This window comes from Nostoc sp. PA-18-2419 (assembly GCF_005869855.1).
Taxonomy (GTDB): Bacteria; Cyanobacteriota; Cyanobacteriia; order Cyanobacteriales; family Nostocaceae; genus Nostoc.
Window position 1 is genome coordinate 1 of the sequence record NZ_SZNH01000043.1, and the last position, 45665, is coordinate 45665.

Here is a 45665-nt window from a genome sequence, read left to right on the forward strand (position 1 = left end):
GCTTTGCCTTGGACATTACCAATGCGTTCTTCTATTGACAAAGACTGACTTTGCCTTGGACATTACCAATGCGTTCTTCTATTGACAAAGACTGATTGTAGAGTGCGATCGCTTCATCCACTTCCCCTTTGTTAGCGTAGATCATTCCCAGTTGGTGCAACGTCGCCGCTTTGGTTTGGACATCACCAATGCTTTCAGTTATTGACAAAGACTGATTGTAGAGTGCGATCGCTTGATCCACTTCCCCTTTGTTGGCGTAGATACCTGCTAGTTGGTGCAAGGTTGCCGCTTTCCCTTGGACATTACCAATGCGTTCTTCTATTGACAAACACTGATTGTAGAGTGCGATCGCTTGATCCACATCCCCTTTATTAGCGTAGATCATTCCCAGTTGGTGCAACGTCGCCGCTTTGGTTTGGACATCACCAATGCTTTCAGTTATTGACAAAGACTGATTGTAGAGTGCGATCGCTTGATCCACTTCCCCTTTGTTGGCGTAGATACCTGCTAGTTGGTGCAAGGTTGCCGCTTTCCCTTGGACATTACCAATGCGTTCTTCTATTGACAAAGACTGATTGTAGAGTGCGATCGCTTGATCCACATCCCCTTTATTAGCGTAGATACGTGCTAGTTGGTGCAAGGTTGCCGCTTTCCCTTGGACATTACCAATGCGTTCTTTTATTGACAAAGACTGATTGTAGAGTGCGATCGCTTTATCCCATTCTCCCAAATCATCATATATCCAACCCAGATTGTGGAGAACGCTAGCTTTGATTCCTGCTAAATTCTCATCTTCTTCAGTCAACTTCAAAGCTTTTAATAGAAAATCCTCTGCTTTTTGTACCTCACCAATACTCCTGTAAGCTACCCCTAACTCCTTCAAAATATTAATGCGGCTACGTACATTTGTTGATTCTTCCATTAGCAAGCGCTCAAGTAAATCAATCCGCTCTTGCCTTTCTGGTAAATCTAAACTTTCTAATATTCTCTCAGACTGAATAGTTTTTTCAATAGCCAACTCTTGAGTAGACTGGACTGTTTTAAAATAAAATACTCCTTTTCTCCATGCCCAAAAATCTGGGGCATATTTTGCTAAACGTGTTAGGGCATGATCTGGCAAAAATATCAGTATAGGGTGAGGAACACTATTAGTAAAAGCGTCTCGCACAAAGTTCAAGTCTTGCAGTACAGGGGGATATTCTCCAGACAAGCCAATAGACTTTTCTAAACCGATAACAATTAAAACTAATTTTTTATCTGGTTCTAAATGAATTCCTTTTAAATCACCAATAATGTCATCCCTTAAAAAACGCAACTTAGGGTCAGCAAAATTAAGAATTTCAAACTGAATCTCATCACATAGAGGATGGTTGTGGAGGATTTCAATTAAAGTATTTCTATCTTCTGCAAAATTAACAGCAACGAACCCAATCGTTAACTGAGTATCAGCAAAGTCAATAAAGGTTAAAAGTTCCGCTAATGACTGCTGATTTATTTGCACAAAAGTTTCTTTTTCTAAATTTAACTCAGGGGTTACTTGTGGCTGATTTGACTGCTTCTTGGAAAGCATGGATTTGCCTCACAACTGGATTAACATAATTCCAGCGATTTTTACCGTTGTACTCAAAAACCCAAAGATTGAACAGCATTAACCTGCCGATTTCATCTTTAGAAACATCCTTGTTTTTATATACCGCAGCCAAAGCAGAATAGTATTCTGTTGGTATACTGCGCTCAAAATTAAACTGCTCTTGCTTAATCGCATAAGTGATATCATCAGCAGTAACTTTCTCGCGATTGCGAGTTGCTGCTGTAAGAAATGCTTGTGATGCTATTTGCATCAATTGGCGGATGTGACCGCCGCTTGCTTTCGCTAAATCTACCAATAGTTGACGCGATTCAAACACTGCGTCTACTTCAACTCTTTGTTCAATTAAACTCGTAATTGCTGTTATCCCTTCATCATTATAATCTAGCTCGTTTTTGTCTTGTTCAAACTCATATATGTTGACCATCGGCACAATATTGGGTGTATCGAAAGTGTTAGCCAAATTATTTTCAGAATAGACTATAGAAATTGGCGCTGTATAGATAATCGTACAATGTAGACTTTGTAATTGAAATGCATAATCACAAAATAAATGTTTAGCTACATTCGGAGGCACTCTGTCTAAGTTATCAAATATAATTAAAAATCCTTTTTCGTATTCAGGATATTTTGATTTAAGCTTGATAAAAGCATCACCTAACAACAAATTTATATCTGCTTGTAAACGACCAATATCTTTTTGTAAATTCTGACGAACCGTCTTTCTTTGTTTATCAGCACCTTTAATTTGAGCTTGGATTTTACCCAAGAGCTTAGAAAGAAACGGAATCTTGATTCCTGCTTCTCCCTCAGCACCTACACTTACTGACCTTTCAACTGTTTGTTCAGTTTCTTGAGTAATTTCTTTAAACCAAGACTCAAAATTATTTAAAAGTTGTGCATCAAAATTTAATTCCGATGCGTATAAGACATCAGCAACTTTCTTAATAATTACCAAATATAAATCTGTGTATTCTGCGTCTAATATATCTAGTTCAGCGTCGGCTTCTATATAAATAACTTTATATTGAGATTCCCATTCTTGCTGAATCTTCCTTAATTCTGTACTTTTACCGCATCCCCGATGTCCAGTGAATAAAAGGCTGCAAAACTCTGCGGGTTCCAGAAAACTTAAGCGAGTTTTAATAGTATTAATTGCCTCTGTCTTGCGAACTTTTGATAAGTTAACATAATAACGTTCAATATCTCTACTAGTCACTAGAGGAGCTACATCACAAACACGAAAAGCAGCTTTGAGGGTATTAGCACGATTAGCGGATAAGGAACTCATTAGGTATTATTTATATTAAGAATTTATATATATTACAGCAGCAAAATCTTAAAGCTTCTTGGCATTAGAGAACTTTTAGGAATCACTGGCGCTCAACCAGGAGTATTGAAGTGGTAGTATGTTCAGGAATACCTGGCGCTAGATTACCAACAGAATTGTATAATGTCTCTTGCTCCTTGGCGAGGTGCGATCGCCCATGCCCTCGATCAGAATCGCAGCCTTGCTTATGCTCGTTACCTCCAACTAGCAACGGTACAGGCGAACGGTCGCCCTGCAAATCGTACCCTAGTCTTTCGCGACTTTCTAGAAGAAACCAACCAGCTAAAATTTGCCATTGATCGCCGTAGTGCCAAAACTGACCAAATACAGCAACAACCTTGGGCAGAAATTTGCTGGTACTTTCCCAATACACGAGAACAATTCCGCATCACTGGCTGTTTGACTCTGGTAGGTAATGATAATTCCCACGAAGATTTACAGCCAGCACGTATTTCCATTTGGCAAGAACTGAGTGATGCGGCGCGTTTGCAGTTTGCTTGGCCTCATTCCGGTAAACCTAGAGTCAATGAAGTACAAGCCTTTGAGCCACCAGCACCCAACCCTGTGCAACCACTGCCTAATTTTTGTCTACTGTTACTCGACCCAGTGCAAGTAGACCATTTAGAATTACGCGGCGAACCACAAAATAGAAGAGTTTTTCGCCGTAACGAAAATCAAGAATGGTTTTGTGAAGAAATCAATCCTTAATTTTGTTAGTTAGGAGTTATGAGTTTGGAAAGCACAAAGTTAGCATTTATAATTTTTATTCTTCTCTCTTAACTCCTAACTTTATCTAAATACCCGCACCATCTAGGAACTCCTGTATTGCCTTATCTCTAAGTCTACACATAGGGGCATTTTCTGATAAATCAGCTTCCATACAAGCTATAGAACCTGCTAATACAGGAGTTTTTTGATTTGAAGAATGGGTACGCTGAAGATTTTGTATTTGTTCTTCTAATAACTCAATGCGATTTACTAAAGCACGAATTACTTCGGCTTCCGAGTCTGGTAGGTTATTGTGTTCTAATGGGCTAACTCTGACTCCAGAACGATGCACAATACGACCAGGCACCCCTACTACAGTGCAATCAGAAGGGACATCCCTGAGAACAACTGACCCAGCGCCAATACGGACATTATTACCAATTTGGATATTTCCCAGAACTTTTGCTCCAGCTCCGACAACAACATTTTCACCCACAGTAGGATGGCGCTTACCGCATTGTTTACCAGTCCCCCCAAGTGTGACACCTTGATAAATTAGGGCATAGTCTCCCACGATCGCAGTTTCACCAACTACTACACCCATTCCGTGGTCAATAAACACACCATGCCCAATTGTCGCACCTGGGTGAATTTCAATTCCAGTCAAAAACCGAGCTAAATGAGAAATCAGGCGGGGGATAAAGGGAAGACCAACACTATAGAGCCAGTGAGCCAGCCTATGCAATAACAGGGCTTGTAAGCCAGGGTAACAAAATAAAACTTCCAACCAGTTACGAGCAGCCGGGTCACGTTCAAATATGATACGAAAGTCAGCACGTAGAGTAGATAGCACGAGATAGTACCCTCGAAAAGCACAACAAGCTACTTTCCCATTTTATCGTCTCAGGTGTTACACCTAAAAATTGGCATTGGGATTGGGCGTGGAGCAAAAGCGATAGAGGCATAGGCGACAGACTTAGTGCTACTTCTCCCCTGCTCCCCAGTCCCTAATCCGCATCACTGCTGCTCCACTGTCAGAGTATAGTCGCGCTTCATCCCAGGATTAAATGTGCCTACCCAAATCCGATAGGTGCCACTTTTCCAGTTGCGATCGCTAATGCTAGCATCTTTACTTTTGCCAGTGTCATCGCCGCAGCGAATCGTCGTTTTGTCTGGTCCTTGAATCAGTAAAGTGGTATCGTTGTTATTGCTATCAATTTGTATTGTTAATTGCGGAAAGTCTTTTTGCAAAACCATAATGTGATCTGGAGTAGGAGCGGCAAAACCGATACAGGCTTTTTGAGCGCGATCGCGGTTACTAATGGCAGACAAGGAATAAGAACCACCTGTAAACCCCTCAACTCTTGCTTGTGCTGGCTCAAAGTTTTTTGACAGTGTTAAAGTACCAAAATTTGCTGTTTGTGCGATTACAGGGGTAGCTGTTAAGGTAGTAATTATAGCTAACAGCCAGCCGCCACGAAACTGAAGTCGGGGGCGACAGTTTTTCATAGTAGCCCTCCAACAGGCTTAGAAAATAGTAATGATATATACATATTTTAGTTAGAAGATTACAGTGAAATTTCAGGTAATTGTGCCACATTAAAATGTGCCACAATTAATATATTTTAAAGTAAGCAGTTAATTGCTAGATTATCTTTCGTTCTTCAGAAAATCGTTAACGGATGATTTGAGTAATTGTTTTATTTAATTATCTACTCGCAATAATAAATTTATGGAACAAACTAAATTAATATTTTATAAAATTAACTTGGCTATAAACAACTACAAAATTCTAAGTTATTAAATATTTCTAGATTTCGAGTAAATTTAACAGCGGTTTGCAATCGCACACAAAGCCTCCAAAAAATTTATCAAATAAGAAAGTACAGAAGGTAAAATAGTTTTTTACCTTCTGTACTTTGAGTCTGAAAATATCAGGAATTATGTAGTTGGAAGAAAACGCCGCCTTTGAACGCTTTTGTGTCAGTTCCATAACTACTGACTGTGAGCGATCGCAGATTATTAAAAAACGGTTTTCCTAAAACTTCTACTAGTTTGAGAATTGGGATTTGACGCTCTAATAAATTCTGGCTTTTTGTCCAGTCAAGATAAATATAGCCTTGGTTTGGTTGAGGAATCGCAGCAATACTATCTTGAAACTTGGGATTATTAATTAAAGAATTATCCTTCGCTGTGATAATTTCATCTATTGTTTCAAGGTCAGAGGTAAAAATTTCGTAATTTCCTAAGGTTGTATGCGCTCCTCGTACTTTTGTCTCAATGTTGAATGATGCTCCGTCTTTGTCATTGGTTTTTTTGCTAGCTGTGGTTAACTCTGTCCAAGCAGAAATTTTTTGGTTGTCAATAGTCAATGGGCTGATGGTGAGTCCATTGGCTGAAGCGATGGCGTCTAAACGCGCTACGCCTTGTTCTACATCCTCAGATTTTTTAGCTATAAAAATCCAATGCGGGGTTGTTTGCTCTTGAGGTAGCAATGCTACGGCATATTCTCCCTTTACCCAACTGAAAATATCCTCTGGCAAATTTATTCCCCAGCGTTTTTGAGTTTCGTCTAAAGGTTTTACAAATTGAGAAACCACATTCTCCTGAGAACCGTATATCGTTGCTGTTGCTTGTTTCCAGAGTTTGGCGAAATTACTGTTAGCCAAATTACTCAAGTCCAAGCCAGAAATTGCTAAACCTGCTGATGCTGGAACATACTGCAATGCTCCTACAGATTTAGTTAATGGTGGAGATGGGGAAACAATTTCTGATGAAGTCACAAAGGCAGTTTCTGCTAGCAATCCTTTTTTATTCAATATCAGGGAAATAATTTCACTGTTATATGTTTGCTCTGCCAGTTCTAATCCTTGCCATTTTGCCACCATAGGAAGATTCAAGAAAGCCGTAGCTAAACTTCCTTTGGGTAATTGTTTGATCGCTTTTTTATATTCAGGGGAGCTAGTCAAATTTAAATCTGGAGCTTGAACGTTATTGATGGCCTCTTTTAGTACTTTCGGATCGTTAGCAAACAACACAAAGCCTTCACCAACAACAGCACCAGCTAAATTATTTTCGATTGTGGATCTTGGAATTGGGATTTTATTTTCTGCGATCGCTTCTTGGTTGTCAGAAATCACCTTTACGCCTTTGTATTCTTCAACAGCTAAGTTGGCGCCAGCTAGCGCTCGTTTAGAAAATAACAACTCCACAAACTCACGGCTTTTTTCTGATTGCTCAGTTGCAAGTGCCAAAAGATACCCTGGTTGCTGTCCATTTTCTGGGTCGCGATCAATATCTAAGGTGGTAACAGCCAATGTAATTTCGTTCCCTAACCAGGGTTTAATATCTTGTTGGTAATCGATACCACTCTTAGCCAAGAAACTAGTTTTGAGTTTAGATAGTTCGCCTTCACGCTCCAGTGCTTGTAAACGTTCAGGATTTGTCAGTAATGACACCATCACCGGGGCAAGTTTCGATACGAATATTGTTGCACCAGGTTGGGAGGTAGGAGCAATCAGCTGAGCCGGACTTTTAGGAAAAAACCAGTAAAAGCCTGTGATTGCAATCACTAATACTGCGATCGCACCAGCTACGATAAAACCGATGAATGAGCGTTGTCTATTCACATGCAACCTATTAAAAAAGATAGTTCACAGCCATTTAAGCAGAAACCTTAGCTTCTGGCTGCGTCTTGTTGAGAATCGATGCTGATGCCAAGGCAGAAATTTTCTGTCACCATAAATGAATTAGAATTGTTCACAAAAGCCCCATGACAGAGAACTCTTTTAGTCAATCTATTGCCCTTATTAGTGTAGAGGAACTAGCACAACGTCTCGCTTCAGGTGATGCAAGCATCCAACTAGTAGATGTCCGAGAACCACAAGAATTGGCGATCGCTAGGATTGAGGGCTTTGTCAATTTACCCCTGAGTGAATTTGCCGAATGGGGAGATCAAGTACCTACTATCTTCAATCCCCAAGCTGAAACCCTTGTGCTGTGTCACCATGGTATCCGCTCCGCTCAGATGTGCCAGTGGTTAATTGCTCAAGGATTTACAAATGTGCAAAATATTTCTGGTGGGATTGATGCTTACTCTAAATTAGTAGACCCCTCAATTCCCCAGTATTAGCTTCTCAAGCTTATACATTACTCAGATGGGACTCACTCTTCCATCTGACTTTTATTATCGTGACAGTAGTAAATTAATCTGGAGGTTTGCTAAGAAAGGTTGCGAGTTTATACATTCAGCATAGATGTATGGAATTTTTAGACTTTAATATAGCAGCGATCGCTCAAAAAATACGTATTTAATAATACTGTTTGCAATATATAATTATGCAAAAATACGGTTAGACAATGAGCAGCTTGTAGACTAGAATCGTGAGTCTTTGTAGGAAAGAGAGACTATATTTGCACCACAGCTTCAACAGTGTTATCTGTAAACTTTCGGATTAATTATCACAATATATATAGTATAATTTATTATCTTAATTAATTATTAATAATATCTATATAGCACCGAATCCCCAAACTTTTTCAAAGTTTGATTAAAATTTGCACTCAGCAAAACATACCCTATGGAAGTTCAGTTGACAAATCGACAACAGCATATACTTTGGGCAACGATACGTCACTACATAGCTACAGCAGAGCCTGTTGGCTCAAAGGCTTTAGTCGAGGAGTACGACTTGGGTGTTAGCTCAGCCACGATTCGCAATGTTATGGGTGTTTTAGAAAAGTCTGGGTTACTTTATCAACCACACACCTCTGCTGGGCGAGTGCCTTCAGACTCAGGTTATCGCATTTATGTTGACCAGCTAATTACACCTTCTCTGCAAGACGCTACACGTAGCTTGCTTCCACGTTCGCATAGCGTCCCGCAGGGAAGTGGTACAGATTTAGCTAAAAAAGTAGAAGTGGCACTGCAAAAGCGCCTCCAATGGGAAGATTGGAGTTTAGAATCTTTACTGCAAGGAGCTGCACAAATTCTCGCAACCTTGAGTGGCTGCATTAGCTTGATTACCATGCCTCAAACCACTACAGCGCTAGTACGACATTTGCAATTAGTGCAGATTGAAGCGGGAAAAATTGTGCTGATTGTGGTGACTGATGCTTATGAGACACATTCCAGATTGATGGATTTGTCGCCAGCATCAGAAGAAACACAACGCGATTCAGAGGTAATTGATCGTGAGTTGCAAATTGTTTCTAACTTTTTGAATAGCCACTTGCGCGGGCGAAGTTTGTTGGAATTAGCTTATCTCGACTGGAGTCAATTAGATCAAGAATTCCAGCGCTACGGGGAATTCCTCAAAAATTCAGTTGCAGAATTGACTCGTCGTACTCTTGCTCCGACTGCAACACAAATTATGGTTCGAGGTGTAGGAGAAGTTTTGCGCCAGCCAGAATTTTCTCAGTTACACCAAGCGCAAACAATTATCCACCTGCTGGAAGAAGAACAACACCAACTGTGGCGATTAATATTTGAGGAACCAGAGTCGGAAGATGCAGGTAAATCAAAGGTGACGGTTCGCATTGGTGCAGAAAATCCTTTAGAACCGATACGCACCTGTAGCTTGATTTCTTCCACCTATCGCCGAGGCTCAGTACCGGTAGGAAGCGTAGGAGTTTTGGGGCCAACGCGCCTAGATTATGAAAGTGCGATCGCTGTTGTGGCGGCTGCTGCTGATTACCTCTCAGAAGCTTTCAGTTAAATTGCTAAAATTATGACGAGAAAAATTGCCTTTGGGTTAATATGGCTGGGATTCATTGTCTATGCTTTTTTGCTCTCGCCTCCCCAACAACCCGGCACATTTGAGTTGATTAAAAACTTGTCCATTGGTCAGTGGCAAGGTATTAATCCGTTGATAATAACCTTATTCTACCTCATGGGAATCTGGCCATCAATCTACAGCGCAGTAGTATTTATCGACGGTAGAGGGCAAAAAATACCTGCTTGGCTATTTGCTATTCCTTCTTTTGCAGTTGGTGCTTTTGCCCTATTGCCCTACTTAGCTTTTAGGGAACCAAATCAGAAGTTTGTTGGTAAAAAGGATACTTTGCTTAAGCTGCTAGATTCCCGCGTCACTGGCTTTGTCTTAACTGTAGCTAGCGTGATTCTAGTTATCTACGGCTTAACAGCAGGCGATTGGGGAAATTTTGTACAACAGTGGCAAACTAGCCGCTTCATCCATGTAATGAGTTTAGATTTCTGTCTACTTTGTGTATTATTTCCCACATTAGTAGGGGATGATATGGCGCGTCGTGGGTGGAAAAATCCGCAGTTGTTGTGGCTAACAGTCTTAATACCGCTATTTGGTTCATTGATTTATTTATCTGTGCGTCCACCTCTACCAGAAGCTAGCGCACACACCTTACCTGCTGAGGAACCAGTGGCAAATTAAACTGTGTTAACAGTTGAGTGTTGACAGCCACCACCGATATTTTTCACTCTCATTTAAGATTGCTATATTTATTCCTAGTTCCTAGTCGCCAATACGCACTCCCTTTTAGTAAATGCACCTTTGCATCTAAGCAAAAGCTAGGTATATCCTAATCTTTGAGTAGAGTTTTAATAATTTCAGATTATGGCAGGACATAGTAAATGGGCAAATATTAAGCGTCAGAAGGCGGTAGTAGATGCGAAAAAGGGAAAAACCTTCACTCAGTTATCCCGAGCAATTATTGTTGCGGCCAGAAGTGGTGTGCCAGATCCAGCAATGAATTTTCAACTTCGTACAGCGATCGACAAGGCAAAAGCAGCAAGTATCCCCAATGATAATATTGAACGAGCGATCGCTAAGGGTGCAGGTACTTTTGGTGGAGATAATGCCAATTTTGAAGCAATTCGCTACGAAGGTTATGGCCCTGGTGGTGTAGCAATCTTAGTTGAAGCCCTGACAGATAATCGCAATCGCACAGCTGCTGACTTGCGTGCGGCTTTTAGTAAAAACGGCGGTAATTTGGGTGAAACAGGTTGTGTTAGCTGGATGTTTCACCAAAAAGGGGTTTGTGTCGTTGAAGGTGTGGTTGACGAGGAACAGCTTTTAGAAGCATCCCTCGAAGGCGGTGCTGAGTCTTATGAAATGACTGAAGATGAGGTGTCTGAAGTACTAACCGAGATCGGAAATTTAGAAAGCCTTAGCCAGATACTTAAGGATAAAGGCTTTAAAATAACTGATGCACAGTTGCGCTGGATTCCTAGTAATAGTGTAGAAGTTACCGATGCCGAACAGGCGCGATCGCTTTTCAAATTAATTGACACTTTAGAAGACTTAGATGATGTCCAAGATGTCACAGCTAATTTTGAAGTAGCAGAACAATTAATGGCGCTCTCCATTTCTTAACCGACATCTGTCAAAAGATACATAAAAGATTCACATCAATTTCAACCTCCTGACATACACCTATTGGATAGTTGGACTGTTGATTAATTGATGAGGAATTTCAAGTGAATAACTTTGCTAAAGCTTTAGTCTTGGCTTTAATATTTGCTGCCCCTGTAGCCATCTCTGTACCTGCTGTTCAAGCTGAAACTGTCCAGCATCCTCAGGTAAAAACTACCAAAGTTCATCACAAACATCACAAACATCACAAGCATCATCTAGTGAAGAAAGTTCATAAATAGTTACTCTTAATTATCAAAGTTTGTAGTAAATATGTAATCTCTTTTAGTCTTCGTTTTGCTGCAAAATAATTGTATTATTTAAACCCGCTGTAATTTCTACTAATCAGCGGGTGTTTTCAATTAATATTATATCCGGTAAATCACCCGTAATCTGTGCCAAGGAAGTTAAACGACGCAATTACAACATTTTCAAGATTGCTTTCCTCTAGTCGCAATGACGTTCTAAATTTACCAATTATAAAACCTACTGCTGTAATTTCATGATTGATTGGTGTCAGCATTGCCACCAACAAGTGCTTGGAACACATTCCCTACTAAAAATAAAAATGCCCCAGCTAATAAGACGAGCATTAAGCTACCAAGGGCAGCAAAAGGAGAGGTGATAAATAAAACTAAGAATGCAAACATTAAAGTCGTTAATAGTGTCCTATTCATGTTTTTTCACCTTTAATATTTATTTAAAGCTAACAATTAATGTGATCAATTGGTATATATCTAACTGAAGGAATTAGTCTAATTCTCTAGTAGCATTTTCCAACTATTCACCAGGAATACTGAAACTATAGCAATTCTATTTGAGTTGTAAAAAATATCAGTGGTGGCTGTTGACTGATGAGTGTTGAGTGTCAACAGTCGTCAGTCAGCAACTTCAAACGGGATAATTTATTTGTTGGAGTTCCCTTGTTCATTGCTCTCAACTTGCTCAAAAAGCCGCGATCGCGTCAAAATAAGAGTTAAGATGCTGTAATTTATCTTCACAATGGCGCTAGCAGAGCTTAATCAAACTCTTGACTCTCCCCAATCATCAGACAACTGGGGATACGAATATGATTTGGTAATTGTTGGGGGTGGAATTGTTGGGCTGACTCTAGCCTCCGCCTTAAAAGATTCTGGCTTGAGTGTGTTGCTGATTGAGGCAAAAGTGGCATCAACGGCGGTAGCCAAAGGTCAAGCCTATGCAGTTCACATGCTTTCGTCGCTAATTTACCAAGGAATTGGCGTTTGGGACAAAATGCTGCCTCAAATCGCCAAATATTGCCGAGTTCGCCTTTCTGATGCCGATTATCCGGGTGTGGTGGAATTTGCCACAGATGATATAGGTACACCAGAGTTGGGTTATGTAGCGGAACACGAAGCGCTGTTGCAGCCGTTGCAGGAGTTTGTTCAAGATTGTCCAAATGTGACTTATTTGTGTCCGGCTGAGGTAATAAATACGCACTACCAACGCGACACTGTAGCAATAGATATAAAAGTTGCCGATCGCTTACAAACAGTCAAGAGTAAATTACTCGTAGCCGCAGATGGATCGCGATCGCCGATTCGCCAAGCTGCTGGTATCAAAACCTCTGGGTGGAAATATTGGCAATCTTGCATCGTCGCATTTGTCAAACCCGAAAAGCCCCACAATAATACTGCTTACGAAAGATTTTGGTCTAGCGGTCCCTTTGCGATTTTACCTTTACCAGGGAATCGTTGTCGGATTGTCTGGACAGCCCCTCACGAAGAAGCAAAAGCTTTATGTGCTTTAGATAACGAGCAATTTTTAAAAGAATTAACCCATCGCTATGGTAATCAGATGGGTAAATTGGAACTACTAGGCGATCGCTTTATTTTTCAGGTACAACTCATGCAAAGCGATCGGTATGTGCTTCCCCGACTAGCATTAATTGGTGACGCTGCACACAACTGTCATCCTGTTGGCGGACAAGGTTTAAATTTAGGTATTCGGGATGCAGCAGCTTTGGCGCAAGTACTAGAAGCAGCACACAAGGCGGGTAAAGATATTGGCGAGATTCAAATTCTCAAACGTTACGAACGCTGGCGCAAACTAGAAAACCTGACCATTTTAGCTTTCACCGATTTGTTAGATCGAATGTTTTCTAATAATTTTTTACCTGTGGTGTTGGTTCGTCGTTTGGGTTTATGGTTATTGCAGCGAGTGCCAGTATTAAAAGTATTTACGCTCAAGTTGATGATCGGTTTGAAGGGACGGACTCCAGAATTGGCAAAACCTTAAACTATAGCGGATTGCTGTAACCCAAGCTGATTGTAATATTGATAACTTAAACTAGCAAATTTATCTGTATTTACAGCACCTAAGATAGATACTGATATTTGAAATTTTAACGCTTATTTTTGGAGGAATTAATTTAAAATTCAATTAGATAAAGAAGTTTCAAATTATTGTAATTATTATGACAACTTTTATTAAATTTATTTTTAATAATCTACTTGTAGAAGTATTTGAAAATTTTTGTTAACCAAGTATAGTAATCAACTATGACTTACGCTTTGAGAAAAAATACCAAATACTAAGTATGATTTTAAGCATTAAACCTAGATGTTTCGACACTTTTTAGCTAATGCTTAGGGTTGGCTCCGCTTATGCTATTTATGAAAATATAATTCCAATCAAGCATTTTGATATTAAATCAAGCGCATTGGTGAAAGTCCAAACTCTAATTGCTAAAGTGCATATCTTGAGTTTTTTATCAATTAATTCTCATATACCAGATGAATACTATTATCAAAAAGGTTCGGAATCGGTTTTTAGAAAACCTTTACCGATTCCCATTGTTCAGTAATAAAGCTGACCTTATTTATCAAGCAGCAAGAGAAAAGCATGTTGATTATCTACCTGTTATCTCGACCGCAGATATGAATTTGCTTGAAACTCTTAAAAGTGAGGGAATAGTTATAACTTCGTTGGCAGAACTTTCAATTCCCTCTACTCCAGAAATGTTTCAGGCTGCACAAAGTTTGATGCTAAAAATCCCCAAAAGCATTTCTGGAAAGAAAAATGAATTTATTATTCATGCCACATGTGAGCAAATGATGGAACATCAAGAAGTTTTTTTTTGGGGAATCCAACAACGTTTACTCAATATTATTGAAAATTATCTAAGTCTGCCAGTAGCTTATCATTATCCTTCTTTTCGTAGAGATATTGCTAATCAAGTTCAACAAAAATCAAGGCTATGGCATTTAGATAAAGAAGACCGAAAAGTAGTAAAAATTATTGTTTATCTAAATGATGTAAATGATGATGGAGGTCCGTTTCAATATATTCCCAAATTTTATTATTCAAAAGTAGCTCGCTCCCTAAGATATAACTATGGCTACATCCCAGACAAAACTATGCAACGGGTTATATCACCATTAAATTGGAAATCTTGTACAGGACTTGCAGGTACTATAGTTATAGCTGACACTGCTAACATCTTCCATCGAGGGAAAATACCTTTGTATTCAGATAGATTCACAATATTTTTTGACTATACTTCTCGACTACCCAAACACCCATTTTATTGTAAACCTCCATTGAAGGATGAGTACTTCAAAAAAATTATTCTTAAGCTTTCCGAAAATCAAAAGCAGTGTATTTTTTGGCGAGAAAATAGCACAAATTACAAATGAGTCTGTAGCATTTTACATCTTCCAGGTATTGTGCCACAGTTGTTTGATATTTTGAATTGTCTCTCCTATTTTTATTGCCGTCCAACCATCTTTAATAGCTTGTTTCTCTTTATCAGTTAATTTCCAAGATAAAGGTGGTTGATACTGACCATTTTTATAAAATGCAGTTACCTCAGATGCTTGGGGTGTATCAGAGAAGGAGGGGAAGAAGATAGGAAAGTATTGAATATCTACCTTATTGTGCCATTTTGCTGCCAGAAATTCAGCTTCCTGAGCATTTCGAGATGCCAAAACTGAATCACGTACCTTGAAAACTGCAAGTAATGGGCCGATAGTTGCCATAAACCAGCCTCCATCTCCCCGCACTTTTTTTATTGGAGGAGATTCTGGAAAAGGATTTATTTGCAATATCAAAACTCGTTTGATATTTAAACTATTATGAGGTTGATTTTCAGATTTATTCTCAGGTTTTAGCCATTCATTCAAGTGTGCATCCAGCCATTCTGCTGCTGTGATAAAGCCAGAGTTATCGAAATAGCCTCCATCAGCAACGTGGTAATTTTTATCTTTAATATTTAAATTACTACGACAAATAGGAGAAACATAGGGAAAAGTTGCTGATAGTCTTGCAGCTGTGACAACATTCATATCATAATCAAGTTTTCCATAAAGATTATTGAAGTCTATATACTTTTTCTCAGGAACTTCGCCAAATGTCATCGGAGTAATTAAAAACCGCCAGCCATTTTCGACTAATGTGGCATTAAATACAGGAATAGGAATTTCGCCATCAAAAATCTGTTTTCGCCAGCTCGCTAAGGTTTTGCTATTTCGCGGTTCCTTCAGTTCCGCTTGCCAGTCTATCTCAACCGCTGTACCGCGATCAAACTTTGGGCGAATTAGAAAAGGAAACCCGATAAATCGCCATATATCTAAATAAGCGAAACCCCAACCAACAGCATCTAAACTATCTCTTGTAGCAGCACTAAAACTATTGTTGGTAATTCCCTTTTGTGTCTGTTTTTCCTCTTCTAAAAAACCATCTTTATTAAAGTGATCTAAGTAGTACATCGACCCTACCGAACCACCGGAAACAGAACTAATCAAGCCAATTGCTTTGGTAAATGATTTTCCTAATAGTTCTTGAAGACCAGCCAAAACTTCCACTGTCCATCCTGCTGCTTGAATCCCACCACCACTGGCACAAATAATGACTAAAGTGTTTTCTCCCTGTTGATGTTTAAGACGTTGAGTTAGCACTTGTTTGAAATTATCAGACTTGTCATCAACTTTCTTCTTGTCTGCACTATTTTTCAAAGGGTTGAGTTGATAAACGTGATTGACATCAAATGCTAAATAGCTTAAAGCAGAGAAAACAGTAAACAAAATTAATACGGGAATCCGAAAGTAATCAAGATAGAATGTGACTCCTCCAAAGATAATTACCATCATGGAGGCGATGAGTAGCACATACAAAAGAGCAGGTGCTTCGGGTCTATTGGATTGTGGTTTAGGATCAAAACGCAAACCAATTGTAATATAGATAGCTCCTGCAATTATTAAAAAAGCAATTGCTGTTAAATGCCCAGCAGTTAATTCACCAGTTTGAAGATTGATATAGCCATTTGAATCATTTTTGATAACTAAATAAAGGATATCAAAAAATATCTTCTTTAAAAAAGTATTAGAACTTAACCAGTGTCGGAGCAAACTAATAATAAATAATAGAATAACGCTTAATAATGCACCGACAGATGCTCCCCACTGTATTTCCGATTTACTCAGCTTCTCTTGAGACAAGTCAATTGCAACGATGCAAATATATAAGCTTAATAAAATACCGATTCCATATTGCCAAATTTCAGGTATTTTAATTGTTGCTCGCAGAGTAAAGCGAGCTGCTGCGTTATCTAAAATGGTAGATGCAACTAAAATTACAGAAGTCCCAGATCCAATTGCGCTCACAATTACAGTTGCTAATTGCCACTTGTCACGAAGTACAAATATATTTTTCAATATGGCTGGTAGCCAATCTTTGGCAAGTTTAGGAAAAAATAAAAGAAATAAGCCTACTAATATAGGCAAGCGAAGGAAGAAAAGATATTTCCAAACACTATCTGAATTTACTAACCATGTTGATAAAAGTACTAGCAATGGGAATAACAAAATTGCTTTTTTCATATTCATATTTTATGATTAGATATTTGAACTAATACGATGGTGTTGCATATTAACTTTTTACAATCAGGAAAATCTAAAAAATAAATTATCTATTTTATGGACTTGATTATGACTTTTCCTTTCCCTGTTCTGCTACTCTGAACGATGCGAAATTTTTTTATTTGAAAGTCCTTAATTTTTTAGTCATTATCAAACTTATACCCCAACTCCATCGCTGTGTTGGTGAGAAAAAGTAAGTCATTACTGTAAAAAATGTAACTTTTTATGTAATACTCTAACAAAATTAGATGTCGCACAGTTGCCACAATACGTACTAACATGTGCTAAATAGTACTATTAGCAGTATGGTTGAAGATTAGTATTTTTCTACATAAAATTAAAAATCTAAAATTAAAATATAGGTAACACTGGTGGCTAGGAGTGTTAAAGTTTCAAGAAATTCATCGGAAATTTTCAGCGAGTATTCATGCTGAAGAAACTACAAAAAAAGCAAATCTCAATAATTGCGGCTGCGGCACTGTTTGCCTTTTCAGCTGGGGCAATGGTATCGGCGCCTGAGATTGGCAAATCTCTAGGACGATGGCTCAAATTAGGTAGAAATCAGGTAGAGCAAACATCTGAGGCTGGCGTTGCTCAATCAGCGGTCTTTCCACTGATTGAGCAATCTTTGCCAGAACGAGCAGCGAAACTAACAACGATTGCCCAACAGTCGCAATCGCCAGACAGGAATCGCGCTCGTTATCTTTTGGCGAGTGATTACATTGAAAGAACTCAGGGAAAAAAAGCCCTGGCTCTACTGCAAGGACTAGAAAAAGACTATCCTATTCTGGCACCTTATATTTTGCTAAAACAAGCCCAGGCAGAAGATATGCTGGGTGAAGACGGCAAAGCTTCGGATCTCAGGCGAAAAGTTCTGAAAGTTTATCCCAAAGAAGCAGCCGCAGTCAAAGCCTTATATCTAATTGCTCAACCAAACGAACAGGAAACCGCGATCGCTCAATTTCCTTCCCATCCTCTAACTTGGGAAATTATCCGCAAACGGTTGCAACAAAATCCCAATCAGCCAAAATTACAGTTGATTTTGGCAAAATACGCTTACGACCAACCAGGCATAGTGGGGGTTTTGGATCAATTAGTCAAACAACCTACCCTCAAACCAGAAGACTGGGAACTCATTGGTACAGCTTATTGGGAAAATAATCAATTTCTCAAAGCTGCGAATGCTTATGCTAAAGCACCCAAAACAGCCCGCAACCTCTACCGCACCGCACGGGGATTACAGGTAGGAGGCAAAGATAAAGAAAAAGCGATCGCCACCTACAAACAACTAGTGCAACAATTTCCAAATACAGAGGAAACTGGGAATGCACTACTGCGACTAGCAGAAACGGCAAAAACTCCTAAAGACGGCTTACCCTATCTTGACCAGGTAATTAATAAATTTCCTAAACAAGCTAGTACTGCACTAGTACAAAAAGCCAAAACTTTCCAAGCAATCAAGGATCAAAAGTCAGCTAGCTCAGCTTGGCAACTACTCTTAGGCAAGTACGGTAATTCTGACGAAGCCGCAGAGTATCGCTGGAAAATCGCCCAAGATAAAGCAAAAGCCAAAGATTACATCAATGCATGGCAATGGGCAGAACCAATTGTCACCAATAACCCCAACAGTATTTTGGCTCCCAGAGCAGGCTTTTGGGTAGGTAAATGGGCAGCTTCATTAGGAAAACAGCAGGAGTCTCAAACTGCTTATCAATATGTGATTAGCCAGTTTCCCTACTCTTACTATGCATGGCGATCAGCAACAATGTTAGGGTTGAATGTCGGCAACTTTGACAACGTGCGCTCAATGAACCCAGAAGTTATCGCACCCCAGCGTGCATTACCTCCTGCGGGTTCGGAGACTTTCAAAGAATTGTATCTGTTGGGGCAAGACCGCGATGCTTGGTTGCAATGGGAAACAGAATTTCAAAACAAAATTCAGCCAACCGTAGCAGAGCAATTTACTGAAGGATTGATGCAACTGGCAAGGGGAGAGAATCTCATCGGAATTGACAAAATCTCTAAATTGGAAGACCGGGAAATACCAGCTGAACTTGCCCAATATCAAACTTTAAGCAAACAAATTTATTATTGGCAAGCCCGTTATCCATTTCCCTATCTGCGAGAGATTGAAAAGTGGTCTACTGAGCGTCAACTCAATCCCCTGTTAGTCACTGCTTTAATCCGTCAAGAGTCCAGGTTTCAACCAAAAATTAAATCTGTTGCTAATGCTACTGGTTTAATGCAGCTATTGCCGAGTACAGCTCAATGGATCGCCCCACAAATTAAGGTGGATAGCAAAACAATAAACTTAGAAAATCCCAATGATAACATCATGCTGGGTACATGGTATTTGGATCATACCCATCAGCAATATAACAATAATTCTTTGCTAGCGATCGCCAGTTACAACGCTGGGCCTGGTAATGTCTCCAAATGGCTACAAACTCTAACTACACAAGACCCAGATGAGTTTGTTGAAGAAATTCCCTTTGATGAAACTAAAAATTATGTGCGTCAAGTATTTGGGAATTACTGGAATTATCTGAGACTTTACAACCCTGAGATTTCTGGCATAGTGGCAAAGTACTCGACTACACATACACAACTGCCAACACAGTGAGATGGCCAGATGAGGGGGATGAGGAGAAAATTTTACCTCACCACCCCACCACCCTATCACCCCATCTCCCCACATTCCCAATGCCCAATATTCAATACTCGAATATCTCTGAGGACATTAAGCCGTCAGCTACTTTGGTGACGGCATCGGTCATTGTGACCATACCATCACTAATGGCGATCGCAATTTGTCCTCCTGGCATGTGAACTGTGATTTCTGAATCACACAAGTAAGACTTACGCATTGACAAATTAACAATGTTTTTAGAGAAATGAGAACAAAACAGGCGAACACTGTTCACTCATGGATAGGAAAGACGGATAATTTACGTAAGGAGTTTTTTACGGCTAATTAAGATAGACACAATATGACTCGTTTAACTCACGTTAAGATAGCCGATGGAGTGAGAAAGCCGAAGATAACAAACGCCTATTAATTATTCCTTCATCACAAGAAGTTGTCGTCTTCGTCTTTGCTTAAAGAGAGCAAGAGCAAAAATACAGTTTCTTTATGTAGAAGATGCTATCTCACGAAGATTTTATAATTGCTTTCAAAATTCAGATATTAACTTTATTTTTATATCAGTATAAATAACTTTTTTTAGATGATATTTGTTTAAAAAGTTACTTAACTATTAATTTGAGGATAAAACATAAATCTAGTGATTATGCCCTGTTATTTCGTAGCGAGTAAATCACATAATTCGTCTAGAACAAAGAAAAAACAGGAACTAAATAATCATGTCTTTGAAGAAAATTGCTTGTATTGCTGCTCTCTCTACAATCGCTTCTCTTAGTTATGCTGGTTCAGCACATGCTTTAGGGTTGACATATCATGCTGGATCTTACCGCGACAATACAAAAGTAAATGAAGGCGTTTTTTCTCAGAATGTTAATAAAGCAGGTTATACAACCTTTGATTTTAATGATGGTAAAGTACCAGGCAATGACTTAGTGAAATATTCTTTTTCTAAAGGTAGCTATTCTACAACAGCTTATTCTGGTCAAACTGGTATTTACTCCGACGTTTGGGCACCTTCTGGCGCTAACGCAGAAGTCAACAAAACTGATTATTTAGCAGTTTTCTCTGATAGCGATACCATCATTGAAGCTCAGGGTAATAATACTTTTAGTTATTTCGGTTTTGATGCGGGCGCTCTCAGCGGAGGTAATACTTTGAAATTCTTCAACGGAACTACCTTAATAAAAGAGTTAACCTATAACATGATGGATGCAATAGCAACTGTTGGAGCCTCCCAACATGGTGGTCAAAAGAATGGCTTCTTTGAGTTTTTCTCAGAAGGTGGGAATGACAAGTTTAATAAAATTGTCATTTCTCAGACAGAAGGTGGCGGTTTTGAAAGTGACAACCATACATTCCGTGTTGAAAGTGTACCTGAACCCAGTGTTACTTTAGGTATGCTAGCTGTAGGTGGGTTATTTATACGCAAACGTAAAAACCAAAAATTGCAACTCGCAAAGGAATCTGCTTAAACAAAAGTTTAGTTTGGCTGATTTAATAAAATTTTGTGTAAAACCATTGTCATATATAGCGAAGGATTTCCAAAATCCTTCGCTTTGCTTTTATGGAAGTGTATTATCGCCGATATTCATCACCACAATCGCCGATCAGCTGATATAAATCTCGTGATTGACGAGAGACAGCATTAATGCGATCGCCATCATCAGCATCTAAACTAAAACTAAAGACTTTGGCATTATCTTCTAAATGTTCGGATACCCCAAGTCTTGCGCCAACTATTACACCTGCAACAGTTGGGCGATCTAAAATATAACGCACTGCCACGTTAGCAATGCTTACACCATGCTTATTTGCAATTTCTTTGAGAATAGCAAGCAACTCTTGAAATAATTGCCAACCACCCCAAGCATCAATCATATTTTTGTATTTCTTCAAACTAGCAGTGGGTAAATCAAATCCTCGTGGTTCTGATTTACCCAAATAGTTTTCTGATAATAAACTACCGCAAACTGTACCGTAAGTAAAAAGTTTGATGTCATGCTGTTGACAAAATTCAATCATCTTCACTTCCGGACGGCGATCAACTAATGAAAATTGTACTTGGTTAGAAACAATTTTAATCCCTGCTTCGGTAATAAGTTTTAAGTGTTCAGTATCAAAATTAGTCAACGCTAAATGCTTAATTTTGCCCTCATCTTGAAGTTCTGCCATATATTTGAGGGCATCTAGATAATTTTTATCTTGATATTCCCACCAATGGAATTGCATCAAATCTAATGATTGCACATTCATCCTTCTTAAGGAAATATCAATATTTTCCTCAACGAGTTTTTTGGTCATTTTTCCAGGACGAGGCACCCATTTTGTAAAAGCTTGTACTTGGGATAAAGCATCTTTACCACGGGTATCAATTAATTGACAGCGAAATTCACCAATAAAGTCTTCTGCTGGGCCGTAATGATCTGCTAAATCCCAAGTAGTAAAGCCTGCATCGAAATATTTGAACATACTATCAATGGCAGCTTGGGGATTAATACGTCCGTGTGCGCCAGAGACTTGCCACATACCATTTAATATGCGGCAAATATTTAAATCAGGGGTGAATTGGAAACGACTAACTGCGGGTAAGTTCATTTTTAAGTTAGGAGTAAGGAGTCAGGAGTAAGAAGAGTTAAAAATTCGTGAGTTGACGGAGAAATTGTTACAGCCTTTTGAACTTTTCTACTTTATTATGAATGATTTTCAACTGCTCAAGTTAATAAGTGCTAAAGTCTTAACTCTTAACTCCTGACTTTTTTAACGCCAGCCTTTTTCAGCTTGTTCGATAACATAAGCAGCAACATCTTGAATTTGCTGTTCGCTAAGGCGGTCTTTGTAGGCTGACATATTACTTTTACCATTGGTAACTATTGAGCTAACTGCCTCAATTGAATCCATGCCATATTTATGAAGCGCTGGCTTTTTGAGATTTTTACCTCGCCTGACTATATTACCACCGTTAATATGACAACCTGCACAATGAATGCTAAATATTTGTTCACCATTAACTATGTCTGCTGCATTAGCTGTTAACGTCAAAGCACTTAATAATATAAAAGTTACTAAGACAAATGCTATAAGTTTTTTCACTCAGCTTCTCCATCTTTTTAAATACTGGTTTTCCAACTAAATCTCATAAATAAATTCAGTATATTTCCAAAGATCAAGTACACAAATTAAGTCTCAAAGCTATAGAAAAAACTTGTTTCATTTCTACATTGCGACTTTTGTTAAATTACAGAGATTCAAAGTCAGATGTGAATCCGGTAAAATGTGTGCAATCTTCCTGAAAAGCTTCGGCATCGCTAACATCCTCGATTTTATATGACATAATCCGCGTGCCGTCTGGCATTTTTTTGGAACCAATTAATTCACCTTGATATTTTTCGGCGATCGCTTTAAATTCAGTACCATAGACCTTCCAAGCATCACCCGAACAAGTAATATTCACTCGCCACATATTTTCTGCTCAATTACTACTAGCAAATATTCATCATCTCACAAATAGTCAACATCTCGTACATCACTGCTTGGGATTATTGACTTTCTACCTAAAGGAAGTGCCTAGCCAAATAACCCTACGCCATAATATGTATGTATAACCATCTCTAGAAACTTTTATCCCAATTAGTTAAATCCTCAGGTTGAAAATGCCTAACAATATCAAACAACAAATTCAAGCAGACTTGCAACAAGCTAAAGAAACCGGACAATTAAGAACTGAACGGATTCGAGAAATTGTTAGATCCGCAGTTTCTCAAGTAGCTTCTGAGTTCAAACAAGGTTCTGGTGAAATTCGTACCCTTGTTAAAGATGCGGTTTCTGCTGTCATCGAAAACTTCCAGGAAAAAGGTGGGGAACTTAAAGATGAAGTGACAGCTTCCATCGAAGGAGCGTTGGAAGGAATTAATAGTAAAAGACACGAAAATATTGTTAAAACTCAGACTGATATCAAGCGGCTACAGGCTGAATTAGATGGTGAAGAAGAACAACTCCAGCAAGAAGTTGATGTAATTTTGGCAGAGATTGAACAGACAGGTAAGGAAAAACCTGCTAGTACCAAAACTGCAATTGATTCTGCTGTCAATGCCATTAAAGATAGCGAAGAACTTAGTTTATTAAAGAAACGTTACGCGCAATTGCAAGCACAGCTAGCCATTGTTCGAGCTAATATGGCTGCGCGCTATGGCGGACGTTCTATGGAGGTTCAAGATTATCTAGATGAGGCTAAACATTGGTATAATAAAGCCCGTCCGCAAGCAGAATCTCTGGCTACACAGGTAGGACAGAAGCGATCGCAGTTAGAAGACAAATTAGGTGAAGCTGGTACATCTTTAGCCAGAAAAGAGCATCAGATTAAACAAACCTTGAGGGAGTTACTGTTAACTGCGGCTGATTTGTTCAAAGATAAGGAACCTGCTAATAAAGAGCGGGAAACTATTCATAAATAGATAGCTTTACTATTTATGGTGTTAACTGATTTTTTGTAGGGTGCGTTATGCCAAAGGCTAACGCACCTTATATATGGTTTGAAATACATAGAACCTGTAAACTCTTGGATTCTTAACACTCATAGATATCGTATTATTTGTTCATTTTTAAAATAAAAGAGTGCGTTATAGCCTTAGCTTAACGCACCCAACTTAAAAATTTCCTCAACTTAGTTTTGCGTATTAGTATATACTTGTTCTCGACTAAGTTGTTCATCATGCTTGGCAATAGCCCAGACTGCATGAATACTACCAGGAAGCCAACCGAGAAGTGTGAGCAAGATATTAATAATCAAAGTTGGCCCTACTCCAACTGTTAAGAAAACGCCTAATGGAGGCACTAACAAACCTAGAAGATAACGAACTAATTTCATGATGTTGTTAGAAGTTTGTGATTTTGTTTAATTTAGATTGTTTGCAAGGCGCAGAATTAAGAAATCCATCTCATGATTTATCTCAATTCTGAGATTTGATTTAGAGTAGATCCGAAAATATATCAGCGTTTCTACTCCCACTGACAGTTATCTAGAAGGTAATTCACCTTGGCTTTTTACATTACCACTGCCGGTTAAAAGGTTTCTTTCAACAAAGTAGTTGTTAATCAAGGTGTTAGCAAAAGATAGAATCACTGGACCAAGAATAAAACCGAGAATTCCGTGAACTGAGAATCCAGGAACTAGCGCCGCTGCTAACCAGAAACAAAAACCATTGACAATCAGAGAAAATCCTCCAAATGTTAAAAAATTGAGTGGCAAAGAAAGAGTAGAAAGAATCGGCTTAAGCGAACCGTTAATCAAACCAATTACAAAAGCAGCAATCAAAGCTGCGGGAAAATTAGCAATATCAACATTCGGAACAACTATATCAACAATTAACAAGCTTAAAGCTGTAGCTAATGCAGTTAAAAATGGTGTCAACATTGCTTTTACCTAATAAAGATTTCTTGTTTCAACTTCTTCTTTCATCTTTAACTAGGTGCTAGATTTTAACCTCTCTTGAAAGGTAGAATCTACTTCTATCGTTAGGTCGAGCATAAAAAAACTATAGCATTTATTATATATCTAACAGGTAGTAACGCACATCTGCTGTGCGTCTCTACTTTGGATAATATTTTCTAGTCAGGTTAGTTTGTTTAAACAATAAAAAAATTAAGATTTATTTAATATCACAAGCTAACAATCACTCAGATTTTCCTGACTCAGGCTGATAATAAAGGGCTGATTTATATAAGATTTGTTCTTGATGAGTTTCTAAAGTGCAATCAGATAACGCATAAGTTACACAAGTAACAACATAACCAGCCTCTATTTCACTTGGACGTAGAAATTTTTGCTCGCTTTGATCGATTTCACCGCTAACAAGTTTGGCGATACAAACAGAACATTCGCCTTGTTTGCACCCAGAGGGTAGGCGGATACGAKCATCTTCTGCCATATCCAAAATATATTGATCCTCTGGTACTTGAATTGTGCAATCTAATCCCAGACTAGCATTAATGAGTCGGACTTGATAAATTGCCATCTGCTGTTTCTAATTACTGCTTAACTGCTTTCATCGACAAACTAATTCGCTTGAGTTTCTCGTTGACTTCTAGTACCCGGACTTTGACTACTTGTCCTACCTTCACAATTTTCTTGGGATCGTCTACGAATCTATCAGCAAGTTGGGAAATATGCACCAAACCGTCTTGATGTACACCGATATCAACAAACGCACCAAAGTTGGCGACATTGCTGATCATTCCCTCTAATTCCATTCCTTCCTTTAAATCGGTAATTTCTTTAATTCCTTCTTTAAAGGTGGCGTACTTAAACTCAGCACGGGGATCTCTACCTGGTTTTTCTAGTTCGCTGAGGATGTCGCGCAGTGTCGGTTCACCGACGGTATCGGTTACGTATTTCTTCAGGTTGGTCTTTTTGAGTTTTTCAGCAATTTGTGTCACCTGATTTAATGGCACATTTAAATCAGATGCGATCGCTTCAACTACAGAATAACTCTCTGGATGCACTGCTGTATTGTCTAATGGGTTGTCACCACCGCGAATTCGTAGAAAACCCGCTGCTTGTTCAAAGGCTTTTGGCCCCAATTTCGGAACTTTCAACAGTTGGCGGCGATTTTTAAAGGCTCCATGCTGGTTGCGATGGGTGACAATATTATTGGCAACTGTTGGGGTAACTCCAGAAACAGAAGTTAGCAGTTCTTTGGAAGCGGTGTTTAAGTCTACGCCGACGTAGTTAACGCAGCTTTCTACAGTTTCCTCCAATTTCTTTTTCAACAACTTCTGATCGACATCGTGCTGGTATTGTCCCACACCAATGGATTTGGGATCGATTTTTACCAGTTCCGCTAAGGGATCTTGTAAACGACGGCCGATACTAATTGCGCCACGCACTGTAACATCTAAATCAGGAAATTCTTCGAGCGCCACTTTACTCGCAGAATATATAGATGCACCAGACTCGTTCACTATCACTTTAACTGGTTTGCGTTCTATATTTTGTAAGACTTGTGAGACAAACTCCTCTGTCTCGCGAGACGCTGTACCGTTACCTATGGCAATTAACTCAATTTTGTACTTTTCAATTAGATTTTTAATGATTTGTGCAGCTTTGAGTCTTTGTTCGGCAGCTTGGTGAGGGAATACCGCCTGGTATTCCAAAAATTTTCCTGTTTGGTCGAGGACAGCAACTTTACATCCAGTTCTAAATCCAGGGTCTATGGCTAGGGTTGGTTTCATTCCTGCGGGTGCAGACAACAGTAACTCCCGCAGATTTGCTTCAAATGTCTTGATTGATTCTATGTCTGCATAATCTTTTTTCTCAGAAATCACCTCCCCCATAAGAGAGATTTTAATTAAACGGTTGAATGCGTCCTTGAGCATCGATTGATAAAAATCCCGAATTGTTTGGACTTTGGTTTTAATTTCTTGGGACTCAAGATAATAAAGTACCGTATCCTCATTGAAAGCAATTTCAAAGCTCAATACTTTCTCAGTTTCACCCCGACACAAGGCCAGCATATTGTGGGGTGCAATATTTTTTACTTTAATTTGATAGTCACGGTACATTTCAAATTTGGTTGTACCTTCGGGATAATCGTTTTTGATGCGAGAGACGAATACCCCTTCTTCTAAAAGATAATCGCGAATATATGCCCGTAAATCAGCTTTTTCGGCTATTTCTTCGGCTAAGATGTCAGCTGCACCTTTGAGCGCTTCTTGTGCTGTTTTTACTCCCTTGGTTTCGGAAATATATTTAGCCGCAGCTTCTTCCAATGAAGCTGTTGCAGCATTTTTGACATTTAGTGACTTGATGAACTCCGCTAGGGGTTCGAGTCCTTTTTCTCTAGCGAGAGTAGCGCGGGTGCGTCGCTTTGGTCGATACGGTAAGTACAGATCTTCAAGTTCGGTTTTTTGTAAACAGGATGCGATTTTCGCTTTGAGTTCATCAGTGAGTTTACCTTGTTCGGCGATCGCATTTAAAATGACAGACTTACGTTCTTCCAGTTCTGTTAAATAAGTATATCTATCAGCCAGATCGCGAAGTTGCACTTCATTCATTTCATCAGTGCGCTCTTTACGGTAACGTGCAATAAACGGAATCGTTGCACCCTCGGCCAAAAGTTCTAGCGCATTTTGCACCTGATGGGATTTAAGTCCTAATTCAGTTGCCACTAATTGAGGAATGTTCAGCATTGAGTCTTTCAGGTGAAAATCCTACTGTTAAAGGTAATATGCTAAATCGTTTTCTTGAGGTCAGCCAAAGTTTTAAGCTAATTTACCAGATAACTGCTCGCCCGAGTAAAATTTCGCCGTTATGCTTCATCTCCATTATCCCCTTTACCACCATACCAACTGGTGTGCGACATTTTGTCATCCAGCCACGGTCAAAGTGTCAAATACAAGAGTGTATAATCTTAACTTTCTATAAGATTTATATCGATGGACTATTGTAGCTAAAACCTTCTTAGATGTAAAATTAACCACAATTCCAAAAAGCATTTCAATCTCTTTATAAAGACCGCAATTTTTAGTCCATAGGTAATTGATAATGGCTTTGTTTTTCCTGATACCACTGTGTACTGCTTTAGCTACTGGGTACTTTTTTAAAAAGAGTACTGATGAAGTTGCATATCTTGCAGGTGTATTTGCAGCTATTAGCCTGATTTTGAGTTTAGTATTAGCACCTTGGCAGATTCAGTTTGGATTGTTGATCCTTGTCTTTATTATTACTAACAAACTTTTGCAAGAAAATGACTCTAAACAAACTCAATTTACAGCAAAAGCACCCAGAGAAACTAAATGAGCTCAATCATTAAGAATTAAATTTTTTAAACTTTAAACTATTGAGGATTATCATACAGATAATCCAATAATCCCCTCGGCAGTAATTTTTTAGACTGTGCTTATAATCAACCCCAGCATCAAATCACGTTTGACAATCAAATCTGAGGGAGGATTTTTTCGTTGACTTTGTATCTAAAGTAACTGTTAACAAAGTTTCATCATCAAATATCTACATTATGAAATTGTTACGCTGAGAAAAAAAACAATTATAATTCTCGTTTTCGTTCTGTATTTTCTTTTAAAAAAGGTATATTTTGTACGAATAATTAGTAATTGTTTAGCCTGTTGTTCAAGTTGAAATTCTATTTGAGCAAAGCAAACTCTAAGCTTAACGATTTGTTTATACTCTAAACCTAAAGTCCTATCTTCCGCAAATATTAGTATCGAGAAGGACTGTTATTTAATTGCGTGAAAAAACTCACCATCAGCTTCAAAAGGCTGATTCCCTATTTGCTAAGACCACTTGACAGTAGTTGCTCATGAGGGGAACACTCAAGACCAACAAAGTGGCTCTTCCCTAGTGAAAGCAAATAAGTTCAAAAATCAAAGCAGATTAATATATGAAGTTTTTATTAAATAAATTTTAGTAAGATAAATTTTTGGTGTTAAATTGCTGTTTTTTAGAAGTCTAGCATCCAACACTTAAAAAATATATAAATTTTAATAAATAAAAATTTATACAAAAGAGACAGTCTATTTTATGAAGTTTTTGTTTAAGTATATTTTTGGCAAGTAAATTTTTGATGAAGCGTGACGATAAATTTGCAACATGCTTTTATCGTGGTATTCTAGTAAGTAATTAAATGTAGCAATAAATAAGGAAAAATAACCTATTTAAAACTACATGAAGTCAAGAAAAATCAACAAAAATTCACCATACATAATACTAATAATGTAAAAACACTCAAATCCAATTCAATTGCTGTTAACTTCAACCATCTCAACCGACGCTACTTTAAATTAACGCTTACTCCTATCAAAGACTAATTTGGACATTGAGTAAAATTCCCATAAACCTGTAAAGCAATTCATCTATCTTAAGACTCTCCTTAAGAGTGAGGGAGATTTTCCGAACTGTTGCGTTTCCATGTCCAAAAAGAGCAATTATACAAATTAAATGATGTAGTTTACAGGTATAACGATGATTTAGAAGATAGTTTATATAAGCTAGTGAGTTAAGAAACTTTTCTGTAGCAAATTCAGGAAAATTATCAATTTACCTAAGTTATGATATATGAGTTAATGGCTTGACTAGTTCAGTAGTCTGTTCAACAAGATTTCTATAGCAGGATACATATAACTGATGAAACTTTATGAATGGATTAATGAAAAATTTTGGCAATCCATTTTTACTCGCTTAAATGTTAAGAATGAGTATTCTTTAAAGATTCAGCGATCACGTACTGATAAAATTTATCTAGAGCTAATTTATAGCAAAGCTCTCAACTGCTATCGATGATCGTGTGTGACCTTTATTTAGATATTAGTCATAAATTATAACTAGGTGGCAGCGAAAATATCAGACACTGCCACCATACAGTAGCTACATATAAGGCGTATATTATTTAGTTGTTAACTTTAGGACATGAGCTTCTATGGTAATTCTGATCTCAGTTCTTTCAAACAAACCTTCTTAAATTATGTTGTCTATTTACTGAAGTGGGAGGTGAAATTTTAGAGGAGGTGTGACCAAAATCCAAAGCGTTCAAAAGGACAGGTTACTACTGTCTGGTTTCTAGCTACTATTTCCATTGAGGCAAGTAGATTATGAAATTTATATCACAAATATCACGCTTTCAAATAACTTCTTATATCATCTTAGCGATCAGTATTTTATTTAGTATTTCCGGACAATTGCTGATGAAGCATACCATGAGTAATAGCAGTCATGAAGGACTATTTACCTGGGAATTTCTTCAACAATTGACCTTATCTGTGGCTGTTTACTGTTTAGGGATAGTAACTTGGATATTGGCTTTGCGAAATGTTAAATTGAGTATTGCTTATCCAGTAACTAGTTTAAACTATGTGGGGATACTTTTCGGTTCATATTATTTTTTTAATGAAGTGATTACAGTAAGCAGAATATTAGGAGTATTTACGATTTTTGTTGGTGTTCTTTTAGTAGTTATTCCCCAGAAAAATTCTCATTAATTTATAGTTAATTACAGAATAAAGTATTAAAAAGATGAACATTATTAATTGGCTAAATTTAATGTTTGTAGTTTTGTTTGGAACAGTAGCTAACTTATCGCTAAAGTATGGACTTTACGTTTCTAATCCTGACATTTCTAATCCTGCCAAACAAGCAAGCCCATCCATCCGCAATCTCATATTCTCTCGTTATTTTGTAATCTGGTTTATCTGCTATGCTTTTATGACTTTATTATGGCTGTATGTATTGCGGACAGTTCCTTTAAGTAAAGCATTTCCAGTTTTGGGATTAATGTATGCACTTATACCGATCGCCTCTCACCATCTTCTTAAAGAAAAGGTTGTATTTAGCCAGTGGTTGGGAATTTCAATTATCATCACTGGTGTAATTCTTGTTGTACACTAACAGATCAATCGGTTATGAATGTACAACAAAGTCATAAGAGAAACTTTGAACAACATTCCTATAAAAATCTAAAGTTTATGAAAATTGGCATCATTGGCGGAGGAATAACTGGGTTAGTATTAGCCCAACGTCTTTCACACCAAGGACATATAGTAACTGTTTTTGATAACAACAACCAGCTTGGTGGACTCACCACCTATCACGATTACGGCTTATTTACCTGGGATCGCTTTTATCACGTTATCTTACCTTCTGATACTCATTTAATAAATTTTATTAGAGATATTGGGCTTGGAGATAAACTACGTTGGCATCGTAGTTTAACAGGGTTTTATGACAAGAAAAAATTTTATTCAATCAGTAATGCTGTAGAATTTCTGCGCTTTCCTTTGTTTGGACTGATAAGTAAAATTAGATTAGCTTTTACTCTTTTATATGGTTCGCGCGTTCAGAATTGGCAACGTTTAGAAAAAATTTTAGTTGAAGATTGGCTATTAAAACTTGGTGGTAGAAACACATACGAAAAGCTTTGGAAACCCTTACTTCTCTCAAAATTGGGAGATAACTATAAGCGAATATCAGCTGTTTTTATTTGGGCTTATATTAGAAGACTATTTTCAGCTCGGGATTCTTCATTAAGTAAAGAACAACTTGGTTATGTCTCTGGGGGTTACAAGACTGTAATAGACCGTTTAGAACAATTAATTAACGCAAGTGGAGGTGATATTCGCACGAGTACTGCGGTAGAATATATCGCACCTGCTCAACAGGGTGGAATTTGGGTAGAATCTCAAGGGAAAAAGGAACATTTCGATAAAGTCATTTTTACTGGGCCAGTTAATATCCTCCAGCAGGTTGTTGCAAATGGACTAGTGAAAATTTCTCAGACTCGGGAAACAGTAGAGTACCTGGGTGTCATTTGCATGGTACTTATTACTCGCAAGGCTTTAATTCCTTATTACGTAGTAAATATTGCCGATAGAAATATTCCCTTTACCGGAGTTATCGGGATGAGCAATCTAGTTTCTTTGCAAGAAACGGCAGGGTATCACATGACATTTTTACCAAAATATATACTTTCCACTGACCCGTTGTTAAAACAGCCAGATAGCGAATTGCGCCAACAATTTTTTCAAGCCATAGGTTTGATGTTCCCAGAACTTAAACAAGATGACATTGTAGCAGCACACATTAATCGAGCGATGAAAGTTCAGCCACTACAAGTTTTAGACTATTCAAGTCTTGTTCCCCAAGTGAGTACTGAAAACCCTGACTTTTTCGTTGTCAATACCTCACAGTTCGTGAATGATAGCGTCAATAACAACGCAGTTGTCAGACACGTCGATGAATTTCTCAAGAAATCAACATTACTGAATTCTTGAAATTTGAGTAGTGGTATTTTGCAAATTACACGAGGCATTAATATGAGTCTTTTTGTTCTTTTACCTGCATACAACGAATCAGAATCAATTCGCCCGTTGTTCCAAAGATTTCAGACATTGCAGCAAATCTCTAAGATGGACATTCAACTAATTTTAGTTGATGATGGCAGTAGCGATCGCACTGCTGAAACTGCGATCGAAGAATCTCAAACGCTCGGTATATCACTGAGATTAGTACAACATCCTAAAAATGCTGGTTTAGGTCAAGCAATCAAAACAGGCTTCACAACTTTTTTAGACATTTCTCAAGAAGGGGATTTTTTAGCCGCAATGGATTGTGATGATACTCAACCACCAGAACTGTTAATCAAGATGTATGAGACAGTGATAGCTGGTGGTTATGATATTGCGATCGCATCTAGATATCGCAAAGGCTCTAAAGTCATCGGCTTATCAAAATTTAGAGAGTTTATGAGCTACGGAGCAAGTTGGCTATTTAGGATTGCAGCACGCGTACCAGGTGTCAGAGATTACACTTGTGGTTATCGGCTGTATAACCGTACTTTCCTCAGTAAACTTGATATGTATTATGGCGACAATCTCTTCACAGAAAGTGGATTTGCTTGCATGATAGATTTACTGTTGAAAGCCAAAGTATTCAAACCCAGAATCGTAGAAATTCCAATGGTTTTGCGATACGATCAAAAGCCGACTGCCAGCAAAATGAAAGTTCTCAAAACTATTGTTCGGACACTGAAGGTTTTGTTGAAGAATCTATCATCTACAACAGCAACTCCTAATTTAGATCTAACTTTTAACGAACGACAAACAACAAGAATTCCGCTGAAAATTGCAAATCGTAAATAAACCTCACAAGGAGAGTTGGGATCAAATTAAGCTGGTCGCCAAACAAAATTACATATTTAGTAGGAGTTATAATAATTCCTAATTCGTAATTATCACCCCATACCTATTAGCATTTTGTAGCTCTTTTGGTTAACAAAAGTGCAAGCTAAATATATATAAGTGCATCTCATTTATTGGAACCATAATCTTTTTTAGGGGCGTACACCTGTACGCCCATTCATGGTTTAGTTAGCTCAAAATTTTGTCATAGGAGGGAAATCCACACTGCCTTTCTGCCAACTGTAGCTTTCACTGATTTGTTAGACTGAACACACCAGAATTTTTCAGTCAAATCTCTGAATTACGCCAGCAGACGAGGCTATCCATGCTTACAAGTACGCTACTTCTCTCTAATCAACTTCCCACCTTACAATATTCCTCCACCCCAGAGCGTTTTGATGAAACCTGGGAAGCCCCCCTGGCTACCCTCTTGGGACTAGGACGCGCCGCTGGCGCTGACTTTATCGAATTTTTCTTAGAACGTCGCAATTACATTAGTTGTCTTGCAGAAGACGACGCCATCACTAGTATTTCACCGAGTTTGTCTACAGGCGCGGGAGTGAGAGTGTTTCGTGGTAAAGCTGATTGCTATGTCAGTACTAATGACGTTTCCTTTTCCGGTTTGAAAGCAGCCTTAGAAAAAGGGCTTTCGATTATGGGATTACAACTACCCGCACCTCGTTCGTTCATCCCAGAAATCAACCTCGAATTACTTAGAGATTACGCTACCAAAAGAGGTAAAGATGCATGGCTACCAGTGTGTAGTTCCATCAGGGAAATGGGAGAAGTCCTCCTCGATGGTACTGCTTACCTGAACCAAAAAGCTACCCATGTCCAATCACGCCGCGCTAGTTATTTTCGAGATTGGCAAGAAGTTTTAGTTGCCGCCAGTGATGGTACTTTTGCCCGTGACATTCGCCTCACCCAATCAGTAGGATTTAACTTGTTGTGTGCCGATGGTGCTAACCGTACCTCAATTGGCGATCGCGCTGGTAACACTAGCGATGCCAACTTTTTAAGAACCTGGGATTATCAACAAGCCGCCGAAAAAATCGCTGAATCTGCTGGAAAAATGCTCTATGCAGATTACGTAGAATCAGGTACTTACCCCATTATTATGGCCAATCACTTTGGTGGGGTAATCTTCCACGAAGCCTGCGGACACCTGTTAGAAACCACTCAAATTGAACGCAATACCTCTCCCTTTGCTAACAAAAAAGGCGAAAAAATTGCCCACGAAAGTTTAACAGCTTGGGATGAAGGACGTTCTGAAAATGCCTTCGGAACAATTGATATGGATGACGAAGGTATGCCTGCTCAAAGAACCCTATTAATTGAAAAAGGCGTTCTTAAAAACTTCTTAGCAGATAGAACAGGTTCTACACTCACCGGACACCCCAGAACAGGAAGTGGACGCCGCCAAAATTACACCTTTGCCGCCGCTAGCCGGATGCGTAATACTTATATTGATTCTGGCGATTACACCCTTGAAGATTTATTTGCCTCTATTGATAAAGGTATTTACTGTAAAAAAATGGGTGGTGGTAGCGTTGGTGCTACAGGTCAATTTAACTTTGGTGTCGATGAAGCTTATTTGATTGAAAAAGGCAAAATTACCAAACCGTTAAAAGGAGCAATTTTGATTGGTGAAGCTACGGAAATTATGAATAAAATTTCCATGTGTTCCCAAGATTTAGAAATTGCACCTGGTTTTTGTGGTTCCGTCAGCGGTAGCATCTACACCACAGTTGGACAACCACACATCAAAGTTGATTCTATTACCGTAGGTGGACGATAAAATTTTTAAATTTTAGATTTGGGATTTTGGACTGAGTTGAAGGTTAGAACAAAGCATCTGACATAATCTAATTTAAAATTTGGGATTTTGAATATTGCAATCCCAAATTGCTCAAACATTTTAGAGCAACTAATTTTAAATAGGGAATAAATCCAAATGCTGAAACTTGMCGATTGCTTTGTAACATCCAAAATCCCAAATCTAATATTCAAAAGAAAATCGCCGCCAATTTAAAACTCCAAATCTAAAATTAGACTATGCCGAATATCAATGAAATTGCAACTTCTGCCAGGGATAACGCTGATAGACTTGGCATCAAGAAATTTGACATCTACGGCTCAACAGTAGACGATACTAGCGTCCAAGTAGACCAAGGTGAGCCAAAACAAGTCAAAGCCTCAAACCGCTCTGGTGTTACTGTTCGTGTCTGGAATGAAGATAATACAATGGGTGTTACCAGCACCACAGATGTCGATTCCAAAGGATTAGAATTAGCTTTGAAAACTGCCTACGAAGCCAGTTTTTTTGGTGTTAAGGAAAATGTCCCCGATTTTAGTCCAGAAGCTACTATTCCTATCCCGAATGAATCTCAGGATAAGACACCGCAAGCACCTGTCACTGAACTGATAAACAAACTATTGCTAGCCGAAAAAGAATTACTAGCAGCCCATCCAGCAATTAAAGGTGTACCGTATAATAGCTTAGCCCAAAGAGATATTGACAGATTTTATCTCAATAGTGACGGTGCATTGAGAACTGAATCTCACTCCTTGGCATCAGTTTATCTTTATAGCAAAACTGAGGAAGAAGGAAAAAAACCTCGCAGTGCAGGCGCTTTTAGAATTAACCATCGTTTAGATAATCTAGACATTAATGGTTGCATTAAAGAAACCGCAGACAAAACTATCAGCCACTTGAATTATGAAAAAATTCACACTGGTAAATATCGAGTTGTTTTCTCACCGGAGGCTTTCTTAAGTTTATTGGGCGCTTTTTCTAACTTGTTCAATGCCCAAAGTATTTTAGATAATCAAAGTTTGTCTACTGCTGACGATTTAGGTAAGCAAATTGCTTCTCCCTTGCTCTCAGTTTGTGATGATGGACTACACCCAGCTAATATAGGTGCAGAGAGTTTTGATGGTGAAGGAACTCCAACTCGTCAAATATCGTTGATTGAAAATGGTGTTTTAAAAAGCTTTCTTCATAGTGCTGGCACTGCTAAAAGGTTAAATGCCCAGCCAACAGGTAATGCTAGTATTGGGGCAAAAGTTAGCGTCAGCCCGAATTTCTATCACGTTTTTACAACAGCAACTCCAGAACAGGAATTAAGTTTAGAAACAGCGGAGAATGTGATTTTGATCGATGATTTGCGCGCTCTTCATGCAGGCGTTAAATCATTACAAGGTTCTTTTTCTTTGCCATTTGATGGCTGGCTAGTTAACAAGGGTGTGAGAACGAGTATTGAATCAGCAACGGTTGCTGGAGATTTCTTGGAACTCTTGATGTCAATTATTTATGTAGAAAAAGAGGTCGAGTTAACCCCAGGAGGAGTTTGTCCAAAAATATGGGTTAATGAGTTATCGATTACTGGTGAATAAAATTTAACAACTACAGAGTTAGGAGTTAAATTTAACTCTTAACTCATTATTAATTGCTCGCTAGTATTCACCACCAATACTAATAGCAGTATTAAAGACATCAGCACCGCTTAAATCGATATTAGCCATAATAGCGCCATCTACGTCACTATTATATAAACGGGCATTAGTCATATTAACGTTGGTCAGATTAGCATTACTTAAGATAGTATCACTGACGAATGCTTGTTTTAAATTAGCAGATTTCAAATTAGCTCCGGTTAAGTCGGCACCTTCTAAATTGGCGCCTTCCAAGTTAGCACCTTTTAAATTTGCATTTCTCAAGTCAACACCGATTAAATGAGCGCCCTTGAGGTTTACTCCTGTTAAATCGCATCCATAACATTCTCTAGTTTCCAGCAAACGCCGGACAGGGGCGGAGTTTTCAGCTTTGACGGGAATAGGAGCAGCTAAAGATAGCGTGGTGAGTAAGGCTGCTGCCGTCAAAAATATTGGTTTCATTTTTATTTACCTCCGACACTTCTAGAAGTCGTGAAATTCTTGACTTCTCTTAACTTCTATCGTCTAAGTGTGCCAAAATTCCAGAGTTGTGTCCTCATGCGAGCGAAAGAATAGATATTTTCTCTGAGATTATGTATTTTTCCCTGAGATCGTCCTATGGGATTAAAATTAACAGATTGTTACCAATAACTTTAGGCATATATTGCTCTGCTATCAGTTTGGTAAAAGAAAATTCAGACTAAATTTTTAAATCTTAGATGGGGTAAGGGTTTGAGAGTTTATTTATTGACTAAACAGCGAAAACCAAGATTTTTGGTAAAAGCCTTGTCCCACAAGAGTTATAGATTATTCTTTGCAGAAAGTGATAAAACCAGACAGAGTGGTTAATTAATTCCCAGCAGCAACAAGTAGAAATTTATTGCCAAGAACAGAATGTAGAAGTGCTAATGCCTACACAATTATCTGCTGAAAATGTATTGCCAGGATTTAACTTGAGTCTATCCCGTTATTAAGACTTGCCGCTACCTAATAAATACAATAGCGCCATACGAACAGCAACACCGCTGGTAACCTGCGATTGAATCAGACTAAATTCTGGATCATCCATCAATTCAGAACTAATTTCAACACCACGGTTTACTGGGCCTGGATGCAAAACTTTGACATTAGATTTACAAAGTTGCAGCTTTGTGCGTGTAATGCCAAACAGCTGGTGATATTCTCGCAAACTTGGCAGTAAATGAGCCGTCATTCGTTCCTTTTGCAAGCGCAAAGTCATTACAAAATCAGCATCCTGTAAAGCTGGTTCTAGCTGCCAATGAAGGAATAGTTGAGGAGTGGGTGATGAGGGAGATGAGGAGATAATAAACTCCTCAGTTGTTAGTTCTGAGTGTTCCAAGATATACTCAGCGAATAACTTCGGTAAAAGTGTGGGTGGTGCTGCCAGGTGCACTTGGGCACCACTGGCGATGAAACTCCAGATATTTGATCGTGCCACACGAGAATGCAAAATATCCCCAACAATGGCAATCTTTTTATTCTTTAAAAGTTCCAGTCGCGGATGATTTGAGTCAATTAAAGTACAAATAGTAAATAAATCTAGCAGTGCTTGGGAAGGATGCTCGTGTTGACCATCGCCAGCATTCAGGACACTAACTCGTACACCTAAACGATCCATTTCAGCAGCGATCGCATTTGGTACTCCCGCCTCCCGATGCCGGACTACCATAATATCAGTTCCCATAGCCAAATAGGTCTTCGCCGTGTCGAGAATTGTTTCTCCCTTAGTCATCGAAGACGTGGCTGCGGCGAAGTTCAATGTATCTGCACTCAAGCGTTTCGCAGCAAGTTCAAAACTACTACGGGTGCGGGTAGAAGGTTCAAAAAATAAATTCGCTACTACATGTCCCTGTAAGGTTGGTACTTTCTTCGTCCGCCGCGATAGCACTTCCTGAAAAGAAGCAGCAGTTTGCAAAACAGTATCGTATTCAGCCGATGTGAAGTCAGATAGGGAGAGAACGTGGTGACGATTCCAGGTGGTTGTAGGCATAAATAGCAGTCAGTTTCCTGCATATAGAGCGATCGCGTCTCTACAGCTTTTTAATTTACATATGCAGAGGAAATGATATCACCTGTCTTATATCAGATTAGCTACTTGTTCTTTCTAGCATCAAAGATTTATATAACGCTTGTCAATTGGATAAGGTATTACATAAATCACTTAATTGTTCCCATCTCCCCCGAAAAAATCACTCTTTTAGCAATCCTGCGGCTGTCTGTCCTCTAACTTTCGCTGCAATTACTAACCCTGTAGACCAGTTAATTTTTGAAAGCGTCAAATCGCTCCTACATTCTAAGCTTGAAATGAGCTGGCTAGCTTTTGAAGCCTGATCCTCAGACCACATCGCTTGAGGCAACATATCATCAATAACGTACAAGCCACCCAACTTAAGCAAATTGAGCGTATCCTCAAGATAGCTATATTTTCCTACCCATGCATCAGCGAATATAAAATCAAACGTTTGAGCAGCTATTCTACCTAAAAAAATTGTCGCGTCCTCTGTATGGAAAACTACTCTTTGATCCTGACCCAAATACTTTTTAGCAACAGCTATCACTTTGTCATCTTGGTCAACTGAGATCAGCTTGGATTTCTGGTCCATACCGTTCAAAAGCCAAGCAGCAGAAACACCAGTTCCTGTACCCAGTTCAAGAAACATACCAGCAGGTTTGCTCGCAGCAAGCGTTCTTAGAAAAGAACCTGTCACTGAGTCTGAAGACATACGAAAATTTAGGGCTTCGGACTCTGCCCGAATGTGCTTCAAAACGTTAGGATACTTTAGATTTTCTTGGTCCTTCATACGTCCATTAACTTGGTAAATGTAATACCTGCAAAGCAAAGGAAATCAGGGTAAGGAACGTTAAAAACCCAATAGTATCTAACATTGTAGTCACCAACGGCCCGCTAACTAGGGCAGGGTCAAGCTTCAGCCGTGTCAAAGCCATTGGTAGTAAAGTACCGAGTGTAACAGCCACAATTGTATTAGTTGCCATTACCATTCCGGCAATTAAAGCCACCCATCGTTCTTGGGGTTGTGCCCAAATTAAAGAAAGCAGGGTCATCGTTGTGGCTAAAGCCAGAGCTGTACCAAAACCAGCTAGAAGTTCCTTGCGAAGAATTTTTAAGGTATCTTTGGGTGTTATTTCTCCCACTCCCAAGCCGCGAATTGTCACCGTTAATGATTGAATCCCAACAGTGCCACCAGTGTTAGAAAAAATCGGCATGATTACTGCTAAAACTGGCACTGCGGCAATTACAGATTGAAAAGGCGCGATCGCACTGGCTGCACCAATATATAGGGCCATAATGCCTAATAGCCAAGGCAAGCGATTACGGATAGTGAGAAAGGGAGAGGATAAAGCTGCTTCATCACCACCCACACCCGCTAGTTTTTGAATATCTTCTGTGGCTTCTTCCTCCAAAATATCCATCACATCATCAATGGTGACAATGCCCACCAGTCGGTCTTCTCGGTCAACCACAGGGATAGCGATTAAGTCGTAGCGCTGCATGATTCGCGCTACTTCTTCTTGGGGCGTTTCGGTTCTCACCTTGATGACGCGATCGCTGGCAATATCTTTGATGAAAACATCGGGGAAGGTAAAGAGCAACTGGCGCAGTGAAACTACTCTCACCAGCGTCCGATTATCATCTGTGACGTAGGCGTAGTAAATAGACTCCTTGTCTTCGTCCTGACGGCGGATTTTACTTAAGGCTTCGCCAACAGTCAATCCTTGCCGCAACCGGACATATTCGGTTGTCATCACCCGTCCAGCGGTGCCTTCTGGATAGCCGAGAATCGTTGCTGTTGCTTGCCTTTGTTCTGGACTTAATTCTTGCAACAACCGTTTAACCACCCCAGCAGGTAGTTCATCAAACAATTCTGCTCGTTCATCAGGACTCATTTCTTCTACAAGGTGAACTACTTGTACATCATGTAGGGAATTAATCAGTTCTTCCTTTACCTGAGTTGGCAAATATTCAAATACATCAGTTGCCTGATTTTTGTTGAGTAAACGAAATGCGATCGCCCTTTGTTTTTCAGGCAATTGTGTAATGAATTGTCCTACATCCACAGGTTGTAACTGATTTAAATCCCATTTCAACTGGCTTAAATCGGTAGCATCAAGCAGTGCATTCCGAAGATCCTGTGTGAGCATGATACATACCTCCTAAATATCTCCCCCGCGCTGGGAGACTCCCTCACCAGCTCAGAGGAGGTTAATACTGCCATCTTGTGGACTATGGTCCATAAAATTTCAACAATTCAATATCGAGATTTAAATCAAGCCGTCGCTAGTCATCATCCTAACCCGGAATCGCCATCTCCGGTAGATACTAGGTAATAGTATCCAGAATTTGTAACGTTATTCTCCAGTAACCAACTTCAAGCCTTGATTTTTAGGTAATTTTCGCGTCACTTCAAGTAGATTTTACTATTGTTAGAATTTATGTCAAGCCAATCAATATATTTACTGGCAAACTTCATACAGCTAAAATATTTCGGATGGTTGAATTCAAATAATTTAAATAAATATCAGCCCATAACAACTGTACGCTATTACGTCGAGTCTGTGTCGCATTTTTTTTAATACTATTAGCTTTTTATAAAAATTAGTATTTTGTGATATTAGTATTTACATACATAAGACATTTATTATTTAACTTTTACTAACTGAGCATGATTTTTATTGTAACGCACAGACATAATTAATCTCCTTTGATAGAAGCTTTTGTAGTGTTAAAAGGTTTTTATATCTAATTAGTTATTCAATGTATTTTTGGCTAATGTTGCCTACCTGAAAATTATCAAAATCTATTTAAAGCTAAGTATAAATTTGCACACATAGCTATAAAGATTTCAACAAATATCGTATTGTAGGTCAGATTTACTAAAATGCAGTATGCATAAGTCTATTAACAGGAGATAATAAGAAACTCCCACTACCCCGTGCTGTTGTCCATCAACCATTACAGAACTTCTGGTTAAACTTAGATAATTCACTTGACAGTTACGGGGCCGAACTTTACAAGCTGCTCTGAGCCGAATTATGAAAACATCTACCGAATTGCTAACTCGTTTAGAGTACTACTACCAGCAAATCAAGACAATCATCCTCGCTCGTCAAAATCCAATTACGGGTTTACTACCTGCAAGTACAGCAATTACAGCCCACGGCGATTATACTGATGCCTGGGTACGAGACAATGTTTACAGTATTTTAGCAGTTTGGGGTTTAGCACTTGCATACCGCAAGATTGATGAACACGAAGGACACACTTATGAACTGGAACATAGTGTCATCAAGCTGATGCGCGGGTTACTGTTTGCAATGATGCGACAGGCTCAAAAAGTAGAGACATTTAAACATACTCAATCGCTACTAAATGGTCTCCACGCCAAATACAATACTACGACGGGTGACATTGTTGTTGGTGATGATGAATGGGGACATTTGCAACTTGATGCCACATCTTTATTTTTACTGATGTTGGCACAAATGACCGCTACAGGATTGCAAATAATTTATACGATTGATGAAGTGAATTTCGTTCAAAATTTAGTTTATTACATTGGACGAGCTTACCGGACACCAGATTATGGGATTTGGGAACGTGGTAACAAAATTAATCGTGGTAATGCCGAGTTAAATGCCAGTTCTGTGGGTATGGCAAAAGCTGCTTTAGAAGCTCTCAATGGACTAGATTTGTTTGGTGTGCGTGGTAGTCAAGCATCAGTCATTCATGTGTTACCAGATGAAATCGCCCGTGCCCGAATTACTTTAGAATCACTATTACCGAGAGAATCTGGTTCCAAAGAAATCGATGCAGCGCTGTTGAGTATTATTAGTTATCCTGCGTTTGCAGTGGAAGATTCACAACTGTGCGATCGAACTTTAAATGATATTATCAACAAACTCGCAGGTAAATACGGTTGTAAACGCTTTCTACGTGATGGACATCAAACCGTTCTAGAAGATAGTCATCGCTTGCACTACGAACCTTGGGAACTCAAGCAATTTGAGCAGATTGAATGCGAATGGCCGTTATTTTTTACTTATTTAGTTTTAGATGGACTATTTCGTAGCAACCAAGAACAAGTTAAAAAATATCAAGAACTTTTATCATCATTACTTATAGAACAAAATGGTTTACATTTATTGCCAGAACTTTATTATGTTCCTTACCCAAACGTAGACGCAGAAAAGTTAGCACCTCAAACTCAACCACGTTTACCCAATGAAAATATTCCTTTAGTGTGGGCGCAAAGTTTATATCTACTTTGTCAAATGTTAAGTGAAAAGTTAATAACAGTTGGTGATATTGACCCATTAGGTAGACATTTGCGTGTTGGTAATCAACGCGAAGTTTTGGTACAAATTGCCTTGCTTGCAGAAGATGAAGATTTACAAACCAAACTGAAAGTTCACGGAATTGAAGCACAAACACCCACTCAATTAGAACCAATTCAGGTGAGAAATGCTGGCGAACTTTCAGCTATTTATACTAAAATCGGACATAACAAAAAACTTGGTTTAACTGGGCGTCCAGTGCGACGATTGCGAAGTTTAACAACATCGAGAATTTTTCGGATTCGCAATCAAACAATTATATTTTTACCCTCATTTCTAGATTCCCAGCAGTTTTACTTAACCCTCGATTATCATTTTTTGCTAGATCAAATCAGAAGTGAACTAGCTTACATTCAAAAATATTGGAGCGATTTAGGACGTCCTACTTTGACTTTAATGTTGACGCATACCATGTTAGAAATCGGTTCTGAGGTATTACTAGAACTAATGCAAGAACTTAAAGATGGTATTTGTAACGGTGTGCGAGTAAAATTAGGGCGGCTAAATCAGTTAATGCTAACAGCTGGAATCCAAAGAATTGATTTTCTCGAAGATGCAGAATTTTCTTTATCGCCTGTAAAAAATGCTGGGTTACATTGCTATTATCTGGGTTATCATCCTGAGAAAAGCTGGCGCTTAGGACATACCCAAGAATTTCAAATGGAGTATGAAACCAACTTAGGGTTATTACTTTCTTATTTGCGCTCATCAGAAAATCTTTACGAGCAAATTGAGTTATTACAAACTTTGACTCGCTTGCAAGGAATGGAATTTGATACGGGATATGGCGGCCCCGGATATGCTGTCACAGTAGCCGATTTATTAGACGAAGTTTACACCAAAGCCGGAGATTTAGGCATTTGGGCGGTGGTACGTCGGGCTGCGGGGTTGCGTCAAATGGTTGATATCAGCTTATCAGATGCAGTCACGAGTATTTTGGTGCAAGGTAAGCAAATTGCTGTGGGTAAAGCTTATAGTGAAGCGTCCTTAATTACCGTACCGATGTCCCACGATGAAATTGCTGATAAAATTAATCATTTTTGTCGTGAGGATATAAGCGATCGCGTCCTTACCCAAGAAATTTTAATCTATCTGGGAATCTTAATCAAATCCGAACCCCAGCTATTTCAGGGACTACTGACACTAAGAGTCGGCTATCTGATTTTATTAATTACCAGCGAACTAACGCGGGAATTAGATGTCACTCAAGATGAAGCATACGACTACTTAATGCAACTTTCACCCTTTGAAGTGAAAATGCGCTTGCGTCAGGTATTAACTGGATATACTGGCATGAGTAACTTGTTACGCCAGCAAGAATCATTGCACGTCAAGCAAAAAGAAAGTGATATTGCTTGGGTGGTGTTACCAACAATTTCAGAAGAAATTCAAGTTCCTCCAAGTGGTTGGCGGCGATTTCGCCAAGGTGAGGGAGCAACAGGGCGAGTACCAAAAGGCTTTTTTGTGCAAATTTGGCTATTAATGCAACATTGCAAAGGCTTAGTAATTGGTGATAAATTAGAGCGCCGCAATCGTTTAGATAGTGAATTAATGTTATCGGAAATGACAGCAGGAGAAAGAAATTTTGCTTTATTAGTTGAGCATCTGCTGAATAAAATTGAAGCTCCAGAGTACCGCCAAGTTAATATTGAAGCATTAATCGAACTAGCAGCGATCGCCGCAAATAATCCCCAACTGCAAATCGAAGAATATATAGTATTAGATGTGTTAATCGGTCATGCAGTCCGATTAGCATGGTTAGAACACCATCCCGAACGAGGCGATCGCTATGATGAAGATAAGGCGAGTGCGTGGCGATCGTTTTACAACACCTCACCTAGAGATTGTGCCAGTTATATTTTGAAAGCCTTCAGGTTCTTGACGCAGTTTGCTGAAGCTACCCCTATTTAGTTGCTGTAGGCGAGGGTATGTTACATTCCTTTTACAGTATGCCAAAGAAATATATTAAGACACAGACCTTGAATAATTAATTATCCATTTGTTTGTTTTGGCATCACGCAGCAACCATAAACGTATAGACTCTGGTTCCGATAATTTTTGAGTTTCTTTCATCAAATATTTTAAAGTAATTTTTACTACGGCAGAGTTACTATTTTGTTAGCGATCGCCAACAGATCCCGCAGTGCAATCTCAGGAAAACGCAATCCTACATAGCCTCCATAAGTAGCCGTGGCTGTCCAGCGTAGGTTTGGATTATTCACTGTACTCCAATGATGTAGCAAACCCATAACTTGTGGAGCCAGATCGCTTTCAAATACTGGAATAGTGAGGGCTTGTGCGGCTAATCTCTGCAAACGGCGATCGTCACAATTTGCCCAAGGCCGCAGCACTTTTTCTAGAACAAAACCGAAAGCATACTTACTTAACCTGAGTTCGGGTTAAGCTGTTTGAGATAAAAGCCAGTCCATCTGAAGGCTAGGTTTCTTAGGTTGGTGGCAATAAGCGATTAATCCGCACAGAACGTTAACGCAAAAATTTACGGGGCTTCGGTGTCGGGAATGTTCAATCTGAGAAATATTTTTGAGTTGGTCGTTAATGGTTTCAATGATGGAGCGTTTACGGGATAAAAGCTTGTCATGCAGAAGCATAAGCTTATTTTTCATGTTGCGACGGG

At 38.9% G+C, this 45665-nt stretch carries 41 protein-coding genes; 20 read left to right on the forward strand and 21 right to left on the reverse strand.

The window, feature by feature from the left end; translation table 11 throughout:
* Positions 1 to 31 precede the first annotated feature (31 nt).
* Both FCR06_RS33960 and FCR06_RS27840 read right to left on the reverse strand, forming a co-directional pair.
* On the reverse strand, positions 32 to 1570 hold the full coding sequence (locus FCR06_RS33960; RefSeq protein ID WP_223280331.1) for a tetratricopeptide repeat protein: 1539 nt from the start codon (positions 1568 to 1570) through the stop codon (positions 32 to 34).
* Positions 1527 to 2879: an ATP-binding protein gene (locus tag FCR06_RS27840; RefSeq protein ID WP_138505553.1), complete on the reverse strand. Its 1353-nt coding sequence runs from the start codon at positions 2877 to 2879 to the stop codon at positions 1527 to 1529. Before FCR06_RS27840 ends, FCR06_RS33960 begins: the two co-directional genes overlap by 44 nt.
* A 162-nt stretch (positions 2880 to 3041) precedes the next feature.
* Here FCR06_RS27840 and FCR06_RS27845 point away from each other — a divergent pair, with 162 nt between their 5' ends.
* Positions 3042 to 3626 carry an Npun_F5749 family FMN-dependent PPOX-type flavoprotein gene (locus FCR06_RS27845; protein ID WP_138505555.1) on the forward strand — a complete coding sequence of 195 codons (585 nt, stop codon included), beginning with the start codon at positions 3042 to 3044 and terminating at the stop codon, positions 3624 to 3626.
* 85 nt (positions 3627 to 3711) lie between these two features.
* On the opposite strand, the gene cysE is transcribed toward FCR06_RS27845, so the two are convergent.
* The 3 genes from cysE to FCR06_RS27860 form a co-directional block, all read right to left on the reverse strand.
* Positions 3712 to 4479 carry a serine O-acetyltransferase gene (gene cysE, locus FCR06_RS27850; RefSeq protein WP_138505557.1) on the reverse strand — a complete coding sequence of 256 codons (768 nt, stop codon included), beginning with the start codon at positions 4477 to 4479 and terminating at the stop codon, positions 3712 to 3714.
* Positions 4480 to 4643: 164 nt separating this feature from the next.
* On the reverse strand, positions 4644 to 5135 hold the full coding sequence (locus FCR06_RS27855) for a hypothetical protein (RefSeq protein ID WP_138505558.1): 492 nt from the start codon (positions 5133 to 5135) through the stop codon (positions 4644 to 4646).
* Positions 5136 to 5560: 425 nt separating this feature from the next.
* Entirely contained in the window at positions 5561 to 7255 is a 1695-nt protein-coding gene (locus FCR06_RS27860; protein WP_138505559.1) for a DUF3352 domain-containing protein, read from the reverse strand.
* Positions 7256 to 7398: 143 nt separating this feature from the next.
* Here FCR06_RS27860 and FCR06_RS27865 point away from each other — a divergent pair, with 143 nt between their 5' ends.
* From FCR06_RS27865 to FCR06_RS33105, 5 genes are all read left to right on the forward strand, one after another.
* Positions 7399 to 7758 (forward strand): rhodanese-like domain-containing protein, encoded by a 360-nt coding sequence (locus FCR06_RS27865; protein WP_138505560.1) that lies wholly within the window; start codon positions 7399 to 7401, stop codon positions 7756 to 7758.
* Between the two features lie 448 nt (positions 7759 to 8206).
* Positions 8207 to 9343: a heat-inducible transcriptional repressor HrcA gene (hrcA, locus tag FCR06_RS27870; RefSeq protein ID WP_138505561.1), complete on the forward strand. Its 1137-nt coding sequence runs from the start codon at positions 8207 to 8209 to the stop codon at positions 9341 to 9343.
* Between the two features lie 12 nt (positions 9344 to 9355).
* On the forward strand, positions 9356 to 10033 hold the full coding sequence (locus FCR06_RS27875) for a DUF2834 domain-containing protein (RefSeq protein ID WP_138505562.1): 678 nt from the start codon (positions 9356 to 9358) through the stop codon (positions 10031 to 10033).
* 183 nt (positions 10034 to 10216) lie between these two features.
* Positions 10217 to 10975 carry a YebC/PmpR family DNA-binding transcriptional regulator gene (locus FCR06_RS27880; RefSeq protein WP_138505563.1) on the forward strand — a complete coding sequence of 253 codons (759 nt, stop codon included), beginning with the start codon at positions 10217 to 10219 and terminating at the stop codon, positions 10973 to 10975.
* Between the two features lie 104 nt (positions 10976 to 11079).
* Positions 11080 to 11256 (forward strand): hypothetical protein, encoded by a 177-nt coding sequence (locus FCR06_RS33105; RefSeq protein WP_189523605.1) that lies wholly within the window; start codon positions 11080 to 11082, stop codon positions 11254 to 11256.
* Between the two features lie 258 nt (positions 11257 to 11514).
* Here the strand turns inward: FCR06_RS33105 and FCR06_RS33110 are convergent, their stop codons facing one another.
* Entirely contained in the window at positions 11515 to 11691 is a 177-nt protein-coding gene (locus tag FCR06_RS33110; protein WP_189523606.1) for a hypothetical protein, read from the reverse strand.
* Positions 11692 to 11868: 177 nt separating this feature from the next.
* Here FCR06_RS33110 and FCR06_RS34445 point away from each other — a divergent pair, with 177 nt between their 5' ends.
* The 3 genes from FCR06_RS34445 to FCR06_RS27890 all read left to right on the forward strand — a co-directional run bounded on the left by FCR06_RS34445 (position 11869) and on the right by FCR06_RS27890 (position 14673).
* Positions 11869 to 11994 carry a hypothetical protein gene (locus FCR06_RS34445; RefSeq protein WP_262984718.1) on the forward strand — a complete coding sequence of 42 codons (126 nt, stop codon included), beginning with the start codon at positions 11869 to 11871 and terminating at the stop codon, positions 11992 to 11994.
* Positions 11995 to 12016: 22 nt separating this feature from the next.
* The gene (locus FCR06_RS27885; protein ID WP_138505564.1) at positions 12017 to 13273 is read left to right on the forward strand and encodes an FAD-dependent hydroxylase; all 1257 of its coding nucleotides are present in this window, start codon (positions 12017 to 12019) and stop codon (positions 13271 to 13273) included.
* A 497-nt stretch (positions 13274 to 13770) separates the two neighbouring features.
* The gene (locus tag FCR06_RS27890; protein WP_138505565.1) at positions 13771 to 14673 is read left to right on the forward strand and encodes a 2OG-Fe(II) oxygenase; all 903 of its coding nucleotides are present in this window, start codon (positions 13771 to 13773) and stop codon (positions 14671 to 14673) included.
* Positions 14674 to 14685: 12 nt separating this feature from the next.
* Here the strand turns inward: FCR06_RS27890 and FCR06_RS27895 are convergent, their stop codons facing one another.
* A complete protein-coding gene (locus tag FCR06_RS27895; RefSeq protein ID WP_138505567.1) occupies positions 14686 to 16860 on the reverse strand; it encodes a patatin-like phospholipase family protein in 2175 nt (724 codons plus the stop codon).
* Positions 16861 to 17320: 460 nt separating this feature from the next.
* Between FCR06_RS27895 and FCR06_RS27900 the strand changes: the two genes are divergently transcribed.
* A complete protein-coding gene (locus FCR06_RS27900) occupies positions 17321 to 19516 on the forward strand; it encodes a transglycosylase SLT domain-containing protein (protein WP_138505569.1) in 2196 nt (731 codons plus the stop codon).
* Positions 19517 to 19607: 91 nt separating this feature from the next.
* Here the strand turns inward: FCR06_RS27900 and FCR06_RS33115 are convergent, their stop codons facing one another.
* A complete protein-coding gene (locus FCR06_RS33115; protein WP_189523608.1) occupies positions 19608 to 19760 on the reverse strand; it encodes a hypothetical protein in 153 nt (50 codons plus the stop codon).
* A gap of 496 nt (positions 19761 to 20256) precedes the next feature.
* Here FCR06_RS33115 and FCR06_RS27905 point away from each other — a divergent pair, with 496 nt between their 5' ends.
* On the forward strand, positions 20257 to 21009 hold the full coding sequence (locus FCR06_RS27905) for a PEP-CTERM sorting domain-containing protein (protein WP_138505571.1): 753 nt from the start codon (positions 20257 to 20259) through the stop codon (positions 21007 to 21009).
* A 103-nt stretch (positions 21010 to 21112) separates the two neighbouring features.
* Here the strand turns inward: FCR06_RS27905 and FCR06_RS27910 are convergent, their stop codons facing one another.
* The 3 genes from FCR06_RS27910 to FCR06_RS27920 all read right to left on the reverse strand — a co-directional run bounded on the left by FCR06_RS27910 (position 21113) and on the right by FCR06_RS27920 (position 22997).
* Positions 21113 to 22132: an aldo/keto reductase gene (locus FCR06_RS27910; RefSeq protein WP_138505573.1), complete on the reverse strand. Its 1020-nt coding sequence runs from the start codon at positions 22130 to 22132 to the stop codon at positions 21113 to 21115.
* A gap of 162 nt (positions 22133 to 22294) precedes the next feature.
* Positions 22295 to 22627 carry a cytochrome c6 PetJ gene (gene petJ, locus FCR06_RS27915; protein WP_138505575.1) on the reverse strand — a complete coding sequence of 111 codons (333 nt, stop codon included), beginning with the start codon at positions 22625 to 22627 and terminating at the stop codon, positions 22295 to 22297.
* Positions 22628 to 22772: 145 nt separating this feature from the next.
* Positions 22773 to 22997 carry a hypothetical protein gene (locus FCR06_RS27920; RefSeq protein WP_138505577.1) on the reverse strand — a complete coding sequence of 75 codons (225 nt, stop codon included), beginning with the start codon at positions 22995 to 22997 and terminating at the stop codon, positions 22773 to 22775.
* A 190-nt stretch (positions 22998 to 23187) separates the two neighbouring features.
* Between FCR06_RS27920 and FCR06_RS27925 the strand changes: the two genes are divergently transcribed.
* A complete protein-coding gene (locus tag FCR06_RS27925; RefSeq protein WP_138505579.1) occupies positions 23188 to 23988 on the forward strand; it encodes a histidine kinase in 801 nt (266 codons plus the stop codon).
* A 209-nt stretch (positions 23989 to 24197) separates the two neighbouring features.
* Here FCR06_RS27925 and FCR06_RS27930 read toward each other — a convergent pair whose 3' ends face one another.
* From FCR06_RS27930 to FCR06_RS27945, 4 genes are all read right to left on the reverse strand, one after another.
* On the reverse strand, positions 24198 to 24401 hold the full coding sequence (locus FCR06_RS27930; protein WP_138505581.1) for a YqaE/Pmp3 family membrane protein: 204 nt from the start codon (positions 24399 to 24401) through the stop codon (positions 24198 to 24200).
* Between the two features lie 147 nt (positions 24402 to 24548).
* Positions 24549 to 24947, reverse strand: coding sequence for a phage holin family protein (locus tag FCR06_RS27935; RefSeq protein ID WP_138505583.1), 399 nt, complete (start codon positions 24945 to 24947; stop codon positions 24549 to 24551).
* Between the two features lie 259 nt (positions 24948 to 25206).
* Complete coding sequence (locus FCR06_RS27940; RefSeq protein WP_138505585.1) at positions 25207 to 25548, reverse strand: 2Fe-2S iron-sulfur cluster-binding protein; 342 nt, start codon at positions 25546 to 25548, stop codon at positions 25207 to 25209.
* 13 nt (positions 25549 to 25561) lie between these two features.
* A complete protein-coding gene (locus tag FCR06_RS27945) occupies positions 25562 to 27721 on the reverse strand; it encodes a Tex family protein (protein ID WP_138505587.1) in 2160 nt (719 codons plus the stop codon).
* A gap of 355 nt (positions 27722 to 28076) precedes the next feature.
* Between FCR06_RS27945 and FCR06_RS27950 the strand changes: the two genes are divergently transcribed.
* From FCR06_RS27950 to FCR06_RS27980, 7 genes are all read left to right on the forward strand, one after another.
* Positions 28077 to 28331: a hypothetical protein gene (locus FCR06_RS27950; RefSeq protein ID WP_138505589.1), complete on the forward strand. Its 255-nt coding sequence runs from the start codon at positions 28077 to 28079 to the stop codon at positions 28329 to 28331.
* Positions 28332 to 30139: 1808 nt separating this feature from the next.
* A complete protein-coding gene (locus FCR06_RS27955) occupies positions 30140 to 30526 on the forward strand; it encodes a DMT family transporter (protein WP_138505591.1) in 387 nt (128 codons plus the stop codon).
* A gap of 34 nt (positions 30527 to 30560) precedes the next feature.
* Entirely contained in the window at positions 30561 to 30932 is a 372-nt protein-coding gene (locus FCR06_RS27960) for an EamA family transporter (RefSeq protein WP_138505593.1), read from the forward strand.
* A gap of 14 nt (positions 30933 to 30946) precedes the next feature.
* Positions 30947 to 32314: an NAD(P)/FAD-dependent oxidoreductase gene (locus tag FCR06_RS27965; RefSeq protein ID WP_223280332.1), complete on the forward strand. Its 1368-nt coding sequence runs from the start codon at positions 30947 to 30949 to the stop codon at positions 32312 to 32314.
* 42 nt (positions 32315 to 32356) lie between these two features.
* Positions 32357 to 33181 carry a glycosyltransferase family 2 protein gene (locus tag FCR06_RS27970; protein ID WP_138505595.1) on the forward strand — a complete coding sequence of 275 codons (825 nt, stop codon included), beginning with the start codon at positions 32357 to 32359 and terminating at the stop codon, positions 33179 to 33181.
* 364 nt (positions 33182 to 33545) lie between these two features.
* Positions 33546 to 35018: a TldD/PmbA family protein gene (locus FCR06_RS27975; RefSeq protein ID WP_138505597.1), complete on the forward strand. Its 1473-nt coding sequence runs from the start codon at positions 33546 to 33548 to the stop codon at positions 35016 to 35018.
* 257 nt (positions 35019 to 35275) lie between these two features.
* On the forward strand, positions 35276 to 36616 hold the full coding sequence (locus tag FCR06_RS27980) for a TldD/PmbA family protein (RefSeq protein WP_138505599.1): 1341 nt from the start codon (positions 35276 to 35278) through the stop codon (positions 36614 to 36616).
* A gap of 60 nt (positions 36617 to 36676) precedes the next feature.
* Here FCR06_RS27980 and FCR06_RS27985 read toward each other — a convergent pair whose 3' ends face one another.
* From FCR06_RS27985 to mgtE, 4 genes are all read right to left on the reverse strand, one after another.
* On the reverse strand, positions 36677 to 37117 hold the full coding sequence (locus FCR06_RS27985; RefSeq protein WP_138505601.1) for a pentapeptide repeat-containing protein: 441 nt from the start codon (positions 37115 to 37117) through the stop codon (positions 36677 to 36679).
* A gap of 508 nt (positions 37118 to 37625) precedes the next feature.
* Positions 37626 to 38666: an aspartate carbamoyltransferase catalytic subunit gene (locus FCR06_RS27995; protein ID WP_138505603.1), complete on the reverse strand. Its 1041-nt coding sequence runs from the start codon at positions 38664 to 38666 to the stop codon at positions 37626 to 37628.
* A gap of 199 nt (positions 38667 to 38865) precedes the next feature.
* The gene (locus FCR06_RS28000; RefSeq protein ID WP_138505605.1) at positions 38866 to 39477 is read right to left on the reverse strand and encodes an O-methyltransferase; all 612 of its coding nucleotides are present in this window, start codon (positions 39475 to 39477) and stop codon (positions 38866 to 38868) included.
* A 7-nt stretch (positions 39478 to 39484) separates the two neighbouring features.
* The gene (mgtE, locus tag FCR06_RS28005) at positions 39485 to 40837 is read right to left on the reverse strand and encodes a magnesium transporter (RefSeq protein ID WP_138505607.1); all 1353 of its coding nucleotides are present in this window, start codon (positions 40835 to 40837) and stop codon (positions 39485 to 39487) included.
* A gap of 891 nt (positions 40838 to 41728) precedes the next feature.
* Here mgtE and FCR06_RS28010 point away from each other — a divergent pair.
* Positions 41729 to 44941, forward strand: a complete 3213-nt coding sequence (locus FCR06_RS28010; RefSeq protein WP_138505609.1) for a glycoside hydrolase family 15 protein — start codon at positions 41729 to 41731, stop codon at positions 44939 to 44941.
* A 185-nt stretch (positions 44942 to 45126) separates the two neighbouring features.
* Here the strand turns inward: FCR06_RS28010 and FCR06_RS28015 are convergent, their stop codons facing one another.
* Together FCR06_RS28015 and FCR06_RS28020 are read right to left on the reverse strand one after the other, a co-directional pair.
* The gene (locus FCR06_RS28015) at positions 45127 to 45381 is read right to left on the reverse strand and encodes a hypothetical protein (protein WP_138505611.1); all 255 of its coding nucleotides are present in this window, start codon (positions 45379 to 45381) and stop codon (positions 45127 to 45129) included.
* Positions 45382 to 45429: 48 nt separating this feature from the next.
* Positions 45430 to 45665 (reverse strand): transposase (locus FCR06_RS28020; protein ID WP_223280333.1); only part of this gene is annotated, 236 nt, incomplete at its 5' end.

Excerpts from the sequence above, each read along its gene's own strand:
- FCR06_RS27875 (WP_138505562.1), top strand. The coding sequence starts at position 9,356 with ATGACGAGAAAAATTGCCTTTGGGTTAATATGGCTGGGATTCATTGTC.
- FCR06_RS27885 (WP_138505564.1), top strand. The coding sequence starts at position 12,017 with ATGGCGCTAGCAGAGCTTAATCAAACTCTTGACTCTCCCCAATCATCA.
- FCR06_RS27980 (WP_138505599.1), top strand. The coding sequence starts at position 35,276 with ATGCCGAATATCAATGAAATTGCAACTTCTGCCAGGGATAACGCTGAT.
- FCR06_RS34445 (WP_262984718.1), top strand. The coding sequence starts at position 11,869 with ATGAGTGTTGAGTGTCAACAGTCGTCAGTCAGCAACTTCAAACGGGAT.
- FCR06_RS27965 (WP_223280332.1), top strand. The coding sequence starts at position 30,947 with ATGAATGTACAACAAAGTCATAAGAGAAACTTTGAACAACATTCCTAT.
- mgtE (WP_138505607.1), bottom strand. The coding sequence starts at position 40,837 with ATGCTCACACAGGATCTTCGGAATGCACTGCTTGATGCTACCGATTTA.
- FCR06_RS27930 (WP_138505581.1), bottom strand. The coding sequence starts at position 24,401 with ATGAAATTAGTTCGTTATCTTCTAGGTTTGTTAGTGCCTCCATTAGGC.
- FCR06_RS27840 (WP_138505553.1), bottom strand. The coding sequence starts at position 2,879 with ATGAGTTCCTTATCCGCTAATCGTGCTAATACCCTCAAAGCTGCTTTT.
- FCR06_RS27910 (WP_138505573.1), bottom strand. The coding sequence starts at position 22,132 with ATGAACTTACCCGCAGTTAGTCGTTTCCAATTCACCCCTGATTTAAAT.
- FCR06_RS28000 (WP_138505605.1), bottom strand. The coding sequence starts at position 39,477 with ATGAAGGACCAAGAAAATCTAAAGTATCCTAACGTTTTGAAGCACATT.
- FCR06_RS27920 (WP_138505577.1), bottom strand. The coding sequence starts at position 22,997 with ATGTGGCGAGTGAATATTACTTGTTCGGGTGATGCTTGGAAGGTCTAT.
- FCR06_RS33115 (WP_189523608.1), bottom strand. The coding sequence starts at position 19,760 with ATGCGTAAGTCTTACTTGTGTGATTCAGAAATCACAGTTCACATGCCA.
- FCR06_RS27935 (WP_138505583.1), bottom strand. The coding sequence starts at position 24,947 with ATGTTGACACCATTTTTAACTGCATTAGCTACAGCTTTAAGCTTGTTA.
- FCR06_RS27925 (WP_138505579.1), top strand. The coding sequence starts at position 23,188 with ATGCCTAACAATATCAAACAACAAATTCAAGCAGACTTGCAACAAGCT.
- FCR06_RS27865 (WP_138505560.1), top strand. The coding sequence starts at position 7,399 with ATGACAGAGAACTCTTTTAGTCAATCTATTGCCCTTATTAGTGTAGAG.
- FCR06_RS27995 (WP_138505603.1), bottom strand. The coding sequence starts at position 38,666 with ATGCCTACAACCACCTGGAATCGTCACCACGTTCTCTCCCTATCTGAC.
- FCR06_RS27845 (WP_138505555.1), top strand. The coding sequence starts at position 3,042 with ATGTCTCTTGCTCCTTGGCGAGGTGCGATCGCCCATGCCCTCGATCAG.
- FCR06_RS27985 (WP_138505601.1), bottom strand. The coding sequence starts at position 37,117 with ATGAAACCAATATTTTTGACGGCAGCAGCCTTACTCACCACGCTATCT.
- hrcA (WP_138505561.1), top strand. The coding sequence starts at position 8,207 with ATGGAAGTTCAGTTGACAAATCGACAACAGCATATACTTTGGGCAACG.
- FCR06_RS27900 (WP_138505569.1), top strand. The coding sequence starts at position 17,321 with ATGCTGAAGAAACTACAAAAAAAGCAAATCTCAATAATTGCGGCTGCG.
- FCR06_RS27970 (WP_138505595.1), top strand. The coding sequence starts at position 32,357 with ATGAGTCTTTTTGTTCTTTTACCTGCATACAACGAATCAGAATCAATT.
- FCR06_RS27950 (WP_138505589.1), top strand. The coding sequence starts at position 28,077 with ATGGCTTTGTTTTTCCTGATACCACTGTGTACTGCTTTAGCTACTGGG.
- FCR06_RS28010 (WP_138505609.1), top strand. The coding sequence starts at position 41,729 with ATGAAAACATCTACCGAATTGCTAACTCGTTTAGAGTACTACTACCAG.
- FCR06_RS27975 (WP_138505597.1), top strand. The coding sequence starts at position 33,546 with ATGCTTACAAGTACGCTACTTCTCTCTAATCAACTTCCCACCTTACAA.
- FCR06_RS27895 (WP_138505567.1), bottom strand. The coding sequence starts at position 16,860 with ATGAATATGAAAAAAGCAATTTTGTTATTCCCATTGCTAGTACTTTTA.
- FCR06_RS33960 (WP_223280331.1), bottom strand. The coding sequence starts at position 1,570 with ATGCTTTCCAAGAAGCAGTCAAATCAGCCACAAGTAACCCCTGAGTTA.
- FCR06_RS27960 (WP_138505593.1), top strand. The coding sequence starts at position 30,561 with ATGAACATTATTAATTGGCTAAATTTAATGTTTGTAGTTTTGTTTGGA.
- FCR06_RS27945 (WP_138505587.1), bottom strand. The coding sequence starts at position 27,721 with ATGCTGAACATTCCTCAATTAGTGGCAACTGAATTAGGACTTAAATCC.
- FCR06_RS27890 (WP_138505565.1), top strand. The coding sequence starts at position 13,771 with ATGAATACTATTATCAAAAAGGTTCGGAATCGGTTTTTAGAAAACCTT.
- FCR06_RS27905 (WP_138505571.1), top strand. The coding sequence starts at position 20,257 with ATGTCTTTGAAGAAAATTGCTTGTATTGCTGCTCTCTCTACAATCGCT.
- FCR06_RS27955 (WP_138505591.1), top strand. The coding sequence starts at position 30,140 with ATGAAATTTATATCACAAATATCACGCTTTCAAATAACTTCTTATATC.
- FCR06_RS27855 (WP_138505558.1), bottom strand. The coding sequence starts at position 5,135 with ATGAAAAACTGTCGCCCCCGACTTCAGTTTCGTGGCGGCTGGCTGTTA.
- FCR06_RS33110 (WP_189523606.1), bottom strand. The coding sequence starts at position 11,691 with ATGAATAGGACACTATTAACGACTTTAATGTTTGCATTCTTAGTTTTA.
- FCR06_RS27880 (WP_138505563.1), top strand. The coding sequence starts at position 10,217 with ATGGCAGGACATAGTAAATGGGCAAATATTAAGCGTCAGAAGGCGGTA.